General features: G+C 65.3%; 51 protein-coding genes, 1 tRNA gene and 1 pseudogene (1 of these 53 running past the window's edge). 25 read left to right on the top strand and 28 right to left on the bottom strand.

Annotated elements, in window-relative coordinates; genetic code table 11:
• On the bottom strand, positions 1-2,907 hold the 5' portion of the coding sequence (locus HNP46_RS20125) for a GGDEF and EAL domain-containing protein (RefSeq protein ID WP_184592425.1). The gene continues 1,266 nt to the left of window position 1, outside the view; only the first 2,907 of its 4,173 coding nucleotides appear in the window; it begins with the start codon at positions 2,905-2,907; the stop codon falls past the left edge of the window.
• Between the two features lie 415 nt (positions 2,908-3,322).
• Between HNP46_RS20125 and ettA the strand changes: the two genes are divergently transcribed.
• Positions 3,323-4,987, top strand: coding sequence for an energy-dependent translational throttle protein EttA (gene ettA, locus HNP46_RS20120; protein WP_184592423.1), 1,665 nt, complete (start codon positions 3,323-3,325; stop codon positions 4,985-4,987).
• A gap of 66 nt (positions 4,988-5,053) precedes the next feature.
• Here the strand turns inward: ettA and HNP46_RS20115 are convergent, their stop codons facing one another.
• The gene (locus tag HNP46_RS20115) at positions 5,054-5,350 is read right to left on the bottom strand and encodes a hypothetical protein (RefSeq protein ID WP_260403216.1); all 297 of its coding nucleotides are present in this window, start codon (positions 5,348-5,350) and stop codon (positions 5,054-5,056) included.
• Between the two features lie 215 nt (positions 5,351-5,565).
• Between HNP46_RS20115 and gdhA the strand changes: the two genes are divergently transcribed.
• Entirely contained in the window at positions 5,566-6,900 is a 1,335-nt protein-coding gene (gene gdhA / locus HNP46_RS20110) for an NADP-specific glutamate dehydrogenase (protein WP_184592421.1), read from the top strand.
• 469 nt (positions 6,901-7,369) lie between these two features.
• Here the strand turns inward: gdhA and HNP46_RS20105 are convergent, their stop codons facing one another.
• From HNP46_RS20105 to HNP46_RS20065, 9 genes are all read right to left on the bottom strand, one after another.
• Positions 7,370-8,401, bottom strand: coding sequence for a cytochrome-c peroxidase (locus HNP46_RS20105; RefSeq protein ID WP_184592419.1), 1,032 nt, complete (start codon positions 8,399-8,401; stop codon positions 7,370-7,372).
• A gap of 126 nt (positions 8,402-8,527) precedes the next feature.
• Positions 8,528-8,887, bottom strand: coding sequence for a hypothetical protein (locus HNP46_RS20100; protein ID WP_184592416.1), 360 nt, complete (start codon positions 8,885-8,887; stop codon positions 8,528-8,530).
• An 87-nt stretch (positions 8,888-8,974) separates the two neighbouring features.
• Positions 8,975-10,000, bottom strand: a complete 1,026-nt coding sequence (rtcA, locus tag HNP46_RS20095; protein WP_184592414.1) for an RNA 3'-terminal phosphate cyclase — start codon at positions 9,998-10,000, stop codon at positions 8,975-8,977.
• Entirely contained in the window at positions 9,997-10,797 is an 801-nt protein-coding gene (locus tag HNP46_RS20090; RefSeq protein ID WP_184592412.1) for a nucleotidyltransferase domain-containing protein, read from the bottom strand. The genes rtcA and HNP46_RS20090 overlap by 4 nt, the downstream gene beginning before the upstream one ends.
• A 19-nt stretch (positions 10,798-10,816) precedes the next feature.
• Positions 10,817-11,395, bottom strand: a complete 579-nt coding sequence (locus HNP46_RS20085) for a hypothetical protein (protein ID WP_184592410.1) — start codon at positions 11,393-11,395, stop codon at positions 10,817-10,819.
• A 9-nt stretch (positions 11,396-11,404) separates the two neighbouring features.
• The gene (locus HNP46_RS20080) at positions 11,405-12,631 is read right to left on the bottom strand and encodes an RtcB family protein (RefSeq protein WP_184592409.1); all 1,227 of its coding nucleotides are present in this window, start codon (positions 12,629-12,631) and stop codon (positions 11,405-11,407) included.
• A complete protein-coding gene (locus tag HNP46_RS36075) occupies positions 12,628-13,026 on the bottom strand; it encodes a zinc-ribbon domain containing protein (protein ID WP_184592407.1) in 399 nt (132 codons plus the stop codon). The genes HNP46_RS20080 and HNP46_RS36075 overlap by 4 nt, the downstream gene beginning before the upstream one ends.
• 31 nt (positions 13,027-13,057) lie before the next feature.
• The gene (locus tag HNP46_RS20070) at positions 13,058-14,200 is read right to left on the bottom strand and encodes a slipin family protein (RefSeq protein ID WP_184592404.1); all 1,143 of its coding nucleotides are present in this window, start codon (positions 14,198-14,200) and stop codon (positions 13,058-13,060) included.
• 348 nt (positions 14,201-14,548) lie between these two features.
• Positions 14,549-14,620, bottom strand: a tRNA-Arg gene (locus tag HNP46_RS20065).
• 285 nt (positions 14,621-14,905) lie between these two features.
• On the opposite strand from HNP46_RS20065, the gene rtcR reads away from it, so the two are divergent.
• From rtcR to HNP46_RS20050, 3 genes are read left to right on the top strand one after another with little or no spacing between them, the layout of a single operon-like run.
• A complete protein-coding gene (gene rtcR / locus HNP46_RS20060) occupies positions 14,906-16,516 on the top strand; it encodes an RNA repair transcriptional activator RtcR (RefSeq protein WP_184592402.1) in 1,611 nt (536 codons plus the stop codon).
• Between the two features lie 35 nt (positions 16,517-16,551).
• Complete coding sequence (locus tag HNP46_RS20055; protein ID WP_184592400.1) at positions 16,552-17,121, top strand: NADAR family protein; 570 nt, start codon at positions 16,552-16,554, stop codon at positions 17,119-17,121.
• Entirely contained in the window at positions 17,114-18,046 is a 933-nt protein-coding gene (locus tag HNP46_RS20050) for an SMI1/KNR4 family protein (RefSeq protein WP_184592398.1), read from the top strand. Before HNP46_RS20055 ends, HNP46_RS20050 begins: the two co-directional genes overlap by 8 nt.
• Here the strand turns inward: HNP46_RS20050 and HNP46_RS20045 are convergent.
• Positions 18,040-19,905: pseudogene (locus HNP46_RS20045) on the bottom strand (DUF4105 domain-containing protein). The gene HNP46_RS20050 and the pseudogene HNP46_RS20045 overlap by 7 nt on opposite strands.
• Before the next feature lie 59 nt (positions 19,906-19,964).
• The gene (locus HNP46_RS20040; protein WP_184592396.1) at positions 19,965-20,453 is read right to left on the bottom strand and encodes a DUF3015 domain-containing protein; all 489 of its coding nucleotides are present in this window, start codon (positions 20,451-20,453) and stop codon (positions 19,965-19,967) included.
• A gap of 243 nt (positions 20,454-20,696) precedes the next feature.
• Between HNP46_RS20040 and HNP46_RS20035 the strand changes: the two genes are divergently transcribed.
• The 6 genes from HNP46_RS20035 to HNP46_RS20010 all read left to right on the top strand — a co-directional run bounded on the left by HNP46_RS20035 (position 20,697) and on the right by HNP46_RS20010 (position 25,957).
• The gene (locus HNP46_RS20035; protein WP_184592386.1) at positions 20,697-21,020 is read left to right on the top strand and encodes a TraR/DksA family transcriptional regulator; all 324 of its coding nucleotides are present in this window, start codon (positions 20,697-20,699) and stop codon (positions 21,018-21,020) included.
• Between the two features lie 96 nt (positions 21,021-21,116).
• Positions 21,117-23,648, top strand: a complete 2,532-nt coding sequence (locus HNP46_RS20030) for a Lon protease family protein (RefSeq protein WP_184592384.1) — start codon at positions 21,117-21,119, stop codon at positions 23,646-23,648.
• A 147-nt stretch (positions 23,649-23,795) separates the two neighbouring features.
• A complete protein-coding gene (locus tag HNP46_RS20025; RefSeq protein WP_184592382.1) occupies positions 23,796-24,137 on the top strand; it encodes a hypothetical protein in 342 nt (113 codons plus the stop codon).
• 200 nt (positions 24,138-24,337) lie between these two features.
• Positions 24,338-24,832 carry a TIGR00645 family protein gene (locus tag HNP46_RS20020; protein ID WP_184592380.1) on the top strand — a complete coding sequence of 165 codons (495 nt, stop codon included), beginning with the start codon at positions 24,338-24,340 and terminating at the stop codon, positions 24,830-24,832.
• Between the two features lie 128 nt (positions 24,833-24,960).
• Positions 24,961-25,257: a DUF6482 family protein gene (locus HNP46_RS20015; RefSeq protein WP_184592378.1), complete on the top strand. Its 297-nt coding sequence runs from the start codon at positions 24,961-24,963 to the stop codon at positions 25,255-25,257.
• Between the two features lie 82 nt (positions 25,258-25,339).
• Positions 25,340-25,957, top strand: a complete 618-nt coding sequence (locus HNP46_RS20010) for an FKBP-type peptidyl-prolyl cis-trans isomerase (protein WP_184592376.1) — start codon at positions 25,340-25,342, stop codon at positions 25,955-25,957.
• Positions 25,958-26,089: 132 nt separating this feature from the next.
• On the opposite strand, the gene HNP46_RS20005 is transcribed toward HNP46_RS20010, so the two are convergent.
• Positions 26,090-26,314, bottom strand: a complete 225-nt coding sequence (locus HNP46_RS20005; RefSeq protein WP_045217230.1) for a hypothetical protein — start codon at positions 26,312-26,314, stop codon at positions 26,090-26,092.
• Positions 26,315-26,484: 170 nt separating this feature from the next.
• Positions 26,485-27,453, bottom strand: a complete 969-nt coding sequence (locus HNP46_RS20000; RefSeq protein WP_184592374.1) for a polyprenyl synthetase family protein — start codon at positions 27,451-27,453, stop codon at positions 26,485-26,487.
• 241 nt (positions 27,454-27,694) lie between these two features.
• On the opposite strand from HNP46_RS20000, the gene rplU reads away from it, so the two are divergent.
• The 5 genes from rplU to HNP46_RS19975 all read left to right on the top strand — a co-directional run bounded on the left by rplU (position 27,695) and on the right by HNP46_RS19975 (position 31,368).
• Entirely contained in the window at positions 27,695-28,006 is a 312-nt protein-coding gene (gene rplU / locus HNP46_RS19995; RefSeq protein ID WP_015475683.1) for a 50S ribosomal protein L21, read from the top strand.
• A 23-nt stretch (positions 28,007-28,029) separates the two neighbouring features.
• Positions 28,030-28,287, top strand: coding sequence for a 50S ribosomal protein L27 (gene rpmA, locus HNP46_RS19990; RefSeq protein ID WP_017521622.1), 258 nt, complete (start codon positions 28,030-28,032; stop codon positions 28,285-28,287).
• A 158-nt stretch (positions 28,288-28,445) separates the two neighbouring features.
• Entirely contained in the window at positions 28,446-29,666 is a 1,221-nt protein-coding gene (gene cgtA / locus HNP46_RS19985; protein WP_184592371.1) for an Obg family GTPase CgtA, read from the top strand.
• 116 nt (positions 29,667-29,782) lie between these two features.
• Positions 29,783-30,901 (top strand): glutamate 5-kinase, encoded by a 1,119-nt coding sequence (proB, locus tag HNP46_RS19980; RefSeq protein ID WP_184592583.1) that lies wholly within the window; start codon positions 29,783-29,785, stop codon positions 30,899-30,901.
• 11 nt (positions 30,902-30,912) lie between these two features.
• Positions 30,913-31,368: a CreA family protein gene (locus HNP46_RS19975; RefSeq protein ID WP_184592362.1), complete on the top strand. Its 456-nt coding sequence runs from the start codon at positions 30,913-30,915 to the stop codon at positions 31,366-31,368.
• A gap of 157 nt (positions 31,369-31,525) precedes the next feature.
• Here the strand turns inward: HNP46_RS19975 and rpsT are convergent, their stop codons facing one another.
• On the bottom strand, positions 31,526-31,795 hold the full coding sequence (rpsT, locus tag HNP46_RS19970) for a 30S ribosomal protein S20 (RefSeq protein WP_009617555.1): 270 nt from the start codon (positions 31,793-31,795) through the stop codon (positions 31,526-31,528).
• 253 nt (positions 31,796-32,048) lie between these two features.
• Here rpsT and murJ point away from each other — a divergent pair, with 253 nt between their 5' ends.
• The 6 genes from murJ to ispH all read left to right on the top strand — a co-directional run bounded on the left by murJ (position 32,049) and on the right by ispH (position 39,477).
• Positions 32,049-33,587, top strand: coding sequence for a murein biosynthesis integral membrane protein MurJ (murJ, locus tag HNP46_RS19965; RefSeq protein ID WP_184592360.1), 1,539 nt, complete (start codon positions 32,049-32,051; stop codon positions 33,585-33,587).
• 106 nt (positions 33,588-33,693) lie between these two features.
• Positions 33,694-34,632 (top strand): bifunctional riboflavin kinase/FAD synthetase, encoded by a 939-nt coding sequence (gene ribF, locus HNP46_RS19960; protein ID WP_184592359.1) that lies wholly within the window; start codon positions 33,694-33,696, stop codon positions 34,630-34,632.
• A 21-nt stretch (positions 34,633-34,653) separates the two neighbouring features.
• The gene (gene ileS / locus HNP46_RS19955) at positions 34,654-37,488 is read left to right on the top strand and encodes an isoleucine--tRNA ligase (RefSeq protein WP_184592357.1); all 2,835 of its coding nucleotides are present in this window, start codon (positions 34,654-34,656) and stop codon (positions 37,486-37,488) included.
• Positions 37,481-37,990 (top strand): signal peptidase II, encoded by a 510-nt coding sequence (gene lspA, locus HNP46_RS19950; RefSeq protein WP_184592355.1) that lies wholly within the window; start codon positions 37,481-37,483, stop codon positions 37,988-37,990. Before ileS ends, lspA begins: the two co-directional genes overlap by 8 nt.
• Positions 37,983-38,435: an FKBP-type peptidyl-prolyl cis-trans isomerase gene (fkpB, locus tag HNP46_RS19945; protein ID WP_184592353.1), complete on the top strand. Its 453-nt coding sequence runs from the start codon at positions 37,983-37,985 to the stop codon at positions 38,433-38,435. The genes lspA and fkpB overlap by 8 nt, the downstream gene beginning before the upstream one ends.
• 97 nt (positions 38,436-38,532) lie before the next feature.
• Entirely contained in the window at positions 38,533-39,477 is a 945-nt protein-coding gene (gene ispH, locus HNP46_RS19940; RefSeq protein WP_184592351.1) for a 4-hydroxy-3-methylbut-2-enyl diphosphate reductase, read from the top strand.
• A gap of 67 nt (positions 39,478-39,544) precedes the next feature.
• On the opposite strand, the gene HNP46_RS19935 is transcribed toward ispH, so the two are convergent.
• The 7 genes from HNP46_RS19935 to HNP46_RS19905 all read right to left on the bottom strand — a co-directional run bounded on the left by HNP46_RS19935 (position 39,545) and on the right by HNP46_RS19905 (position 48,029).
• A complete protein-coding gene (locus HNP46_RS19935; RefSeq protein WP_184592349.1) occupies positions 39,545-39,985 on the bottom strand; it encodes a type IV pilin protein in 441 nt (146 codons plus the stop codon).
• A gap of 17 nt (positions 39,986-40,002) precedes the next feature.
• Positions 40,003-44,985 carry a PilC/PilY family type IV pilus protein gene (locus HNP46_RS19930; protein WP_184592347.1) on the bottom strand — a complete coding sequence of 1,661 codons (4,983 nt, stop codon included), beginning with the start codon at positions 44,983-44,985 and terminating at the stop codon, positions 40,003-40,005.
• Positions 44,986-44,999: 14 nt separating this feature from the next.
• Positions 45,000-45,530 carry a pilus assembly PilX family protein gene (locus HNP46_RS19925; RefSeq protein WP_184592345.1) on the bottom strand — a complete coding sequence of 177 codons (531 nt, stop codon included), beginning with the start codon at positions 45,528-45,530 and terminating at the stop codon, positions 45,000-45,002.
• Positions 45,527-46,327 (bottom strand): prepilin-type N-terminal cleavage/methylation domain-containing protein, encoded by an 801-nt coding sequence (locus HNP46_RS19920; RefSeq protein WP_184592343.1) that lies wholly within the window; start codon positions 46,325-46,327, stop codon positions 45,527-45,529. The genes HNP46_RS19925 and HNP46_RS19920 overlap by 4 nt, the downstream gene beginning before the upstream one ends.
• Before the next feature lies 1 nt (position 46,328).
• Positions 46,329-46,889: a type IV pilus modification protein PilV gene (pilV, locus tag HNP46_RS19915; RefSeq protein ID WP_184592340.1), complete on the bottom strand. Its 561-nt coding sequence runs from the start codon at positions 46,887-46,889 to the stop codon at positions 46,329-46,331.
• Entirely contained in the window at positions 46,889-47,365 is a 477-nt protein-coding gene (locus tag HNP46_RS19910) for a GspH/FimT family pseudopilin (RefSeq protein WP_184592338.1), read from the bottom strand. The genes pilV and HNP46_RS19910 overlap by 1 nt, the downstream gene beginning before the upstream one ends.
• A gap of 151 nt (positions 47,366-47,516) precedes the next feature.
• Positions 47,517-48,029, bottom strand: coding sequence for a GspH/FimT family pseudopilin (locus tag HNP46_RS19905; protein ID WP_184592336.1), 513 nt, complete (start codon positions 48,027-48,029; stop codon positions 47,517-47,519).
• A 194-nt stretch (positions 48,030-48,223) separates the two neighbouring features.
• Here HNP46_RS19905 and thiO point away from each other — a divergent pair, with 194 nt between their 5' ends.
• The gene (gene thiO / locus HNP46_RS19900) at positions 48,224-49,333 is read left to right on the top strand and encodes a glycine oxidase ThiO (RefSeq protein ID WP_184592333.1); all 1,110 of its coding nucleotides are present in this window, start codon (positions 48,224-48,226) and stop codon (positions 49,331-49,333) included.
• A 13-nt stretch (positions 49,334-49,346) separates the two neighbouring features.
• Here the strand turns inward: thiO and HNP46_RS19895 are convergent, their stop codons facing one another.
• From HNP46_RS19895 to HNP46_RS19880, 4 genes are all read right to left on the bottom strand, one after another.
• Entirely contained in the window at positions 49,347-50,684 is a 1,338-nt protein-coding gene (locus tag HNP46_RS19895) for a sigma-54-dependent transcriptional regulator (protein WP_184592331.1), read from the bottom strand.
• Between the two features lie 15 nt (positions 50,685-50,699).
• Complete coding sequence (locus tag HNP46_RS19890; protein WP_184592329.1) at positions 50,700-52,289, bottom strand: sensor histidine kinase; 1,590 nt, start codon at positions 52,287-52,289, stop codon at positions 50,700-50,702.
• Entirely contained in the window at positions 52,279-52,521 is a 243-nt protein-coding gene (locus tag HNP46_RS19885; protein ID WP_184592327.1) for a PP0621 family protein, read from the bottom strand. Before HNP46_RS19885 ends, HNP46_RS19890 begins: the two co-directional genes overlap by 11 nt.
• Positions 52,522-52,667: 146 nt before the next feature.
• Entirely contained in the window at positions 52,668-53,693 is a 1,026-nt protein-coding gene (locus HNP46_RS19880; RefSeq protein ID WP_184592325.1) for an outer membrane protein assembly factor BamD, read from the bottom strand.
• 147 nt (positions 53,694-53,840) lie between these two features.
• On the opposite strand from HNP46_RS19880, the gene rluD reads away from it, so the two are divergent.
• Together rluD and pgeF are read left to right on the top strand one after the other, a co-directional pair.
• Positions 53,841-54,800 carry a 23S rRNA pseudouridine(1911/1915/1917) synthase RluD gene (gene rluD / locus HNP46_RS19875; protein ID WP_184592323.1) on the top strand — a complete coding sequence of 320 codons (960 nt, stop codon included), beginning with the start codon at positions 53,841-53,843 and terminating at the stop codon, positions 54,798-54,800.
• The gene (pgeF, locus tag HNP46_RS19870) at positions 54,797-55,522 is read left to right on the top strand and encodes a peptidoglycan editing factor PgeF (RefSeq protein WP_184592321.1); all 726 of its coding nucleotides are present in this window, start codon (positions 54,797-54,799) and stop codon (positions 55,520-55,522) included. Before rluD ends, pgeF begins: the two co-directional genes overlap by 4 nt.
• Before the next feature lie 237 nt (positions 55,523-55,759).
• On the opposite strand, the gene HNP46_RS19865 is transcribed toward pgeF, so the two are convergent.
• A partial coding sequence (locus tag HNP46_RS19865) for a transposase (RefSeq protein WP_184592319.1) occupies positions 55,760-55,994 on the bottom strand: 235 nt, incomplete at its 5' end.

Below are 55,994 nucleotides of genomic sequence, written 5' to 3'. Positions count from 1 at the left end.
GAACAGCGTGCGGTTGGGCAGGTGGGTCAGGGCGTCGTAGTAGGCCAGGCGGTGGATGCGTCGCTCGCTGGCCTTGCGCTCACTGATGTCGCTGAAGAAGCAGACGAAGCTGACCAGGTCGCCTTCCTCGTCGTGCACCGCGGTGATGCCGACCCAGCTGGGATACAGCTCGCCGCTCTTGCGCTTCTGCAGGATCTCGCCTTCCCAGCTGCCGCTCTTGCGCAGGCTTTCCAGCACGTGCTTGAGCTGGTTGGCCTCCTGGCGGTCGGCGGTGAGCAGGCGCGGCAACTGGTCGAGCACTTCCTCGGCGGAGTAGCCGGTGAGGCGGCTGAAGGAGTCGTTGATCTGCACGATGTAGCCGGCCGGATCGGTGACCATGATCGCCGCCGTGGAGTGCTCGAATACCGTCGCCGCCATGCGCATCTCGCGCTCGGCGCGGCGCTGCTGGCTGATGTCGCGGGCGACACCGAGCAGGCCCTCGAAGCGGCCGTGGTCGTCCCACATCAGGGCGATGCGCAGCTCCACGGGAATCTTGTGGCCATCGGCGTGCAGGCAGTCGAGGCCGAACAGCTGTGGCTCGGTGCTCTCGCGCAGTTCGGCCAGGCGCTTGGGCTCGCCGATGGCGCCCTGCACGCGGTTCAGCAGTTCGTCCAGGCGCTCCAGCTGCGCCGGGTTGGCGGCTACCTGCTGGAAACCGTTGGCCAGCACCCACTCGGGGCTGTAGCCGAACACCTGCTGGATCGATGGACTGATGTAGTTGAGCTGGACCTGGGCGTCGGTGGAGAGGATCACGTCGCTGATGCTCTCGGCGAGCATGCGGTAGCGGCGGCCGCTCTCGCGCAGCGAGTTGTGCGCCTCGACGGTGTCGGTGATGTCCTTGGCCACGCCGATCAGCCGTGCCACGCGGCCGGCGTCATCGCGGGTAAAGGCCTGCTCGCGGATGTCGAACCAGTGCCAGTTGCCGTCGCGGTGGCGCCAGCGCAGCTGGCTGTCCAGCAGCAGGCCGTCGCCCACCACCTGCTGCAGGTTGCGCACGCGCCAGTAGTACTCGACGTCGTCCGGGTGCAGGACCTTTTCCCAGAAGCGCTCGCCCATCTCGCGCAGCTCGTCGCTGCTGTAGCCCAGCTGGTGGCCGAGGTTGTGGTTGCTGAAGATCACCCGGCGCGCGGCGATGTCGTGGATGTAGAGGGTGTCGGGCACCGCGCGCACCGCGTCGGACCAGAACTTTTCGCGCTCGATCAGCGACAGCTCGACCTGCTTGCGGCTGGTGATGTCCGACAGGCTCAGGGTGACGGCGTGGAAGTCCTGGATCATCTCCGGCACGCGCAACTGCAGCCAGAGGTGGCGCTGCTCGCCCTGGCGGGTGTGGATGCAGGCTTCCAGCTCGACCATGCCGTGGCCGTGCAGCACCGCTTCGAGCACCTTGCTGCGCACTCCGTCGGGGCGCATGCCGGCGTTGCCGATCAGCACCTGCCAGGCCTGTTCGGTGCTGCTCACGCCCATCAGGCGCTTGGCGACGTTGTTGATCTCGGTGATCCGCGCCTGGCGCAGCAGCCAGGGCAGGCGCTCGGGCTGCGAGGCGATCCACTCGCGCAAATCGCTCTGGCGGCGCAGGTTGAGGTCCACCAGGCTCTGGCGCAGGGCGGAGAGGTCGAGCACGCAGAGGGCGACGCCGACGCCGTCGAAGATGTCCTGGTAGCGCCGGCGGGTCTCTTCGAGGATGTGCAGCGCCTGCTGCTCCTCGGTGACGTCGCGCAGCACCCAGACCTGCCCGCCCTGGGGCAGGTTGCCGCGCAGCACCCAGGACTGCTCCGGCGACAGCGGGCTGTCGTCCAGCGAATGATGGCTGACGGCGAACAGCCGGGCCTGGCCGGTGTGGTTGACGCGCACCAGCTCCGAGCCGTTGTCGGCCGCGCCTTCGCTGCCGTTGAGCAGGCCGCCCAGGCCGGGCAGCAGTTCCAGCAGGTGATGTTCGTCGGCCTTGTCGGCAGTGATACCGAACAGCTGCTCGGCCTGCGGATTGAGGTAGGCGAGCCGGCCATCGGCGCGGGTCACCAGCACCCGTTCGTCGATGGCGCCCAGGGCTTGCGCGGCCTGGCGCAGGCTCTGCTGGGACTCGGCGGTCAGCGCGCGCAGGTTCTGCTGTTCGCGCTGCAGGCGCAGCAACGCGGCGCCGGCGATGCCGGCGAGCACCAGCAGCAGCGCCAGCTCGCCGCCCAGGCGCGGCAGCAGGGTAGTGCGCAACTGCTGGCTGTCGAACTGCGGGCGCAGGTGCCAGTCGGTATGGGGAATCTCCAGGCCATCCAGGCTCTGTGCCTGTTCCTTGGGCGAGGCGGCGGACAGCGGGCCGGGACGGTAGCCGCTGGAGCGGCCGAGCACCTTCTGCTGCACCTCGTCGACCAGGATCCAGTCCGGCGACTCCGGGCGGATCTGCGCCGCCCAGCCGCGCCGGGCGATCTTCTCGTCGAGGCGGATGACACTGTCGCCCTCGCCGGGTTCGGTCGCCTTCAGCCAGACATAGAAGTGGCCGCCGTTGTCCTCGCTGAAGGCGTAGTGGAAGGGTTCGCCGGTGCTGCGCTGGCGCAGGGCCTCGACGAACGCGGCGTCCTTCAGGCCGATGGCCGAGTCGGACACGGCCAGCCCGTCGGCATCCAGCCGCAGCAGGCTGTGGAAGGACGGGTAGATGTGTTTCAGGCCGGCGATCAGCGGGGCGCCGGCAGTGCGCTCGCCCTCCTGCTGGAGCAGGGCCTGGGCGGCCACCGCCTTCAGTTCCAGGGTCAGCGAGATGCGCTGGGCCATCTGCTCGCCGTGCAGTTCCACCCGCTCGCGCTCGAAGCGCTCCTGATTGCGGAACTCCTGGTGCAGCTGCCAGCCCAGCAGGCCGAGCATCAGCAGCACCAGCAGCATCAGGGCTGTCCGGGTCGCGACGCGGCCAGGCCTAGCCAGGGCGTCCGGAGGAGTGCGGGGGGAAATAGACAAGGGGCTAGGGACCTGGGGCGATACGGCTGAATTCGGCGCAGGCTAGGATGCCCGGAAAGGCGGCGAAGTGCCAGCATGGCCGACGAGCGTCGTTTGCCCTTCCCGAGCCATTCCGGTAGCTTTGCCGCACGCGCGCGTGATGTACGGCGTTAGTGCGGTGCATAAAGTACATCCCCGCAGAGTCCCGCGCGAAGGGCCGTCCATCGGCCGTTCGCGCCCGCCGGCAGCCTGCTCTCAATCTGCTGAGCGCTGCCGCTTCCGGCCCGCGAGCCGGCGTCCCGGAACCTGCCGTCGTCCGTTCCGGCCATCCCGATCATCAATTCATCCCAGAAGTCAGGTATCCATGGCTCAATACGTCTACACCATGCACCGGGTCGGCAAGGTCGTGCCGCCCAAGCGTGAAATCCTCAAGAACATCTCCCTGTCGTTCTTCCCCGGCGCCAAGATCGGCGTGCTCGGCCTGAACGGCGCGGGTAAATCCACCCTGCTGCGCATCATGGCTGGCGTCGACACTGAGATCGAAGGCGAAGCCCGGCCGATGCCCGGCATCAACGTCGGTTACCTGCCGCAGGAGCCCAAGCTCGATCCGCAGGCCACCGTGCGCGAGATCGTCGAAGAGGCCGTCGGCCAGATCAAGGCCGCCCAGGCTCGCCTGGACGAGGTCTACGCCGCCTATGCCGAGCCGGACGCCGACTTCGACGCCCTGGCCGCCGAGCAGGCCAAGCTGGAAGCCATCCTCCAGGCTTCCGACGGCCACAACCTGGAGCGCCAGCTGGAAGTCGCCGCCGACGCCCTGCGCCTGCCGCCGTGGGACGCGAAGATCGAACACCTCTCCGGTGGCGAGAAGCGTCGTGTCGCCCTCTGCCGCCTGCTGCTGTCCGCCCCGGACATGCTGCTGCTGGACGAACCGACCAACCACCTGGACGCCGACTCCGTCGCCTGGCTGGAGCACTTCCTCCACGACTTCCAGGGCACCGTGGTAGCGATCACCCACGACCGTTACTTCCTCGACAACGTCGCTGGCTGGATTCTCGAGCTGGACCGTGGCCAGGGCATCCCGTTCGAAGGCAACTACTCCGGCTGGCTGGAATCCAAGGCCAACCGCCTGGCCCAGGAAGCCAAGCAGGAAGCTTCCCACGCCAAGGCCATGAAGGCTGAGCTGGAGTGGGTACGCCAGGGCGCCAAGGCCCGTCAGTCCAAGTCCAAGGCCCGTCTGCAGCGTTTCGAGGAACTGCAATCGCAGGAATTCCAGAAGCGCAGCGAGACCAACGAGATCTACATCCCGGCCGGTCCGCGCCTGGGCGACAAGGTCATCGAGCTGCACAACGTCACCAAGGGCTACGGCGAGCGCGTGCTGATCGACAACCTGTCGCTGAGCATTCCCAAGGGCGCCATCGTCGGCGTGATCGGCGGCAACGGTGCGGGTAAATCCACCCTGTTCCGCATGCTGACCGGCAAGGAACAACCGGACTCGGGCACCATCGAGATCGGCGAAACCGTGCAGATCGCCAGCGTCGACCAGAGCCGCGAAGTCCTCGAAGGCAACAAGACCGTGTGGGAACAGGTGTCCGACGGCTTCGAGCAGATCAAGATCGGCAACTACGAAGTCCCGTCGCGCAGCTACGTCGGCCGCTTCAACTTCAAGGGCGGCGACCAGCAGAAGTTCGTCAAGGACCTCTCCGGTGGTGAGCGCGGCCGTCTGCACCTGGCCCTGACCCTGAAGCAGGGCGGCAACGTGCTGCTGCTCGACGAACCGTCCAACGACCTCGACGTGGAAACCCTGCGTGCGCTGGAAGAAGCGCTGCTGGACTTCCCCGGCGCCGCCATCGTGATTTCCCACGATCGCTGGTTCCTGGACCGCATCGCGACCCACATCCTCTCCTACGAGGACGACGGCAAGGTGACCTTCTTCGAAGGTAACTACACCGAGTTCGAAGCCGATCGTAAAAAACGCCTGGGCGACGCTGCCTCGCAGCCGCACCGCGTGCGTTACAAGAAGCTGGCGTAAGCCGCTTGTGCAGGAAAACGGGGCCTTCGGGCCCCGTTTTCATTTGCGCGTCCTTTGCGGATTCGCTCAGCGGCTGCGCTTGAGATCGTCCAGGGCGCGGCGCTGGTCTTCCAGTTGGCGCTGCAGTGCGTCGATCTGTCGCGCCTGGTCCTGCAGGGTGCGTTGCTGCTCTTCCAGCTGGCGCGACATGCGCTGCAGGTCGTCGGTGCTGAAGTCCGACTTGTGGATCGTCTCGGCGTCGAAGGTATCGGCCACGAGCAGCGCGCCGGAATCGGTGAAGTTGCCCAATTTCATGGCGCCCAGCGCGGGCAGGGCGGCGCCGAGGGTGAGCAGGGCAAGCAGGGCGGCGCGGCGGTAGGTCATGGGGTCATCCTTGCTGGGTCAATGATTGGGTGCGATTTTCTATTGATTTTGTATACAGAATTCTGATCTTCTGCCGGGTTGGACGGGTCTGAATTTATACTTTTGCACCATAAAGATTCATAAAAGCGTCACTTTGCACTATCTCAGTGCGGTTCAGGTTGTTAGAGTCGACCGGCAAAAAAGCATCACATAACCAGAAAAGTACCGGTGTAGACATGACGCAATCCGTTGACTCGTTCCTCGAGCGCCTCAAGCGGCGCGATCCCGATCAGCCCGAATTCCACCAGGCGGTGGAAGAGGTGCTGCGTTCCCTCTGGCCCTTCCTCGAAGCCAATCCGCACTACCTGCAGGCCGGCATCGTCGAACGCATCGTCGAACCCGAACGCGCGATCCTGTTCCGCGTGCCGTGGGTGGATGACGCCGGGCGGGTGCGGGTCAACCGCGGTTTCCGCATCCAGATGAGCAGCGCCATCGGCCCGTACAAGGGCGGCCTGCGCTTCCACCCCTCGGTGAACCTGGGCGTGCTGAAGTTCCTCGCCTTCGAGCAGGTCTTCAAGAACTCCCTGACCTCGCTGCCCATGGGCGGCGGCAAGGGCGGCTCGGATTTCGATCCCAAGGGCAAGAGTGACGCCGAAGTCATGCGCTTCTGCCAGTCGTTCATGAGCGAGCTGTTCCGCCACGTCGGCGCTGACCTCGACGTGCCGGCCGGCGACATCGGCGTGGGCGCCCGCGAGATCGGCTACCTGTTCGGCCAGTACAAGCGCCTGTCCAACGAGTTCACCTCGGTGCTGACCGGCAAGGGCATGTCCTACGGCGGCAGCCTGATCCGCCCGGAAGCCACCGGCTATGGCTGCGTGTACTTCGCCCAGGAAATGCTCAAGGCCCGCGACAGCGGCTTCGACGGCCAGCGCGTGGCCATCTCCGGTTCCGGCAACGTGGCCCAGTACGCCGCGCAGAAGGTCATGGAACTTGGCGGCAAGGTGATCTCGCTGTCCGATTCCGAAGGCACGCTGTTCTTCGAGGCCGGCCTGACCCTGGAGCAGTGGGAAGCGGTGATGGAGCTGAAGAACGTCCGTCGCGGCCGTCTCAGCGAGCTGACCGGTCCCGGTTTGCGCTTCATTGCCGGTGAGCGTCCGTGGTCGCTGGCCTGCGACATCGCGCTGCCCTGCGCCACCCAGAACGAGCTGGACGCCAACGACGCGCGCACCCTGCTGGCCAACGGCTGCATCTGCGTGGCCGAAGGCGCGAACATGCCGTCGACCCTGGAGGCTGTGGATATCTTCCTCGAGGCCGGCATCCTCTACGCGCCGGGCAAGGCTTCGAACGCCGGCGGCGTCGCCACCAGCGGCCTGGAGATGAGCCAGAACGCCATGCGCCTGCTGTGGACCGCCGGTGAAGTGGATCAGCGCCTGCACGGCATCATGCAGAACATCCACCATGCCTGTGTCGCCTATGGCGAGGAGAATGGCCGGATCAATTACGTGAAGGGCGCCAACATCGCCGGCTTCGTCAAGGTCGCCGACGCCATGCTGGCCCAGGGCGTGGTCTGATCGCTCCCTGTGAATGAAGAACGGGCCCGATGGGCCCGTTTTTCTTTCCGGTCGCTGCAAAGTCGCCCTTCGTAGGGCGAACAACGCGCCGGCGTTATCCGCCTGCTCCTTGTCGGCGGATAACCTGTTCCAGGTTATGCGCCCTACAGCCTGACTCCTCGCCAACGATTCCCCCTCACCCCAGCCCTCTCCCTCAGGGAGAGGGGGCCGTCCGTGCCGGCTGACGCCTTGGTTTCAACCTGTGCCGAACCAGTCCCCTCTCCCTCTGGGAGAGGGAGCCGTCCGTGCCGGCTGACGCCTTGGTTTCAACCTGCGCCGATCAGTCCTCTCTCCCTATGGGAGAGGGAGCCGTCCATGCCGGCTGACTCCTCGGTTTCAACCTGCGCCGAACCAGTCCCCTCTCCCTCTGGGAGAGGGTTAGGGTGAGGGCTGATCCGAGCACCGAAGTATCCCGTAGGAGCGGCCCGGTTCAATCCACCGGCTTGGGCGTGGTCGCCGTGCTCGGCGGCAGGATCGGGTACTCCACCTTCGGCTGCTGGCCGGTGACGGTCTTGAGGAAGGCGACGATATCGCCGACTTCCTCGGCATTGAGCTGCTTGCCCAGCTGTGCGGTGCCCATGATCGCCACCGCTTCCTCCAGGTCCCAGACCTGCCCGCTGTGGAAGTACGGCGCAGTCAGCGCGATGTTGCGCAGGGGCGCGGCGCGGAACACGTACTGGTCGTTCTGCGTCTTGGTCACCTCGAAGCGGCCCTTGTCGCCGGTGGGCAGGATCTTGCCGTCGGGCTTCTTCACCAGGCCGAACGGGAAGTACGCCTGGCCGCCGAGGTTCACGCCGTTGTGGCAGCTGATGCAGCCGGCGCTCATGAAGGTCTGCAGGCCCTTCTGCTCCTTGGCATCCAGGGCGTTGTCGTCGCCCTTGAGGTAGAGGTCGAAGCGCGAGTCCGGGGTGATCAGGGTCGACTCGAAGGCCTGCAGCGCGCGGGCCATGTTGTCGAAGCTGACTGCCTGCTTGTCGGCAGGGAAGGCCTTTTCGAAGGCGGCGACGTACTCGGGCATGCTGCGCAGCGTGGCCTCGACGTTCTTCGGCGTGTTGTGCATTTCCACCGGGTTCTGCACCGGGCCCTTGGCCTGTTCTTCCAGGTCCTTGGCGCGGCCATCCCAGAACTGCGCGACGTTGAATACCGCGTTGAACACCGTGGGTGAGTTGCGTGCACCCTTCTGCCAGGCGTGGCCGCTGGAGGCGGGTACGTTGTCGGCGCCGCCGGTGCCGATGTTGTGGCAGGTGTTGCAACTGATCACATGGCTGGCGGACAGGCGCGGCTCGAAGAACAGCTGCCGGCCCAGTTCGATCTGGTTGGGGTCGAGCTTGTCGCTGGCCTGCGCCGGGATGGGCTTGAAGATGCTGTTGGCGCTGTCGCGCAGGACTTCGGCATTCGCTTGCGCCGCCGCCGTGCTGACGGCCAGCAGCAGGCTGCCCAGGGCCAGTTTGATGGGCTGCATGTGGAGTCTCCTTGTCTCAGGCTTTTTGGTTTCTTCTGAGTTCAAGGAGAGGCCAGGTGGGCGGCAGCCAGCTTGACCGAAATCAAGCGCGCGGCCCGATGCAGGTGCGGATGGTTGCCGCAGCGGTCAGTTGCCGCGCAGGGCACGAGAGAGCGCGCGGTCCTTCTGCTGCTCCCAGTCGCGGTCCCGGTCGCTGTTGCGTTGTTCCTCGTATTCCTGGCGTTCCTGGCTGACGCGCATGGCCTGGCATTGCTGGAAGCCGTCGTTCCAACCCAGGGCGTACTTCGGCTCATCCAGATAGCGCGGGACATTCTTGCGGAATTCGCCGGTGATCGCGCCCGCTGCCTGGCGACCGCTGCCGCAGCCGTCGTCATAGCCGTCGGCGTAGGCGGGCGGGTAGCCCTGGGCGATGAGGGTTTCGTGGGTGGTTTCGCAGCCGGCGAGCAGCGCGGCGCAGAGCAGGACGAGGGCGGCGCGCTGCGCCATGGAGACTCCCGTGTGCCGGTGAGGCGGGCACACGCGCCGGATAGGGTGATTGAGCGGCACTCTATCCGGCGTTTGGTGAGGAAAGCGTCAAGCCGGCGTGATGCGGATGTGCTGGCCGCCTGCCTCGCGCGGCTGGCAGTCAATGCGCACCGGCAGGAAGGCTTCGATCACCGCGCGGTTGCTCAGCAGATGATCGCTCAGCTCCGGCGTGCTGAAGCTGCCGCCGCCGGCCAGAGCCATGGGCAGCAGCAACTGGTCGGCGAGATGCTCCTCGACGCTGGTGCCACTGCGGCGCCAGTCCTCCGCCTGGCGCAACGCCTGGCTGGCGACGCGCTCGGCGCTGACCCCGGACTGGCCGAAAGCGCAGAACACCAGGCTCAACTGCTCGCACTCGACTTCCAGCAGCAAGGCGTTGCCCGGCCCCTGATCTTCCGGCAGGCGGACGACCAGGGTCGCCGCCGCCTGCCAATCCTGGTGCCGCTTGACCTTCTCCAGCTCACGATCCCCGACGTGGCCGGGAATCGCCGCCAGCAGCGCGCGGGCCGAACGCGAAAGCACGGCGCCGGCTTCCGGCAGGTGCAGCGGCTGCAACTCGCCGGGTTCGATGCGCACCTGCAACTCACCGCCGCCGGCCGGCATGAAGCCGTGGCGCAGCAGCTCGAAGTCGACCTTCGCGCCCATGCGCCGCAGCAGCGGCAGCCAGCTGCGTTCGATGAAGTCCGTCGGCGGCGCCAGGGGGTTGTGCGTGCCGCCGCTGATCGCCAGGCGGCTCGGCCCATCGGCGAACAGCAGTGCCGGCAGCAGCGTCTGCAGCACCAGCACGGCGCTGCCCGCGCTGCCGATGGCGAAGCGGTAGTCGCCGCCGCGAATCGCGCCGGGGCGGAAGGTCAGACTGCGCGAGCCCAGCTCGTCGCCTTCCACTGCCGCGCCGCAGATTTCCGCCGCCGCGCGCACGGCCGTCAGGTGCTGGCGCAGCAGCCCTGGCCGCGAACGGCGGCCACGGATGTTGACGATGCGCAGCGCCTTGCCGGTGATCATCGACAGGCTCAGCGCGCTGCGCAGTATCTGCCCGCCGCCTTCGGCGCCGTCGAGTTCGATCAGGTGCTTGTTCATCTGGCGTAGTTCCCCACCTGCTCGCGCAGGAAACCGTCCAGGCGCTCCGTGTCGTGGCAGCCGCCACGGGGTGCGCCGAGGGCTTCTGCGCGTTGCAGTTGTTCCTCGATCAGCCGGTGCAGGGCCGGGCGCGCCGGACCGTATTCGGCCTCGGCTGCCTGGCGCTTGAGTACCAGCAGCTCCTCGATTTCGGCGCGCTGCGCGGCGTCGTCGAGAGTCGCTTCCATCAATGTCTCGAAGACCATCGGCGGCATGCCCAGGCCCTGGTCGATCCAGCGCACCGCCAGGAGCGGGCGCAGCACATAGAGGTACTTCTTGTAGCGAACCTCGTCGCCCTGCAGATAGCCACGGAAGTTCTTCTTCGCCATCGACAGGTAATGCGCCCGAGCCGCGGCAGGCGAGTAGAAGTCGCGCGCCAGCTGGCGCAGGCCTTCGGTCGCTGCCCGCTCGCTGCGGTACACCAGCGGTGAGTCCAGCCATTCCAGCAGCGTCGGGTTGGACTTGCGCAGCAGCCGCAGCGTCTTGCGCAGTTCCCAGCCGCTGAGGTCCAGCTCGTCAGTGAGCGGGCGCTCCAGGACGTCGCGCGGCTCATCCACGCGCAGGTACCAGTCCGGTTGGTGTACGTAGACGAAGCGCACGTCGTAGTCGCTGTCCGGCGAGGCGAAGCCCCAGGCGCGGCTACCGGATTCGCACGCATAGAGCACGGTCACAGCGTGCTCCTGTTCCAGTCGTTGCAGTTCTTCCAGCACCCGTTCGCGCATGGCGGCGGGGAGGGGGTGTCGTTCGTCCCTGTTCATTGGGGTACTCCTTGTTTCTTCAGTCCGTCGCGCTGGCGGCCAGCGCGGACAATGTTCGTCGTCGCGGGTTGTACAGGGTGAGGCACCAGATGCCCCACCATTCCTTGCCGTCGTCGAAGTAGCAGCTCCAGTGGCTGCGGTGCGGTTCGGCATCGCCGTCGCCGACCCAGTCCAAGACCTGCAGTTCTTCCTCCGGGTACAGCCGTAGCACCTGTAGCCATTCGCGGAAGTCCGCGACCTGCAGCTGGGTGCCGTAGGGCGGGGCGCGGAAGGCGCGGCACAGCGGGCCGTCGTCGCGGGCCAGCTCGCGCACGGCTTCGGCGCTGAGGGCCTGCGGGCGGGCCTGGGCCAGGTCTGGCGTCAGGTCCGCCCATTCATGGGTGGCGTACTGCGGGTGGCGGGCGATGACTTGCGCCTGCCACTGCCGCGCGCGTTCCTGGATGGTTTCGAAGAGCATCTGCAACGCCAGGCGATGTTCCGCCTCGCCGGGTGTGGCGCTCGGGTCGAGTGTCAGCACGCGGAAGTCGAAGACGCAGCCGGCCTGTTCCAGGCGGCTGCGCAGCTCCTGCATGCGCTGGTTTTCCATGGGTTGCAGCATGTCCTCACCTCATCCTTTCACGCATACCACCTGGCGCAGGGTATGCAGCACTTCCACCAGCTCGCGCTGGGCGTCCATCACGGCGTCGATGTCCTTGTAGGCCATCGGGATCTCGTCGATCACGTCGGCATCCTTGCGGCATTCGACGTGGGCGGTGGCGCGAATCTGGTCTTCGACGCTGAACAGCTTCTTCGCCTTGGTGCGGCTCATGGTCCGTCCCGCGCCATGGCTGCACGAGCAGAAGGCTTCCTCGTTGCCCAGGCCGCGGACGATGAAGCTCCTCGCGCCCATGGACCCCGGAATGATGCCCAGCTGACCCTTCTGCGCCGATACCGCGCCTTTACGCGTCACCAGTACCTCTTCGCCGAAGTGGCGCTCCTTCTGCACGTAGTTGTGGTGGCAGTTCACCGCTTCCAGGCTGGCTTCGAACGGCTTGCGGATGATCTGCCGCGCCGCCGCGATCACCGAGTGCATCATCAGCTCGCGGTTCTGCCGGGCGAAGTCCTGGGCCCAGCCCACCGCTTCCACGTAGTCGTCGAAGTGCTGGCTGCCTTCCTCGAAGTAGGCCAGGTCACGGTCCGGCAGGTTGGCGATGTGCTGGCGCATATCGGCCTGGGCCAGTTCGATGAACAGGTTGCCGATGGCGTTACCCACGCCGCGCGAGCCGCTGTGCAGCATGAACCAGACGCGGTCGGCTTCGTCGAGGCAGACCTCGATGAAGTGGTTGCCGGTCCCCAGCGTTCCCAGGTGCTTGCGGTTGTTGGTCTTCTCCAGTTTCGGGTGCTTGTCGGTGATCACCTTGAAGCGGCCGGCCAATGCGCGCCATGCGTCGTCGGCGTGCTCGGGCACGTTTTCCCAGGCGCCCTTATCGCGTCCTGCACGGGTGTTGGTGCGTCCGTGGGGCACGGCCTTCTCGATGGCGGTGCGCAGACCGTGCAGGTTATCCGGCAGGTCCGCGGCCACCAGCGAGGTGCGCGCGGCGATCATGCCGCAGCCGATATCCACACCCACAGCGGCCGGGATGATGGCGCCCTTTGTGGGAATCACGCTGCCGATGGTCGAGCCTTTACCCAGGTGCACGTCCGGCATCACGGCCAGGTGCTTGAAGATGAAGGGCATCTTCGCGGTGTTCATAAGTTGCTGTTTGGCGTCTTCCTCGACCGGCACGCCCTGGGTCCAGAGCTTGATCGGTTTACCGTTGGCGACTTCCAGCAGTTGGAAGGTCTTGGTGCTCATGTTTCGACTCTCTTCAGTTGCGGAGCGATGTGGCCGGCAGCGGGTTGTGCCCGGCCATCGCGAATTCGTTTGTTCAATCGACAGGTGCGGCAGCGTATCGCCGTCGCGAACACCTGTCCCTTACAGTCCTCGTACCACCACTTCTGCTGAGCGGCGGTCCAGGTCTGCTCGGCGCCGCAGTCTTGGCAGGTGAAGTCCTGGTCCTCGTACCAGCCACGGCGCACGAACAGCGGGTCGCCGTAACTGTTGTAGGGCGCCAGGTTCGAGCGATTCACCGGCAGGCTGCCGGGCGGTGCCAGGCGGCTTTCCGGCCGCCTGGACCGCTCGGCCTTCCAGGCCTTGCGTTGTTCGCGCTTCTGGCGGATTTCCTGGCGGCGCTGCTTGTTGCTCTTCACCTTGCTGTCTCCTGCGCCGGGCAGGCCCTTGTCAGGCCGGCTTCAGCGTCACCAGTCCATTCAATACCTGATCCAGGCCACCGAATACCGAGATGCGGTCGATCCGTTCGGCCACCCGCTCCAGGGTTTCCAGCTCCTTCAGGCGCAGGGCGGTGGGGTTGTCCTCCATCACCTTGGCCGTGTTCAGCAGCGAGCGGGTCGCCGAGGTTTCCTCGCGGCGACGGATCACGTTGGCCTGCGCTGCCTTCTCCGCCTCCACCACCTGGGCCAGCAGGGTCTTCATCTCGCCCGGCAGGATGATGTCGCGCACGCCCAGGCCGCTGACCTCGATGCCGGTGCCCGGCAGCCGTTCCTTCAGGTAGGCGCTGACCGAGTCGTCGATCAGCTGCTTGTTCTCCAGCAGCTCATCCAGGGAACGGGTGCCCACCGCGGCGCGCAGGCCGAACTGCAGCTCGCGGTAGAGGTGCTCCAGCGGCTTGGACAGGCTGGAAAACGCCGTCAGCACGTCGCTGTAACGCCAGTTGGCGGCCAGGTTCAGGCGCAGGCTCACCTTGTCACGGGTGAGGATTTCCTGGCCGCTGACTTCCAGCGCCTGGATCCGCGTATCGATCAGCTCCACGCTCACCTGGCGGTTGTAGCGCCAGAAGCCGTACTGGCCGGCCGGCAGCAACTCGACCACTGCGCCGTCGACCTTCAGCACACCGACCTGGTAGGCCGGTACCAGGGTCACCAGCAGCGCCTCGGCGCCGCTCACACTGCGGCCGCGCAGGTTGCCCTGCATCTGCTGCAGCAGTGCCGGAGCCACGCGGTATTCCTGGCTCAGGTCGATGCGCTCCAGGCGCTGCTCGGTCTGGCCTTTCCAGTACAGCCGGCGGCTGCCCGGTGCGAGGATTTCCGCCAGTACGCCATCCTCGAAGCGCAGGCCGGCCTCGTTCTCGGCCAGGTCCATGCGGGTGAAGTAGCGTTCGACCAGCGCCGGTTCCGACTGACGCAGGTAGCCGGCCAGGCGGTGTTCGAACAGCGGGGTGTTCAGGCTGAAGGTTTCCACGCTCAGGCGGTTGTACAGGTCCAGGCGGCGATAGGCACCGGGTTCCAGAATGGCCAGGAAATCGCCCTCGGAGTACAGCAGGCCGCGTTCGTTCTTCTTCACGGTAAAGCGCTTCAGCAGTTTCATATTTTTCTCTTCCTTCTTCTCTTGTCCTTGGATGCCGGTGTCCGCCAGCCCGTCGGGTGGCGAGGCGGGGGCTCGCGAGAGCCAGGTGCTGCGGACCTCCTGTCCGTCTGGCCGAATCCTTCGGCCAGCACCTGCCTTGTCGCGGGCCCGGTCCTCGTACCGGGCGGGCCGGCGGTGGCTGCGGGTCCCTGGCGTATCCGGCCTTCCTGGCCGCTTGCGCCTTCCCGTCGCCCACCGGCGGGGTGTTGCATTCATGAGTAGCTGCCTTATCAGGGCAGTGTTCGAGCGGGAGTCGAACCCGCGACAGGCCATCCGAAAACGGCTGCTCTACCAGGCTGAGCTATCGAACGGCGCGGGCAGGATTCGAACCTGCGACGGCTCCCGCGAAGGGAGTGCTCTACCGGGCTGAGCTACCGCGCCATCGACCGTGACTGCTGCAGCGGCATGCACGAAGCCGACACCAGGGGTGGGCTCGGGCACCGGCGGGAGTTGAAGTCCCTGCCCGTGGGCTGCATCAGCGATGCGGTCGAGGGAGATATAGCGAGGGGCGTGCCAGGTTTGCTTCAGGCTTGTGCTGATATGTATTAAGTAGTTGATAAATAACGATTTAATAATTTTATCGGTCGACGACGGCGCTCGCGGTCATTGGCCGTAAACTGGATTTATGGATATCCTGAGATAGTTATTTATCTTTATGGATAAAAGATGAAAGCCAAGAAAACCGTCGCCATCGGCTTCCTCGGTTCCACCCTGGATCGCGTCGGCAAGGGCGCGGCGCGCTGGCAGAAGTGGCGGCCCACGGTCGGCCTGTGCCAGCAGCAGGACCTGCTGGTCGACCGCCTGGAGCTGATCCACGGGCTGGATGCGCGGGATATCGGGCTGGCCGAGCGCATCGCCGCCGACGTGCGGCACGTCTCCCCGGAAACCGAAGTGCGCCTGCAGCCCATGGCGCTGCGCAACCCCTGGGATTTCGAGGAGGTCTACGGCGCGCTGCACGATTTCGTGGCTGGCTACAGCTTCGATACCGAGCACGAGGACTACCTGGTGCACATCACCACCGGGACCCACGTCGCGCAGATCTGCTGGTTCCTCCTCACCGAGGCGCGCTACCTGCCGGCACGGCTGGTGCAGGCCTCGCCGTCGCGGCGCAAGGACGAGGCGCGGCAGCCGGAAGGAACGGTGGCGGTCATCGACCTCGACCTGTCGCGCTACGACCGCATCGCCACGCGCTTCCGCCGCGAGCAGGAAGAGAGCCTGGCGTTCCTCAAGTCCGGCATCGCCACGCGCAACGCCGAGTTCAACCGCTCCATCGAGCAGATCGAGCGCGTGGCCGGGCGCTCCCGCGCGCCGATGCTGCTGATCGGCCCGACCGGTGCCGGCAAGTCGTTCCTCGCGCGCCGGGTGTATGAACTCAAGCGCGCGCGGCATCAGTTCCAGGGGCGCTTCGTCGAGGTGAACTGCGCAACGCTGCGCGGTGACGGAGCCATGTCCGCGCTGTTCGGCCACATCAAGGGCGCCTTCACCGGCGCGCAGAACGCCCGTGAAGGCCTGCTGCGCGCGGCCGATGGCGGCATGCTGTTCCTCGACGAGATCGGCGAGCTGGGCCTGGACGAGCAGGCCATGCTGCTCAAGGCCATCGAGGAGAAACGCTTCTTCCCGCTGGGCTCGGACCGTGAGGTGGGCAGCGACTTCCAGCTGATCGCCGGGACCCACCGCGACCTGCGCGAGCGGGTGGCCGAGGGGCTGTTCCGCGAGGACCTGTTCGCCCGCATCAACCTCTGGACCTTCGACCTGCCGGGGCTGGCCGGGCGCCGCGAGGACATCGAGCCGAACATCGATTTCGAGCTGGAGCGCCACGCCCGCGAGCAGGGCCGGCTGGTGCGTTTCAACCGCGAGGCGCGCACGCGCTACCTGGCCTTCGCCAACTCGGCGCAGGCGCTGTGGAGCGGCAACTTCCGCGAGCTGTCGGCGTCCATCACGCGCATGGCGACCCTGGCCGACAGCGGGCGCATCGACGAGGCGCTGGTGGAAGAAGAGATCGGCCGGTTGCGCCGCTCCTGGGGCGCCAGCCAGCCGGAGAGCTGGCTGGATGGATTGCTGGGGGAGGGCGCCGAGGCGATCGACCTGTTCGACCGCCTGCAGCTGGAAGCGGTGATCGAGGTCTGCCGGCAGGCGCGCAGCCTGTCCGACGCCGGCCGCCAGCTGTTCGCCGTATCGCGCCAGGAGAAGCAGAACCCCAACGATGCCGACCGCCTGCGCAAATTCCTGGCGCGCTTCGGCCTGGACTGGTCAGGCATCACCGAGGGGCTGCGGTAGACTCGCGGTTTTGCGACAGTGGCGAGGAGCCGATCATGGAAGAACCGATGAGTGTCGAGCAGTTGTGCCGGCGCATCGAGGCGGGCGAAGCCTTCAAGTATGTGTACTTCTGGGGGCATCGCCCGAAGCACTCAGGGGACGTCGACAAGAGCTGTTTCAGCCAGTGGTTCGAGGCGGACTTCGCGATCGACGGGGTGACCTACACCAGCGCCGAGCACTACATGATGGCCGGCAAGGCCCGGTTGTTCGGTGACGAGGCGGCGCTGGCGCGGATTCTCGCGGCGCGCACGCCAGCCGAGGCGAAGTCCATCGGCCGCGAGATCCGCGGCTTCGACGAGGCGGCCTGGAATGCCGAGCGGCTGGCCATCGTCACCCGCGCCAACCACGCCAAGTTCGGGCAGAACCCAGCCCTGCGCGAATTCCTGCTGGGCACCGGTGACCGCGTGCTGGTCGAGGCCAGCCCGGTGGATGCGATCTGGGGCATCGGCCTGGCGGTCGATCATCCCGATGCGGGCAATCCCCCGCGCTGGCGCGGGCTGAATCTACTGGGCTTCGCCCTGATGAGCGCCCGCGCTGCGTTGCGCCAGGAGGGGCGCGATGCCTGAGTTCACTCCGGCGCAGCAGCAACTGCTGCGCGAGCACCGCCTGGCCTGCTTCGCCGGGCGCATTATCCACGACGCACAGCCGCCGATCAGCGACGCCCAGCTCGCAGAGGTCGAGCAGCGCCTGGGCAGCAAACTGCCAGCCGAACTGGTCGCCCTGTGGCGTTGCGCCTTCGGCGGCCGCCTGGATTACGAGCTGTGCGTGGACTACGACGGCCACCTGCATCCGTACTCCTTCAACGAGCTTTTCTACCCGGACAGCGACGGCTACCACGACCTGTGGGGCTGGCTGGAGCATGAGCAGGAGTGCGCCGCGGAAGTTGCCGAGGAGAATGGCCAGGAGTGGGACGGCCGCGCCGGCTTCCTGCCCATCGGTGGTTTCGAGTACCTGGAGCGGATCTACGTCTGTGTCGAGCCGGAGGAGTTCGGCGCCATCTACGCCTGGAGCCGCGCCTTGCCGCCGGCCTGGCCGCTGCGCCTGCACGAGGATGCTCTGACGAAGGTGGCCGACGATCTGTACGGCCTGTTCGCGCTGCTCGGCTTCGATGACGATCCGTTCGCCGAGGGCGCGGATGCCGGGCAGGAATTGCTCGAAGCCCTGGATGAGCTGGCAGCCTCGGGTGTCGAGGGTGAGGTGCTGGCGCAGCAGCTGCGGGATTCGCTGCGACCGCTGGTGCGCGACTGGCGCGCAGCGCTGGAGCAGGGGCGGATTGTCGAGGAGCCGGAGCTGCAACGTCTGGCCTTGACGCATGCGGTGCGCAGCGGCGACATCGAGCTGCTGGAGCGACTGCGTGATCAGGGTTGCGATCTGGAACGGCTACTGACAGGTGGCGGCAACGCGCCGGTGCATGCGCGGGTGATGCAGCGCGAGGCCCTGCTGCACTGGTTCGCCGAGCAGGGCATCGCGGAGCGCCAACTGGATCAGTAGTGGTACCAGCGCAGCTCCAGCATCACTTCGTTGCGCGGGCTCGCTTCATGGCTGAACTCTCGCTGGGCTGAGAGCCGCAGGCCAAGGTTGCGGCCCAGTTCCACCTGCTGGCCGAAGCTCAGCGTGCGGCGCACTTCGCCGTTGTGGAAGTAGTCGCCCTTGCCTTCGACGCTGAGGTTGCCCAGCGGGTTGCTCCACAACACGCCGGTGTCGAAGCCCATGGCCGGGGCGATGGTCGCGGCGAAGTCCGGGTTGTTCTCGATGCGCGCGGTGCCCAGGGCGTAGGCCTGCAGGTCATCGCTGAGTTTCCAGCTGCCGCCGGCACCGCCGTTGAGGTGGCCGACCAGGGTGTCGTGGTCGTTGTCGCTGTGCTTGCCGATCACCCGTTCCCAGCCGCCGGAAACCTGCCAGGACAACGGTTGCAGCAGCTCGTTGCGCGGCGTCATCGAGCGGATGGTGACCAGGTCCAGCTGCTGCAGCTGCCAACGGTTGCCTTCGTACTGGCGCAGCTTGAGCTGGCCGATCTCGATCTGCGCACCGAGGGGGAAGCCGAAGGCGTTGTCCTCGAGGTCGTGGTAGGCCATGCGCAGGCCGTACTGGGCGAAGGCCTGGCCGTCGCGGCTGCCGGCGCCGAGCTGCCAGGTGCGCGATTGGTGGCCGTCCTCGGGTTGGCCGGGGCGCTCGACGCTCAGCGCCGGCGGCGGGTTCTGGTTGATCGCCTTGAGCAGGTTGTAGCTGCGCGAGGCGGTGGAGGCATCGCGCTCCTGGCCGGTGGCGCGGTAGCGCACCAGGCGGAACGCGGTGTCCTGCACCAGCGCCTGGCGGTCCGCGGGCAGGGCGGCGAACTCAGGGCTCTGCAGCAGGCCGTCGTCATCAGCGAGGTGTCGCGCCAGGACCTTCTCGGCGTGGTTCAGCGGTTCGCTGCGGGCGAGCAGTTCGCGCTAGCGGGAAGGGCGGTAGTCGACGCGGTCGATCATCCCGGCGTTCTTCACCGCGCGCACGGTGTCGGTGGGGATGGCGGTGAGCGGGAAGTGATCGGTCAGCTCGACGCCGGGGCGGGCGATCTCCAGCAGCTCCAGCAGGCGGAACGAGCAGTTCTCGTCGAAGAAGTAGTACTTGAAGCGGATCTGCTTCAGCTCCCAGACGTGCTCGACCATGCGCGCGGTTTCTTCCGGCGTCAGGTTCAGGCGGTATTCCCAGAGGTCGCGGTTTTCCAGGCGGCTGTATTCGGCGAGCTTCTCGCGGTAGGGCACCAGGGCGAACAGGCCGGGGTAGCCGCCCATCAGGCCCTTCCAGGCGTAGAGGATGCTGTTGTCCATGCCCTCGATGTAGGCGCCGAAGTTGAGCGCGTAGCTGAGCAGGGCGGTGTTGTCGGAGTCGACGTCGGCCTGGTCGATGCGCAGCAGGGTGTGGCCGAACATCGAGGATGGGCTGTTCAGGTAGGCGGCCGGGAACACCAGCACGGCGCTGTGCGGGTTGATGTCCTGGTACCAGGTGGTGAATTCCTTGCACTCCACCGGCGGCAGGTCGGTCAGCTGAAGTTGCTGGCGCAGCCAGCGGGTGCGCGCCGGATAGACGCACTGGGCGTGGTTGCCGGCGAGGCTGGCGGGGGCGTAGAGGGCCTTCAGCGTGGCCGCCAGTTCCGCTTCGGGATGGCTATCGCCGTCCTTGGCCAGGAAGAATTTCGGATCGTCGACAAAGCTGCGCCAACCGCCGAGCTTGGCGTGCTCGTAGTGCCCCAGGGCCAGCCAGTAAGGCTCGTCGGCCAGTTGCTGCAGGCGCTGCGGATCGGGCTGGGGAGCGGCGAGGAGCGGGGTGCAGGCGCACAGCGCCATCCAGGGCAACAGGCGTTTGGGCATCGGGTGGACTTAGTGAGGGGGAGGGATGAGCCCGCCCAGGGGCGGGCTCGCGTCGGCCATCAGGCCTGTTCGGCGTACTTGGCCAGGGTGCTGTCCTGTTTCAGGACGGCCTGGGTGTTGGCGTAGACGTCCTCGGCGGTGACGTCGGACTTGTTGAAGATCTGCGCGAAGTGCTGGTGGGTGACCTGGGCGAAGTGTGCGCGGTCCTCGGGCTTCACGCCCAGCACCACGGCGTAGGTGGTCAGCGCTTCGCCGTTCCCCTTGGCCATGTCCTCGGACAGCTCGTCCATCATGCTGCTGAGCACGATCATCGGCTTGCCGCCATAGGTCAGCGCGCCGTTGGTGTGGCAGCCGTTGGTGCCGGTGGTCATGCCGAAGGTGTTGTTGCCGCTGGTGCCGTTGGTAGTGGCAGCCAGCACGTGGGTGGGGGTGCCGCGCTGACCCTTGAACAGCATGTTGCCCCAGCCGCAGCCGTCGCTGCCGGGGGCATCGGCGAGGGCGCTGAGGGAGGCGGTGGCGAGGAGGGTACCGAGCAGAATCCTTTTCATCGTTTTTCTCTCTTTATGGGATCGGGCTATGAGATCGGGAACCGTTGAAAAGTCGCTGACAGCGAAACAGCGCACGTCAGAGCTTTTCTCCATTGCCTTGCGGGTGTCAAGGCAACCGCTGCCGCAGGCAGTATGGCCCAGGCTGGCCTGTTCAGCCCGCAGGGCAGGCTGTTGATCGGCATCAGCGGCGGATGTCTTGGATGCAGCCACACTTCAATCAGTTCCCTCTGCGAGGTAGTCGTCATGGTCGATTTCGATCCCCGTCCCGCCCTGGATCAACTGGCGGCGGAGTATTCCAGGCGCGCCGCAGCCATCCGCCGCGACCTCGGCCAGGCCCACTCGCCGGACTTTGCCGAGCAGGCCCAGCAGCGGCAGAACGATGACGTGCTGCGAGCCCTGCTGGCCGAGGCCGAGGCTGGCATGCGCCTGGTCGGCCTGGCCCGCCTGCGCCTGGCGGACGGTACCTATGGTGAATGTGCCCGTTGCGGCGAGGCCATCGAGGAGCGCCGCCTGCGCGCCCTGCCGGCCGCCGAGCACTGCCTGCGCTGCGCCGATGCGCTGGACTGAAACTGTCACCAATACTGCCTTGCCAGTGGCGCGCGGGCGGCGCGAGAATGCGGGCGACTCTCCGCGGCCTCGCGCCGCTCGAAGCAAGGACTTCCAATGCCCGATTCCGTTGCTGCCGGCCTGCGCCTGGCGCCCGATGAACTGACCCGCCCCTTCACCCCCGAACAGTTTCCCTTCAAGACCACCGAAGAACTGGAGCCTTTCCTGGGCGTGCTCGGACAGGAGCGCGCGGTCGAGGCGCTGCAGTTCGGCGTGGCGATGCCGCGTCCGGGTTACAACGTGTTCGTCATGGGCGAGCCGGGCACCGGGCGTTTCTCCTTCGTGCAGCGCTACCTGAAGGCCGAGGGCAAGCGCCTGCCGACGCCGGCCGACTGGGTCTACGTCAACAACTTCGATGACTCGCGCGAGCCCCGGGTGATCGAGCTGCCGCCGGGCAGCGCCGCCGAATTCGGCAGCGATATCGACCACCTGATCGACAACCTGCTGTCCACCTTCCCTTCGGTGTTCGAGAACCCGGCCTACCAGCAGAAGAAGAGCGCCATCGATCGCGGCTTCAACCAGCGCTACGACAAGGCCCTGGACACCGTCGAGCGCCTGGCGCTGGAGAAAGAAGTCGCCCTCTATCGTGACAGCGCGAACATCGCCTTCACCCCGATGAAGGACGGCAAGGCGCTGGACGAAGCCGAGTTCGCGCAGCTGCCGGAGGAGGAGCGCGAGCGCTTCCATGGCGACATCGCCGACCTGGAAGAGCACCTCAACGAAGAGCTTTCCAGCCTGCCGCAGTGGAAGCGCGAGTCGAGCAACCAGCTGCGCCAGCTCAACGAGGAAACCATCACCCTGGCGTTGCAGCCGCTACTGGCGCCGCTGGTGGAGAAGTACAACAACAATTCCGGGGTCAATACCTACCTGCAGGCCATGCAGCTCAACCTGCTCAAGACCGTGGTCGACCAGCTGGTGGACGCCGAGCGCACCGACCCGCAGCGCAAGCAGAGCCTGGAGGAGCAGTACGCGCCGAACCAGGCGATCGGCCACCACGCCACCGGCGGTGCGCCGGTGGTGTTCGAGTCGCACCCCACCTACGACAACCTGTTCGGCCGCATCGAATACGCCTCCGACCAGGGCGCGCTCTACACCAGCTACCGCCAGCTGCGCCCCGGTGCGCTGCACCGCGCCAACGGCGGCTTCCTGGTGCTGGAAGCGGAGAAGATGCTCAGCGAGCCCTTCGTCTGGGACGCCCTCAAGCGCGCGCTGCAATCGCGCCAGCTGAAGATGGAATCGCCCCTGGCCGAGCTGGGTCGCCTCACCGCCATGAGCCTGACGCCCCAGGTGATCCCGCTGAACATCAAGGTGATCATCATCGGCTCGCGGCAGATCTACTACACGCTGCAGGACCTGGATCCGGACTTCCAGGAGATGTTCCGCGTGCTGGTGGACTTCGACGAAGACATCCCGCTGGCCGAGGACAGCCTCGAACAGTTCGCCCAGCTGCTCAAGACCCGCACCTCGGAAGAGGGCCTGGCGCCGCTGACCCGCGAGGCGGTGGCGCGCCTGGCGACCTACAGCGCCCGCCTGGCCGAACACCAGGGCCGCCTCTCGGCGCGCATCGGCGACCTGTTCCAGCTGGTCAGCGAAGCGGACTTCATCCGCCAGCTGGCCGGCCAGGAAGTCACCGACCTGGGCCACATCGAACGCGCCCTGAAGGCCAAGGAAACCCGTACCGGCCGTGTGTCGGCGCGGATTCTCGACGACATCCTCGCCGGCATCATCCTGATCGACAGCGAAGGCGCGGCGGTGGGCAAGTGCAACGGCCTGACCGTGCTGGAAGTCGGTGATTCCGCCTTCGGTATGCCGGCGCGTATTTCCGCCACCGTCTATCCGGGCGGCAGCGGCATCGTCGACATCGAGCGCGAGGTCAACCTCGGCCAGCCGATCCACTCCAAGGGCGTGATGATCCTCACCGGCTACCTCGGCAGCCGCTACGCCCAGGAATTCCCCCTGGAGATTTCCGCGAGCATCGCCCTGGAGCAGTCCTATGGCTATGTGGACGGCGACAGCGCCTCCCTCGGCGAGGTCTGCACGCTGATCTCGGCCCTGTCGCGCACGCCGCTGCGGCAATGCTTCGCCATCACCGGCTCGATCAACCAGTTCGGTGAGGTGCAGGCGGTCGGCGGGGTCAACGAGAAGATCGAGGGCTTCTTCCGTCTCTGCGAGGCCCGCGGCCTGACTGGCGAGCAGGGCGTGATCATCCCGCGCGCCAACGTCGCCACCCTGATGCTCGACGAGCGCGTGCTGCAGGCGGTGCGCAACGGCCAGTTCCACATCTACGCCGTGCGCCAGGCCGACGAGGCGCTGAGCCTGCTGGTCGGCGAGCCGGCCGGTGCGCCGGACGCCAAGGGGCACTTCCCCAAAGGCAGCGTCAACGCCCGCGTGGTCGAGCGCTTGAAGGAGATATCCGAGCTGGGCATGGACGAAGAGGACAAGGAGAAGGCCATCAAGGAGCTCGTCGCCGCCCAGACCGCCGCCAAGCCCGCCCGAAAGCCCAAGGCGGAGAAGGCACCGGAAAAGCCACCGGTGGAAAAGTCGCCGGTGAAGAAGGAGCGCGCTCGCAAGCCGAAGGACGCCGACTGACCGGCGGCAGGGCAGGGGCGCCGCGCTGGTCCCCCTGTCCGGGTTTTTTACACTCCGATGTCTGCAAGATGAGTGGATAAATCCGCACTTTCGCGTGTCGGAACCTGGGTGTAGTCTCAATCCCAGGACAACCGCGAGGGTGCCGCCATGCCGCGTAACCTCTGCCTTATCCGCCCCTGTCTGGGGCTGACCACGCGCATCGAGTGCGAGATCAGGCCGCTGGCCGGAGAGAATGGACTCTGGACCTTGTTGTGCGCCGCCGGCATGTCCGGCGCGCAGCCCACCGCCATCAAGGCGCAGGGCCCGTTCTTCGGGCCATTCGTGGCCGAGGGCGTGCTCGAGGCGATCTCCGACTGCCTGGCCCAGCAGGGCTATATCGTGGCGGACGATCCTCCCATCTGGCAGTTGCACCTGCAGGGCGAGTTGCGCCGGCTCAACGGCGAGCGTTCGCGTCAGGTGGGCAGCTTCCAGTTCCGCCCCGAGGGCTGAGGCTTCCAGCGTTGGCAGACGGATTGCGCAGCTCCTGCGCAATCCGCTGGAGGCCCCGAGACCGCTGGCCGCTACGGTTGCATGCCGTGGCCGCCCGGCTATTGATCCACAGACATATTTTTCCATAGAAAGCCGGGATAACTCCCCGGCACCATCCGCTATAATTCCGCCGCCTTCCTAAGACCTTTCCCGCGAGAATCATGGAACGTTTCATCGAGAACTCCCTGTACGCCGCGCGCTGGCTGCTGGCGCCGATCTACATCGGCCTGTCGCTCGCCCTGCTGGCGCTGACCATCAAATTCTTCCAGGAAATCATCCACATCCTGCCCAGCATCTTCTCCATCGCGGAGGCCGACCTGGTGCTGGTGATCCTGTCGCTGATCGACATGGCGCTGGTGGGCGGCCTGCTGGTGATGGTGATGTTCTCCGGCTACGAGAACTTCGTGTCGCAGCTGGACATCGACGAAGGCAAGGAAAAGCTCAACTGGCTGGGCAAGATGGACGCCGGGTCGCTGAAGAACAAGGTGGCCGCCTCCATCGTGGCGATCTCCTCGATCCACCTGCTGCGCATCTTCATGGATGCCAAGAACGTCCCGGACAACAAGCTGATGTGGTACGTGATCATCCACCTCACTTTCGTTCTGTCGGCGTTCGCCATGGGCTACCTGGACAAGCTCACACGCCACGACCACTGAGGCTTCCAGCCGATTTCCCACGCCGCCCGGCCGTTGCAAAACGGACGGGCGGTTGTGTTTTCGGCTTGCGGTGAGCGCCTGCTGGTCAAGACTTTCCCGCGTGGCTCAACCCGCAGGAGGTGCTGTACATGAATCTGCAGGAACTGACCAATCGGTCCCTCGCCGGCGATATCGACGAGATCAACCTGGTGTCCCTGGAAGGGGATATCTATGTGCTCGAAGCGCGCATGGGCGATCGCTTCTACCCGGTCCACGACGTAGGTGGGCAAGTCGTCAGCGTGCGCTCGGTCAACCACGCCCGCGAGGTGCTGCGAGCGCTGCCGCCGTTGCCGTTCCACCTGGTGCATGCGGTGGTGCACGACGAGATGTGCGGTATGTTCGATGAGCGCGACATCGGCGCCGGGGTCACCATGCCGTTGCGTTAGCGCCGCGGCCCCAGCGGTAGGGGAGAGGGTGCATCTGTGCTAGGCTGGCGGCCCTTTTTTGAACCCCCAGCGGAGCGCCGCCATGAGCGAACTCAACCTTTCCACCGACGAAGCCCGCGTCAGCTACGGCATCGGCCGTCAGCTGGGCGACCAGTTGCGCGAGAACCCGGTGCCGGGCATGACCCTCGACGCCATTGTCGCCGGCCTCTCCGATGCCTACGCCGGCACTGACAGCCGCGTACCGGTCGAAGTCCTCTCCGCCAGCTTCCAGGTGATCCGCGAGCGCATGCAGGCCGAAGCCCAGGTGAAAGCCGAAGCCGCCGCTGCCGTCGGCCGCGAGTACCTGGTGGAAAACGCCAAGCGCGAAGGCGTGACCGTCCTGCCGTCGGGCCTGCAATACGAAGTCCTGACCAGCGGCGAAGGCGCCAAGCCGTCCCGCGAAGACACCGTGCGTACCCACTACCACGGTACCCTGGTCGACGGCACTGTCTTCGACAGCTCCTACGAGCGCGGCCAGCCGGCCGAATTCCCGGTGGGCGGTGTGATCGCCGGCTGGGTCGAGGCCCTGCAGCTGATGAACGCCGGCAGCAAGTGGCGCCTGCACGTACCGAGCGAGCTGGCCTACGGCGGCCAGGCCGTCGGCAGCATCCCGCCGCACAGCGTGCTGGTATTCGACGTCGAGCTGCTGGAAATCCTCTGATTCCCGAGGGTTCGCTGCGCAGTGCCATCCTTGGCCACTGCGCAGGAAAAGGGGCGCTCAGGCGCCCCTTTGTGCTCCGCCTCCCGGGCGGCGGAGCACCGACGGCGCATCCTGCGCCATCGTAAAGAGCGTCTAGCGCAAGGCGCGGGCGTAACAGAACAGGAACAGGTTGCGCACCAGTTCCTTGAGCACCAGCGGTTCGCTGGTATTGAGCTCGGACAGCTCCAGGCCGCCCTGTTCGCGCAGTTCGTCCAGCGCTTCTTCTTCCAGCACCGCACAGACTTCCCCGGTATCCCGATGCAGGATGCGCAGGTAGGGATGCGGGCGATCCAGCCAGGCGTCGATCATGTAGGTCATGGCGTGTTCCTCCGTGCAGACCGTTTAATGAGAATAATTCTTATTATCTTAATAGCAAGCGCCAATTGGAAAAAATTTTCTGCGGGCGACGGTCTGTTGTTCCCGGTCAAAGGACAGGCAACAAAAAGCCCGCCGCGGCGAACCGGGGCGGGCTTGGTCGAAACGGCGGATCAGTGCGTGCGGGCGACCGAGAACTCGGCCAGCTCGATCAGTGCGGCGCGGTATTCGTTGTCCGGCAGCGCCTTGAGGTGCTCGATGGCGCGGGCGGCATAGTCGCGGGCCAGGTTGGCGGTGTAGTCCAGCGCGCCAGCAGCTTCCACGGCGGCGCGGATGCCTTCCAGGTCCTGGCTGCCGCCCTGCTGGATGGCCTTGCGCACCAGCGCGGCCTGCTCCGCGGTGCCGTCGCGCATGGTGGCGATCAGCGGCAGGGTCGGCTTGCCTTCGGCCAGATCGTCGCCGACGTTCTTGCCCAGGCTGGCGGCGTCGCCGCGGTAGTCGAGCAGGTCGTCGACCAGCTGGAAGGCGATCCCCAGGGCGTCACCGAACAGACGCAGCGCCTCGGCCTGCTCGGCAGGGGCGTTGGCCAGCGCGGCGGCGCTGTGGGTGGAGGCTTCGAAGAGCATCGCGGTCTTGCCGCGGATGACTTCCATGTAGGTTTCTTCGGTGGTGCTGGCGTCGCGTACCTTGGACAGCTGCAGCACTTCGCCTTCGGCGATCACGCGTGTGGCCTGGGAGATGATGCGCATGACCGGCATGGAGCCCAGCTCGACCATCATTTCGAAGGAGCGCGCATAAAGGAAGTCGCCCACCAGCACGCTCGGCGCGTTGCCCCACTGGGCGTTGGCGGTGGCGCGGCCGCGGCGCAGGCCGGAGGCGTCGACCACGTCGTCGTGCAGCAGGGTGGAGGTGTGCAGGAACTCGATGGTGGCGGCCAGCAGCTTCAGGTCGTCGCCCGAATAGCCCAGGGCCTTGCCGGAGAGGAGCACCAGCAGCGGGCGAAGACGCTTGCCGCCGGCGGAGATGATGTAGTCGCCGATCTTTTCCACCAGGGGAACGCGGGAAGTGAGTTGGCGACGGATGATACCGTCGACGGCGGTGAAGTCGTCCGCCACCACGCGATAGAAAGCCTGGGGTTGCATTAAAGACAGCGCTCCTCGTAGATTGCGCGGCATGCTAGGTGCCGCTGTTTGGGCTGTCAAGGCAAGGCCCCATGGGGCTTGATCCGCCCCGGGTGTTTGCGTACAATCGCGGCCCCGAACTTCCCTGGCATATCCTGCCTTACGCAATTGCACGGGCGTCCTTTCCGGCCCCATGCAGCCATGCCGACCGATTCCTCTTTCTATAAAGCGTCGGGTGAGCAGGTCTAACGGAGACATCCAGATGTACGCAGTAATTGTTACTGGTGGCAAGCAATACAAAGTCACCGAAGGCGAATTCCTCAAGGTCGAGAAACTCGACGTCGCCACCGGCGAAGCGATCAACCTGGATCGCATCCTGCTGGTTGCCAATGGCGATGACGTCAAGATCGGCCTGCCGGTGGTAGAAGGCGCGAAAGTGACTGCAGAAGTGGTTTCCCACGGTCGTCACGACAAAGTGCGCATCATCAAGTTCCGCCGCCGCAAGCACCACATGAAGCGTCAGGGCCACCGCCAGTGGTTCACTGAAATCAAGATCACCGGCATCCAGGCCTAATTCCTCTTCAGGAGAATTGACTCATGGCACACAAAAAAGCTGGCGGTAGTACCCGCAACGGCCGCGACTCAGAAAGCAAACGCCTTGGCGTGAAGCTGTTCGGTAGCCAGGCTGTGAAAGCAGGCAACATCATCGTGCGTCAGCGCGGTACCCAGTTCCACGCTGGCTACGGCGTTGGCATGGGCAAGGATCACACCCTGTTCGCTAAAGTCGACGGCGTGATCAAGTTCGAAGTGAAAGGCGCCTTTGGCCGTCGCTACGTAAGCGTCGTCGCTGCCTAAGCGAGCTCTCACTGAAAAAGCCCTGTCTCGCGACGGGGCTTTTTTGTTTCTGGCGTTTCCAGGCGAGGTGCCGTCGGTTCGGGCGTTTGTGCGGACTTGGCTGTATCCTATGCTCCTTTTCTTATATTCAACCCGCCCTCCGGCGGGAGGCGTTCGCAATGAAATTCGTCGACGAAGTATCCATCCACGTGAAAGCCGGTGACGGCGGCAACGGCCTCATGAGCTTCCGCCGCGAGAAGTTCATCGAGAAAGGCGGTCCCAACGGCGGTGACGGTGGCGACGGCGGCTCGGTGTTCCTCGAGGCCGACGAGAACCTGAATACCCTGGTGGACTACCGCTACACCCGTCGTTTCGACGCCCAGCGCGGCGAGAACGGCGGCAGCAAGGACTGCACCGGCGCCAAGGGCGACGATCTGGTCCTGCCGGTGCCGGTCGGTACCACCATCATCGATGCCAGTACCCAGGAAATCATCGGTGACCTGACCACGGCCGGTCAGCGCATCATGGTCGCCCAGGGCGGCTGGCATGGCCTGGGCAACACCCGCTTCAAGTCCAGTACCAACCGTGCTCCGCGCCAGACCACTCCGGGCAAGCCCGGTGATGCGCGTGACCTCAAGCTGGAGCTGAAGGTCCTGGCCGACGTCGGTCTGCTGGGCCTGCCGAACGCCGGCAAGAGCACCTTCATCCGTGCGGTGTCCGCCGCCAAGCCGAAGGTCGCCGACTATCCCTTCACCACCCTGGTGCCGAACCTGGGCGTGGTCAGCGTCGGTCGCTTCAAGAGCTTCGTGGTCGCCGACATCCCCGGTCTGATCGAAGGCGCCGCCGAAGGTGCCGGCCTTGGTATCCGCTTCCTCAAGCACCTGGCGCGTACCCGCCTGCTGCTGCACATCGTCGACATGGCGCCGCTGGACGAAAGCGACCCGGCCGATGCTGCGGAAACCATCGTCCACGAGCTGGAGAAATTCAGCCCGGCGCTGACCGAGCGTGACCGCTGGCTGGTGCTGAACAAGATGGACCAGATCATCGAGCCCGAGGAGCAGGAGCGTCGCAAGCAGGCCGTGGTCGAGCGCCTGGGCTGGGAAGGTCCGGTCTACGTGATCTCCGCCCTGGAGCGCGAAGGTACCGAGGCCCTGAGCCAGGACATCATGAAGTACCTCGACGAGCGCACCCTGCGCATCGAGGAAGAGCCGGCCTATGGCGAAGCCCTGGCGGCCCTGGATCAGCGCATCGAAGATGAGGCCCGCGCCCGTCTGCAGGCTCTGGACGACGCTCGCGCCCTGCGTCGCTCCGGCCTGAAGAATGTCGACGATGTGGACGATGATGATTTCGAGGATGACGAAGACGACGGCGACGGCCCGGAAATCTTCTACGTGCCCTGATCGGCGCGTCGTCAGTTCTCTGGTAGTAGCGTGTAGCCCGGCGGCCCAGGTTGCCGGGTCCTCCAGTGTTCCCCGTGGATGCGGGGATGAACCGCCTGATTGTTAAGGTTGCGGCTATGCGTGAGAAGGTCACTGGCGCCAAGCGCTGGGTAGTCAAGATTGGCAGTGCGTTGCTGACCGCCGATGGTCGTGGTCTGGATCGCGACGCCATGGCGGTGTGGGTCGAGCAGATGGTCGCGCTGCATTGCGCGGGCGTCGAGCTGGTGCTGGTGTCCTCGGGCGCCGTCGCGGCGGGCATGAGTCGCCTGGGTTGGGTTTCCCGGCCCAGTGACATGCACGAGCTGCAGGCGGCCGCCGCGGTGGGGCAGATGGGCCTGGTGCAGGCCTGGGAGTCCAGCTTCGGGGTCCATGGCCTGCAGACCGCGCAGGTGCTGCTGACCCATGACGACCTGTCCGATCGCAAGCGCTACCTGAACGGGCGCAATACCCTGCGTACGCTGGTCGATCTGGGTGTGATCCCGGTGATCAACGAGAACGACACCGTGGTCACCGACGAAATCCGCTTCGGCGACAACGACACCCTGGCGGCGCTGGTGGCCAACCTGGTCGAGGCCGACCTGTTGGTGATCCTTACCGATCGTGATGGCATGTTCGATGCCGACCCGCGCAACAACCCCGATGCCCAGCTGATTTTCGAAGCCCGTGCCGATGATTCGGCGCTGGATGCGGTCGCTGGCGGTACGGGCGGGGCGCTGGGTCGTGGCGGCATGCAGACCAAGCTGCGTGCGGCTCGTCTGGCGGCGCGTTCCGGTGCGCACACCGTTATCGTGGGTGGTCGTATCGAACGCGTGCTGGATCGCCTTCGCGTTGGTGAGCGTCTCGGCACGCTGCTGACTCCCGAGCAGAGTCGCAAGGCGGCGCGCAAGCAGTGGCTGGCTGGCCACCTGCAGATGCGCGGCACCCTGGTGCTGGACGACGGCGCCGTCAAGGCGGTCGCCCAGGATCACAAGAGCCTGCTGCCGGTGGGTGTGAAGGCGGTGCAGGGCAGCTTCCGGCGTGGCGAGATGATCGTTTGCGTGGATCAGCAGGGGCGCGAGATTGCCCGAGGGCTGGCCAACTACAGTGCGCTCGAGGCGCAGAAGATCATCGGCCAGCCGACCGATGCCATCGAAAGCCTGCTGGGCTATGTCGATGGTCCGGAGCTGGTGCATCGCGACAATCTGGTTCTGGTCTGAGGATCATTGGCATGCGCAAGGGATTGATCGCTGCACTGCTGTTGTTGCCGGCGTTGGCGCAAGCTGACGTGATCGGCGAAGTGTCCACCGTCTTCAAGTGGGTCGGGCCGAACGACAAGATCGTCGTCGAGGCCTTCGATGATCCGAAGGTGCAGGGCGTCAGCTGCTACCTGTCCCGTGCCAAGACGGGCGGGGTGAAGGGTGGCCTGGGGTTGGCGGAGGATCGCGCCGAGGCGTCGATCTCCTGTCGCCAGGTCGGGCCGATCCGCTTCTCGGGTGAGCTGAAGGATGGCGAGGTGGTGTTCCAGCAGCGCACTTCGCTGGTGTTCAAGACCATGCAGGTGGTGCGCTTCTTCGACAAGCAGCGCAATGCGCTGGTCTATCTGGTCTACAGCGACCGGGTGATCGAGGGCAGCCCGCAGAATGCGGTGACGGCGATTCCGATCATGCCGTGGCCTGACAAGTAAGAAAGAGAAGGGCGGGTGACCGCCCTTTCTTTTTGTCTGAGAAACGAGGGGCTGTTGCGGGTGTTTGCCGAGGCTGATCGCGAGCAGGCTCGCTCCTACAGGTTTTTGCAGGCAATAAAAAACCGGCCCTGGGGCCGGTTTTTCAAGAACGGAACGCTTACGCGGTGGCCAGGGCCTTCACGTGGGCGTTCAGGCGGCTCTTGTGACGAGCGGCCTTGTTCTTGTGGATGATGCCTTTGTCAGCCATGCGGTCGATGACCGGTACGGCAGCAACCAGAGCGGCCTGGGCCTTCGGCAGGTCCTTGGCGTCGACTGCTTTGACTACGTTCTTGATGTAGGTACGAACCATGGAACGCAGGCTGGCGTTGTGGCTGCGACGCTTCTCAGCCTGTTTGGCGCGTTTTTTGGCGGAAGGTGTGTTGGCCACCGTCGAGCTCCTCGAAATAAAACTGGGGATGTTGCGAATAAATTAAGGCCGCGAATAATGCCGTTGCATCAAGGCCTTGTCAAGGGTATGGGCAGCTGCCGACGAGTGGTGCGACGGGTGCACGCTGTCCGCCGGATGGGGTGATTTATTCGCCCCGCGGCCCTACACTGCTGCGCTTCGCCTGGCGCCTGGGCTGTCGCCCAAGGCCGGTGCCGCATCGGCAGGGGCGACGATTCTACCAGTTCTGGACGCTATGAACCTACTCAAGTCGCTGGCCGCGGTCAGCTCGATGACCATGATCTCGCGGGTGCTCGGTTTCGTGCGCGACACGATAGTCGCGCGCATGTTCGGCGCCGGCATGGCCACCGACGCCTTCTTCGTCGCCTTCAAGCTGCCCAACCTGCTGCGCCGCATCTTTGCCGAGGGGGCCTTCTCCCAGGCCTTCGTGCCGATCCTGGCCGAGTACAAGACCCAGCAGGGCGAGGAGGCGACCCGCACCTTCATTGCCTATGTGTCCGGCCTGCTGACCCTGATCCTGGCGCTGGTCACCGCGCTGGGCATGCTCGCCGCACCCTGGGTGATCTGGGTGACGGCGCCCGGCTTCGTCGATTCGCCGGAGAAGTTCGAGCTCACCAGTTCCCTGCTGCGGGTGACCTTCCCTTATATCCTGCTGATCTCGCTGGCCTCGCTGGCGGGGGCGATCCTCAATACCTGGAACCGTTTCTCGGTGCCGGCCTTCGTGCCGACCCTGCTGAACGTCAGCATGATCCTCTTTGCGCTGTTCCTCACGCCGTACTTCGACCCGCCGATCATGGCGCTGGGCTGGGCGGTGCTCGCCGGCGGCCTGGCGCAGCTGCTCTACCAGCTGCCGCACCTGAAGAAGATCGGCATGCTGGTGCTGCCGCGCATCAACCTGCGCGATTCCGGCGTCTGGCGCGTGCTCAAGCAGATGGGGCCGGCGATCCTCGGTGTCTCGGTCAGCCAGATTTCGCTGATCATCAACACCATCTTCGCTTCCTTCCTGGTGGCCGGCTCGGTGTCCTGGATGTACTACGCGGACCGTCTGATGGAGCTGCCGTCCGGCGTGCTCGGCGTGGCGCTGGGCACCATCCTGCTGCCGTCGCTGGCCAAGACCTACGCCAGTGACGATCGCCACGAATACTCGCGGCTGATGGACTGGGGCCTGCGCTTGTGCTTCCTGCTGGTCCTGCCGTGCTCCCTGGCCCTGGCGGTGATCGCCGAGCCACTGACCGTCGCGCTGTTCCAGTACGGCAAGTTCAGCGCCCACGACGCGCTGATGACCCAGCATGCGCTGATTGCCTATGCGGTCGGGCTGCTCGGCATCATTCTGGTGAAGGTGCTGGCGCCGGGCTTCTATGCGCGGCAGAACATCAAGACACCGGTGAAGATCGCACTCTTTACCCTGGTGTCCACCCAACTGATGAACCTGGTGTTCATCGGCCCGCTCAAGCACGCGGGCCTGGCCCTGGCGATCAGCCTGGCGGCCTGCCTGAACGCCGGCCTGCTGTTCTGGCAGCTGCGCAAGCAGCAGCTGTTCGAGCCGCAGGCAGGCTGGGGCAGGTTCATCGGCAAATTAGTCGTAGCTGTACTGGTGATGTGCGCCGTGCTGATCGGCATGATGCACTTCATGCCGGCCTGGGATCAGGGCGGCATGCCGATCCGCCTGGTGCGCCTGGGCGCGCTGGTGGTGGCTGGTGTGCTCGCCTATTTCGGTATGCTGGCGCTGCTGGGCTTCCGCCTGCGGGACTTTTCCCGCCGCGCGGTGCTGTAACCTTCGCCGGGCAAAGCATTGCATCGGTTTGCGGCGACGGCATTTTGCCTGTCGCATGGCTGCCGGTGCAGGTATAATCGACCACTTTCTGAGCAATACGCGCGCTATGCAGCTGCTTCGAGGCCTTCACAACCTGCGGCCCCTGTCCGGGGGCTGTGTCGCCACCATCGGTAACTTCGACGGCGTCCATCTCGGCCACCAGGCGATCCTGGGGCGTTTGCGCGAGCGTTCGCTGGAGCTGGGCGTGCCCAGCTGCGTGGTGATCTTCGAGCCGCAGCCGCGCGAATACTTCGCTCCCGATGCCGCCCCGGTGCGCCTGACGCGCCTGCGCGAGAAGCTCGAACTGCTGCGCCAGTACGGCGTCGATTTCGTTCTCTGCCTGGCCTTCAACCGCCGTCTGCGCGAGTTGTCGGCCGCCGAGTTCGTCCGCCAGGTGCTGGTGGAGGGCCTGCGGGTCCGCCACCTGGAAGTGGGCGACGATTTCCGCTTCGGCTGCGACCGCTCCGGCGACTTCGCCTTCCTGGTCAATGCCAGCGCGGAGCAAGGCTTCACCGTCGAGGCGGCGACTACCGTAGAAGTCGACGGCATGCGCGTGAGCAGCTCGCGGATCCGCAAGGACCTGGCCGACGGCGACCTGCACCGGGTCGAGCGCCTGTTGGGGCGTCCGTATCGCCTGAGCGGCCGTGTGCTGCACGGGCAGAAGCTGGGTCGCACGCTGGGTTCGCCCACCGCGAACATCCAACTCAAGCGCCGCAAGGCGCCGCTCAATGGGGTTTACCTGGTCAGCACGATGGTGGCTGGCCAGCGCCGCAATGGGGTGGCCAACATCGGCACCCGACCGTCCGTGAATGGCGACGGCCGGCCCCACCTGGAAGTGCATCTGCTGGATTTCGCCGGCGATCTGTACGGCCAGCACCTGGATATCACGTTCCACCAGAAGCTGCGTGATGAGCAGCGTTTTGCCTCCCTTGAGGCACTCAAGGCGGCCATCCTCGCCGACATCGCCGCCGCCCGGGCCTACTGGCTGGGCCAACCGCTTGATTGAAGATCCTGAACAGGCCCTGAGATGACCGATTACAAAGCCACTCTGAACCTTCCCGAAACCGACTTCCCGATGAAAGCCGGCCTGCCGCAGCGCGAGCCGCAGACGCTCAAGCTCTGGAACGATATTGGCCTGTACCAGAAGCTGCGGAAGATTGGCGAAGGTCGGCCGAAATTCATCCTGCACGATGGCCCGCCCTACGCCAACGGCAGCATCCACATCGGTCACGCGGTCAACAAGATCCTCAAGGACATCATCGTCCGCTCCAAGACCCTGGCCGGCTACGACGCCCCCTACGTGCCGGGCTGGGACTGCCATGGCCTGCCGATCGAGCACAAGGTCGAGACCACCCACGGCAAGAACCTGCCGGCGGACAAGACCCGCGAACTGTGCCGCGAATACGCCGCCGAGCAGATCGAAGGGCAGAAGGCCGACTTCATCCGCCTGGGCGTGCTGGGCGAGTGGGACAACCCCTACAAGACCATGAACTTCTCCAACGAGGCCGGCGAAATCCGCGCCCTCGCCGAGATGGTCAAGCAGGGCTTCGTGTTCAAGGGCCTGAAGCCGGTGAACTGGTGCTTCGACTGCGGTTCGGCCCTGGCCGAAGCGGAAGTCGAGTACGCCGACAAGAAGTCCGACGCCATCGACGTCGCCTTCCCGGTGGAAGATGCCGACAAGCTGGCCGCCGCCTTCGGCCTGGCCAGCCTGCCCAAGCCGACTGCCATCGTCATCTGGACCACCACCCCCTGGACCATCCCGGCCAACCAGGCGCTGAACGTCCACCCCGAATTCACCTACGCCCTGGTCGACACCGGCGAGCGCCTGCTGGTGCTGGCCGAGGAACTGGTCGAGTCCTGCCTGCAACGCTACGGCCTGGAAGGCCAGGTCATCGCCACCGCCCAGGGCGAGTCGCTGGACCTGATCCGCTTCCGCCACCCGTTCTACGAGCGCTTCTCGCCGGTTTACCTGGCCGAGTACGTCGAGCTGGGCGCCGGCACCGGCGTCGTCCACTCCGCCCCGGCCTACGGCGAGGACGACTTCCGGACCTGCAAGCAGTACGGCATGGTCAACGACGACATCCTCAGCCCGGTGCAGAGCAACGGCGTCTACGTGGCCGACCTGCCGTTCTTCGGCGGCCAGTTCATCTGGAAGGCCAACCCGAACATCGTCGCCAAGCTCGATGAAGTCGGCGCGCTGCTCAAGCACGCCAGCATCAGCCACAGCTACATGCACTGCTGGCGCCACAAGACCCCGCTGATCTACCGCGCCACCGCGCAGTGGTTCGTCGGCATGGACAAGCAGCCGCAGACCGGCGCCACCCTGCGCGAGCGCGCGCTGGAAGCCATCACCGAAACCGAATTCGTGCCCAACTGGGGCCAGGCGCGCCTGCACGGCATGATCGCCGGCCGTCCGGACTGGTGCATCTCGCGTCAGCGCAACTGGGGCGTACCGATCCCGTTCTTCCTGCACAAGGCCACCGGCGAGCTGCATCCGCGCACCGTCGAGCTGATGGAAGAAGTCGCCCTGCGCGTCGAGAAGGAAGGCATCGAGGCCTGGTTCAAGCTCGACGCCGCCGAACTGCTGGGCGATGAAGCCGCGCAGTACGACAAGATCAACGACACCCTGGACGTCTGGTTCGACTCCGGCACCACCCACTGGCACGTGCTGCGCGGCTCCCACGCCGAGCTCGGCCACGCCAGCGGCCCGGCCGCCGATCTCTACCTGGAAGGTTCCGACCAGCACCGCGGCTGGTTCCACTCGTCCTTGCTGACCGGCTGCGCCATCGACGGCCACGCGCCGTATCGCCAACTGCTGACCCACGGCTTCACCGTGGACGAGTCCGGCCGCAAGATGTCCAAGTCCCTGGGCAACACCGTGGTGCCGCAGACCGTGATCGACAGCATGGGCGCCGACATCCTGCGCCTGTGGGTCGCGTCCACCGACTACTCCGGTGAGATCGCCGTCTCCCAGCAGATCCTCCAGCGCAGCGCCGACGCCTACCGGCGTATCCGCAATACCACGCGCTTCCTGCTGTCCAACCTGTCCGGCTTCGACCCGGCCAAGGACCTGCTGCCCAACGACCAGCTGCTGGCCCTGGACCGCTGGGCGATCGACCGCGCGCTGCAGCTGCAGCGCGAGCTGGAAGAGGCCTACCGCGACTACCGCTTCTGGAACGTCTACTCCAAGGTGCACAACTTCTGCGTGCAGGAGCTGGGCGGCTTCTACCTGGACATCATCAAGGACCGCCAGTACACCACCCAGGCCAACAGCGTCGCCCGTCGCTCCTGCCAGACCGCGCTGTTCCACATCGCCGAGGCCCTGGTGCGCTGGATCGCGCCGATCATGGCGTTCACCGCCGAGGAAATCTGGGGCTTCATGCCCGGCGAGCGCGCCGAGTCGGTGATGCTGACCACCTGGTATGACGGCCTGACCGAGCTGCCGGCCGACGCCGAGCTGGACCGCGCCTACTGGGACGAAGTCATGGCTGCCAAGGCCGCCGTGAACAAGGAACTGGAAAACCTGCGCAGCGCCAAGACCATCGGCGGCAACCTGCAGGCCGAGATCACCCTCTACGCCGAAGACTCCCTGGCCCAGCGCCTGGAGAAACTGGGCAACGAGCTGCGCTTCGTGCTGATCACCTCCGCCGCCAAGGTGGCCCCGCTGTCCGCAGCGCCGGCCGACGCGGTAGAGAGCGAACTGCCGGGCCTGAAGCTGCAGGTGGTCAAGTCCGCCCATGCCAAGTGCGGCCGTTGCTGGCACTTCCGCGCCGATGTCGGCAGCAATGCCGCACACCCGGAGCTGTGTGGCCGTTGCGTCGAGAACATCGAGGGTGCGGGCGAGGTGCGTCACTATGCCTAACGCCGATCGTTTCGGCCGTCTGCCCTGGCTGTGGATCACCGTGCTCGTGTTCGTGCTGGACCAGGTCACCAAGGCCTTCTTCCAGGCCGAGCTGACCATGTACCAGCAGATCGTGGTCATTCCCGACCTGTTCAGCTGGACCCTGGCCTACAACACCGGCGCCGCCTTCAGCTTCCTGGCCGACAGCTCGGGCTGGCAGCGCTGGCTGTTCGCCCTGATCGCCGTCGTCGTCAGCATCGTGCTGGTGGTCTGGCTCAAGCGCCTGAAGCGCGGCGAGACCTGGCTGGCCATCGCCCTGGCCCTGGTGCTGGGCGGTGCACTGGGCAACCTGTATGACCGCATGGTCCTGGGTCACGTGGTGGACTTCATCCTCGTGCACTGGCAGAACCAGTGGCGCTTCCCGGCCTTCAACCTGGCCGACAGCGCCATCACCGTCGGCGCCATCATGCTGGCGCTGGACATGTTCAAATCGAAGAACTCCGGAGAGACCGCCAATGGTTGATTCCTCTGACACCATTCAGCGCATTGGCGGCGACTCGAAGGTCACCCTGCATTTCGCCCTGAAACTCGATGACGGCAACGTCGTCGACAGCACCTTCGACAAGCAGCCGGCCACCTTCAAGGTCGGTGACGGCAACCTGCTGCCGGGCTTCGAGCAGGCGCTGTTCGGCCTCAAGGCCGGCGACAAGCGCACCCTGACCATCGAGCCGGAGAATGGCTTCGGCCAACCGAACCCGGCCAACCTGCAAGTCATGCCGCGCGACCAGTTCGAAGGCATGGAGCTGGCCGAGGGCTTGCTGGTGATCTTCAACGACGCCGCCAAGACCGAGCTGCCGGGCGTTGTGAAAGAGTTCGACGAGCAGCACGTCACCATCGACTTCAACCATCCGCTGGCCGGTAAAACGCTGGCCTTCGAAGTCGATATCATCGACGTACAACCAGCCTGACTGGCTGCGCGGCCCGTCAATGGCGGGCCGTTGCGCTTGAGGCGAAGTATTCCTACCGGCCCCTCGTGGGCCGGCTTGCGTAGCACCCGAGGCCACCATGCAAATCAAACTCGCCAATCCCCGCGGCTTCTGTGCCGGCGTCGACCGGGCGATCGAGATCGTCAACCGCGCCCTCGACGTCTTCGGCCCGCCGATATACGTGCGCCATGAAGTGGTGCACAACAAGTTCGTGGTGGAGAACCTGCGCAACCGCGGCGCCGTGTTCGTCGAGGAGCTCGACCAGGTGCCGGACGACACCATCGTCATCTTCAGCGCCCACGGCGTTTCCCAGGCCGTGCGCAAGGAAGCCGAGAGCCGCGGTCTGAAGGTCTTCGACGCCACTTGCCCGCTGGTCACCAAGGTGCACCTGGAAGTCGTGCGCTACAGCCGCGACGGCCACGAGTGCATCCTGATCGGCCACGAAGGCCACCCGGAAGTCGAAGGCACCATGGGCCAGTACGACGATTCCAACGGTGGCGCGATCTACCTGGTGGAAGACGAGGACGATGTCGCCGCGTTGGAAGTGCGCAACCCCGAAGCGCTGCACTTCGTCACCCAGACCACCCTGTCGATGGACGACACCTCCCGGGTGATCGATGCCCTGCGCGCGAAATTCCCCGCGATCATGGGCCCGCGCAAGAACGACATCTGCTATGCCACCCAGAACCGCCAGGACGCAGTGAAGGAACTGGCCGACCAGTGCGACCTGGTGCTGGTGGTGGGCAGCCCGAACAGCTCCAACTCCAACCGCCTGCGCGAACTGGCCGAACGCATGGGCACCCCCGGCTACCTGATCGACGGCGCCGAGGACATGCAGAAAGAGTGGTTCGACGGCGTACAGCGCATCGGCATCACCGCCGGCGCCTCCGCCCCGGAAGTGCTGGTGCGCGGCGTGATCCAGCAACTGCGCGACTGGGGCGCCGAGCCCGAGGTGGAACTGGACGGCCGCGAGGAGAACATCACCTTCTCGATGCCCAAGGAGCTGCGGGTCAAGGCGCTCTGAGCCGGGCCCAGAAAGCGGACAAGAAAAAGCCCGATCGGTTGATCGGGCTTTTTTATGGTCGCAGGAATTACTTCCAGCAGTCGGCGGCGGCGGCCGAGCCTGAAGAGCCCTTGGTCCCCAGCGCATTAAGGGTCAGCGTGGTGCACTTGCTATCCGACGTCTGCGGAGCCTTGCGAGGCGTGGCGGTCAACAGATAACCACCGGAGTTGGCGGCGGTTGTGCTCAGGGTCAGGGCGTAGAGACCGGTATCAGACTGTACGGTGGCGGTGGTGCCGCTGCCGCTGCTGTTGCGCATGTTCAGCTTGCTCAGGTCGTTGGTGTAGGCGTTGTTCTGTGCGAAGTAACGCTCCTGGCGGGCAGCGGCATCGTTGAGCAGCGCCTGCCCTTCGGCACGGTTGCCGCGCAGGATGTACTGCTGGTAGCTCGGGTAGGCGATGGCCGCCAGGATCGAGATGATCACCACGGTGATCATCAGCTCGATCAGCGTGAAGCCACGTTGCGCTGTCATGGATACTGCCTCTTCTCTCAATTGCCTTGTGGGATCACGCGCCAGGACTGACGACCGGTGGATTCCGGACCGAAGTTGACCTTCATCGGGGCGCCATCGGAGGTGAAGCGCAAGTCGCCAGAAAGCGCCGAACCGCCAGCTGGAGTCTTGTAGCCGCTGACCACGCTGCTGGTGTTGCCGCTGGTATAGGCATCGCCGCTGTCTATCTTCGAGTTCTGGTTGAAGTCGAACACATTGAAGCTGGAGCGTCCACCGGTGAACGGATCGATGCCGTAGGACCAGCCCTCCACCCCGGCCTGGCAGACATCCAGGTTGGGTGTCCGGGTATTGACGAAGAGCACCTGGCCGCGGGCAGCCATTTCGTCGACCACCCGTTCGCCAACCACTGCCGCGCCGGTGGTGCCGACGCGCCAGTCCAGGTACCAGCCACTCTTGGTTGTCCAGTCCACCGCTGTCTGGCTCAGCAGGCGAATATCCTGGCTGACCGAGGTGGAGCTGTCCGGATTGCTGAAGGATGCACCGTTGACCTGCGAAGTAAAGGATTGCACCTGCAGGTTGGCGCGGGTCAGCGATGGCGTGGTGGCCGCCGCTTCTCCTGCCGTCTGTTTATCCCAGACGCCGTACAGCGACTGCACCTGGAATGGCGACGTCTTGTCGGTCGTGCCCAGGTAGCGGCCGGTACCGAAAATGACCAGATACCCGGTCAGCGACGGATGGCGGACCAGCGACGGCGGCGCCGTGATCGGCTGTGCGACGGCGGAGCTGGTGGCGCCGTCTTTCGCGGTAAACAGCGGCGTGCCGCCGAAGGACACCTTGAAAGTCGAGGCTGCAACCGTGGTACTGGCGAACGGCGTGGCCGAGTTGGTGTCGAGCAGGTCGAAGCGCCACAGGTTGCCCTGCAGGTCGCCGGCGTAGGCGTAGTCGATGATGCCGTCGCCGTTGTTGTCGGCGCCACGAATGCTGGACAAGCCGTTGGTGCCGGCAGCACCTTGGCCGACCAGAGTCTTCAGCACCGCTCCGGTCTTGATGTCGAGGACGAACATCACCGCCTTGCCGCTGCCGTTGTTCGGGCTGTTGTAGCCGTTGGGGATGAGTACACCCCACTGGCCGCTGTGCAGGCGAGCGACGACCGGGGTGGGGATGCTGTAACCCATGTTGCTCAGGTTGGTATTGGTGCTGTCCTTGCTGGCCGCGGTTTCTTCACTGAACTCCCAGAGCAGCGAGATGTTGCCAGGGTCGGTGATGTCCAGGGCAAACACCGAGCGGCCGCCGGCACCCAGGTTGCCGATCAGTACGGTATGCCAGTCATCGTCGAAGTACACATCGCGCACGGTGAGGGCGCCGTCTACATACCAGCGGTGTTGCGCGGCGGTGTAGTCGCGGCTGCTGAGATATTGCAGGTTGGGAATGACGGCGCGAGGTACGTAGGCGAAGACTTCGGCACCATTGTCATCGAACACGTGCAGCATGCCGTCGTTGGCGCCCACGTAAATGCGCTTGGCGCGATTCCTCTTGGCAGTGATGAAGGTCTGGTACTTGGTGTAGCCCCCGTCGATGCTGCCCGCCAGGTAGGCCAGGTACTGCGCGCCGGAAACCACGGCGACGCTGGAGTTGACGATGTCGCCGAGCAGCGAGTCGCGGCGGCGATAATCGGTGCCTTCACCGGTCCGCGAACCGAGCACATAGCTCAGTTGGCCCTGAGTCAGCGTGCCTTGCAGCGAAGTACCGTTGTAGGAGATGCCAGCCAGGTTGGCGTAGGTCAGGTCGACCAGCGAGCCGGAGGAGCCCTTGAACTTGATGCTCCGGCTGGTCGGCACAGTAGCGTGCCAGTTGACCGTGCGACTGCCATCCACCGGACTGACGGTTTCCTTGATCAGGTCTCCCGACCAATCTTCCACCTTGAAGTTGGTGCGATACACCGAGCGATCGTCGGCCACTGAGGCGCCGGCCTGCATGCGGTCCACGGTGGGGGCCGAGACCGAGCTGTTGCGCTGGTAGATGTCGTTGAACGCCTTGTTCAGCTGTTCCTTCAGGGTCAGGGCGTTGGTCACCAGGAAGTAGTTGTCCGGCACGCCGTCGCCGTCGGCATCCGGGTTGGCCGAGGTGGTCCCATACTTCGCTGCGTACCACAGCGGGTTCTGCAGGAAGGAGGCGGCCGCGTTGCCGGAAATGTCGAAGGTCCGGCTGGAGTTCAATGCGGTCAGGGTGCACTCCGACGGTTTGCTGGATACGTTGCAGTAGCCCGGAGCCTGGTTCGCCGGGGTGTCCAGCTTGTAAGCCACGTTGGAACCGCCCTGGTCTTTTACCTCCAGGTAGATGCCATCGCGGGTAGTGCCCGAGATGACATAGCCCATGTGCTGGTCGATACCACCGGCAGCGTATTCGGAGGTCATGTTGATGACCAGCTTGCCTTGGGCGTTGACCAGCAGCTCATAGACGGCGATGGCATCCATGTCGTGGTCTGCACCCTGTTCCACGTCCTCGTAGTTGATACGGAACTTGGCGTAGGGGCGTCCACCGTTCACCGTCGCGTCGCAATCGCTGACGATGCTGACGGTACCGCCGTTGCAGGAGGGCGAGGTATTGGCGAAGGTCTCCACGTAGTAGTCGACGATCTGGTCGGTAGGCTGGAAGTTCGCCGTCGCGCTGATGCCGCTACCGCCTACGGATTTCGCAAAGGGGACCACAGTGACGATGCTGGTGGTTCCGCTACTGGTTACCGGGAACTTGATGGTTGGCAGCGGCGAGGCGAGGGCCACCGCGTAGGTCAGGACCTTCTTGGTTCCACCGATTTCGGTACGCGCGCCGTAATGGGCGACCGCGGCCGAGTAGTAGGTACCTTGCTTGCTCGGCTCTTCGGGGGCGAGGCCGCGCACGGTGGAGAGGTTGACCACGCTCTTGGGCGTTGGGGCGTTGTCGACCACGCCATTGGACTCACCGATGAAAATGCTGCGACTGCCGCCACCCTCCTTGGCCCAGATGGCGTCGGCCTCGGTGGAAACGTTCAGTCCTGCCAGAGGTCCGCTGGACGGCGCGGAAACCGCAGTGGACCAGTTGCTGCCTGGTAATTTGAAGTCATAGGACGGGTTGATGTCGCTGATGACCGTCATCGCCGGCACAGAGCACAGCGGATAGCCCGAGGTGTTGGTGCTGGAGCGATAGGGCGGGGTCCAGGTGCCGATGCGGGGCAGGCCCAGGTCTGCGTCCTTGCTCGAACCGCTGCCGTAATCGTACGAGCTGGTGGGCGCGGTGGCGCCGGAGAAGTAGCGCAGGGTCTCATACATCATCTCGCCGATCGGGTTGCCCCACATGTAGCAGGTGTCGCTCTGGGAGACCGGTCGGTCGGTGATCCAGCCGCAACCATAGGATTGGCTGCTGTAGCTGAAGTCGATGATGCGCAGCTTGTTGATGGTGGCCACGATACCGTTGGTGACCGCATCGCTGTTGGTACAGATGTTGTTGCCCGAGGAGCAGAACTGGCCGGTCGCGGTGTTGTATTCCTTGACGAAGCTCTGGATCTTGCTGCGCAGAACGCCGCCGCTGATGTTGTTCTGGAAGGAGCCGGTAAGCAGGCCGAAGTACATCTTGTTGGCGGCGCCGTAGTCGTGGAGGATCCCGGTCGGCTTCACTCCGCTCTGACCATAGGCGGTGCAGTTGCTTTCGCGGAGGGTGGCATCGCTCGGGCAGGCCACTACCTTGATGTTGCGGTCAACCATGGCGCTGGTACCGCTGGCCGGGGTCTTCCAGTACAGGTAGAAGCTGGCGTCGCCGCCGTTCTCTTCGTGACGATACTTGATTGTGTACGACTGGCCGGCGGTTAGGTAAACGCTGGTGGTGGTGCCGCTGCCACCCGCGCCCGTAGCGCCGTGATCGCCATAGGCCGAAGCGACGACGCTGCCGTTGATCTGGAACTCCACTGCGTCGTCACCGTCCACCGAAAACTCGTAGTTTCCGGTCAATGAGGGTGTCAGGGTGCCGAGTATCTCGGTGTGGAAGGAATCCTGCGTACAGTTGTTGTTGCGCGAGCCCGTCCAGGGGTTGGTGAAGTTCTGACCGGTGTTGAAGTTGCTGAACGGCAGGGTGCCGTTGCCGCAACGCGTGCTGTTATTGCTGTACGCGGCACCGAACAGCGTATCCATCGACGATTTGTTATTGGAGGTGGCGACGCTGTCTTTCCATATCGTCCAGGTCAGGTTGGACAATTGGTCAGCCGGCACCAGAGCCCAGGAGTTGCTCGGTCCGCCGCTGGTACAGGCCACGGTGCTGCCTGAACTGTTCACGCAATCCGAGCCAGCTACCGGGCGCTCCTTGGAAACCCAGTTCCAGATGCGGAAGGTGGTATTGGTCAGGGTGCGCAACTGCGGAATACCGGTGTCCTGAGTGAGCGAAGTCACTGCGAACAGGTGGCGGTAGCCTGGTACGGGCTGCGATAACGGGGTGTAGCTGCTGATCTGATAGCCGTCGTGGTCGGCGCTCAGATATTCCTTGCCCCAGGTATGCGCGTCCTGGGGGATGTAGGCTGCCTGCAGCACGGTAGATGTGGTGGTGTCCTCGACCCGGAATCCGCCGTACAGCACCTTGCGCAGGGCATCCATGCGCGAGGTTGCCAGGTAATTCAGGAAGTCGCCGCTCCACTTGCCGGTGCACTGCTTGTTGGTGGTCGCCACTGACGGGACGAACTTGCCGTCGGTGTAGTCGTAGCAGGCGTAGGAGTTGAAGTAGCCATAGTAGTCGATGCCACCGTTGGCCTTGCTCAGGTAGCCCTTGTAGCCCACGTCGAGAATGCCGTCACCGTTGAGGTCCGAGGCGTCGTTGTAGGCCTCGTAGTAGAGCTTGTGGTCACGCCCCATCACCAGCATGTTCAGCGGAGGAACGGAGTCGTTGACGAATACTGGGGTGTTGGAGATGTCCACATCCGCGCGAGCTACGCAGGATGCGAGCGCCAGGCCGAACAGGGTGGCCAGGTGCAGCTTGGCCGAGAAGCGGGTCGGGTTCTTCATAGTCGGGCCTGGAGTCAGTTGTTGAATACGCGCGCCATTACCGAGCGCACCGGAACCTGGCGCCCGTTGCTGGAGGCGCGGCTGTTCACTTCGTACATGAAGGTGCCCGTACCCAGCAGCATGTTCCCGTATTCGGGATTCATGGTCTGGCCGGCAGCATCTCCCGTAGGAGCGGAAATCATGTAGCGGCTGACACTGGTGTCGATGCCCGAGGTGGCAGCGGGGTAGGTGCCCTTGCCTGTGTAGGCCAGGCCGTCACTGAAGTCCTGCGTATAGGTAGGCGTTTTGGTCCATAGGCAGGGCAGCACGATGGTGGTGGCACAGCGGTCGGGCGGTAGCATCGAGGTGGCGATGGTCGCTTCGGTGTTGCGCAGTCCGGATTCGGCGCCGTTGAACAGGCGCTTCTCCTCGATCACGCTGCCGGTGATACGTGACTCCAGAGTGGACTGGCGGACGCTGGAAATGGCCAGCAGCGACACCACCAGCAGGATGATCAGCGAGACAAACAGGATCGCGCCCTGTTGCGCGTGGCGGGAGGCTGTCATTGCAGAAGATTCCTGAACGTGATGGTGCCCTGGGCGACCTGGAACAGTTGGCCGCTGTCGAAGCTCGAACTGGTATTGGGAGTGGAAGAGGGATAGCGGGTCTTCCATTGCGACAGCGTCAGGCTGTCGCCACCCTTGCGCACGTTGAGGCTGCTGGCCATCAGCGCCGAGTAGCGGATCGAGCGGATCGGCAGGGCACCGGGAGTGGCAGTGTAGGTTTCCACCAGGCGATCGGTGGTCGCCGGGCCCACGCCATATTCGAACTGGATATCCGACACACCGCTGAGAATGGTCTGCGCCGCGTTGCTGCCAACGGCGCACAGCAGGTTGCCGCTGGCATCGACGGTGAACTTCTCCATGATCGTCAGCGTAGCGCTGGTATAGGGCGTACTCGGAACAGCGCTGCTGGTCGGCAGGTTACCCAGACAGTCTCTTTCGTTGCCGTCGCGCGGTTGGTAACGGATGCACAGGCCGCCGCCGCTGCTGGGCAGAGCGATGGTTTGCCCGGCGCTGAAGCTGCAGCCTGAGGGAGCGCCGCTGCTGACGGCGGGGAAGGCTGCCTCGAAACTCTGATCGGGGCGCCGACGGTAACCGATCTTGCTCAGCTCCTGATCGAGGATCATGAAGGTATAGCGACTGTTCTCCTGGTTCTCGATCTGCGCGGTGTTGAACAGGAAACTGTTCTTGTTATCCACGTAGAGCTGGGTAATCCCCAGTACCAGGAAGCTGCTGATAGCCAGGGCGACCATCAGTTCGATCATGGACAGGCCGGCCTGGGCCTTGGCGAGGATGCGCATGTCAGATTTCCGCCCGAATCCGGTAGTGGCAAATGGTTCCATCGGACCCGGCTGCGCTGGAAGTATCCAGGCATTCGCCGTCCTTCACGCGCCAGGCGAGCTGGATCTCCACACCCCGTCCGGAGGTGCCGCAGGTGCCTATGGAGTCGCCGGCCTGGCAGACGTGTACTTCGCTGCCCAGCGAGCCCGCATCGGGAAGAATCTGCCGAACACGGGTCAGCCAGCAGCTGAGTTGCTTGGCAGCGTTGGAGTTGGGCGGCAGAGGCTGGCACTCGTTGGCGGCCAGGGCCGTTGGATAGGACGCGCTATCCAGCTTGAAGTAGGGGGAGCTGCCGTTGAGGCTGTTGGTGGAGCTGTAAACCTGGTCGCGATTGCTGCGCATGGTCTCCAGCAGCTCGTTGGCGAGCATGGCGGCATTGCTGCGCTGTGTGGCATCGACGTTGTACTGGATGGTTCGCCCCTGCATGGCCACCATACCCAGCACGCCTATGCAGATAAGCAGGAGGGCGACGAGGACTTCGATCATGCTGAAGCCTGTCTGGTGTTTAGGCTGATTGTTCATCATCCGCAGCTCCCCAGGGACGCACTGGCGCTGCTCTTGCCGCGCGGCCAGATCTTGACCATGCCGGTCACCTTGACCGAGATGAGGTAGCCGCTGGCAGCATTGCTGTCCTGGCAGACATAGATATCGGTGTTGCTGGAGGCGGTTCCGTTGGAATAGAACGTCAGCGTGACGCTGTTCGGATTAATGCCCATAGGGGAGGCCGGAACCGTCATCGAACGCAGGGAGGTGCTGCCCTGGGCAATCACCCAGCTGCCGTTGGCGGCGGTGGCCGTGACGGACAGGCTGCGGGTCACCGCTTCGCTGCGCGCATACTGCAATAGTGCGAACAGTTCGTTCGCCGCGCTTTCCGTGCGGTTGTTGCGGATGAGCGTCTGGAAGCTGGGCAGGGCGATGGACGCGAAGATCGCCACCAGGACCACCACAATCATCAACTCGATCAGCGTAAACCCCGCCGATGCCTTGGGCCGCGACATAGGCGCATTCCTCACATTTTCGATAGCGGCAATGCTGCCCGTTCTTGTAAGAAATGTCCTATTTCTATGGATGACCGTTCGCGATACGGCGATATCCGGTCACCGCGGTGAAGGATGTGTGAAACCCATCGCAGAGCAAGTGAGAGGTCGGTCAGCGGGGACAGAGGGCGTCGGTCGTGCCGCTCTCCGTGCGGATGCGGCCGACCTTGTTGAGGATGATGCGGAAACTGCGGCTGCCGTCACCGCAGAGGGTGAGGGTGCCGGCGTGGAGCGCGCCGTTGGGTTGGATGCTGTTGCCGCGCGGGGTGAAGTGGATGTAGCGGCGCGAAAGGGTGTCGGTCTGGATCCGGCGGATTCCCAGCGGCCCGTGGGCGATGAGCGGGGCGTTCTGCGGCTGGCGCTGGCCGCGGTTGTCCGGGTCGGGGTAGACCTCCCAGCCTGAGTTCCAGTCGCCGTCGAGCGGGGCGATGCTGGTGGATTGTCCGCTGTGTACGGCGGACTCGCGGGCGAAATCCAGTGCGCTGCGCAGGTCCTGGGTGGCGGTGCTGGCCCGGTGGTTGTTCAGCAACTCGCCCAGGGATGGCGTGGCGATGGCCACGGCGATGGCGAGGATCGCGAGGGCGAACAGCAGTTCGACGAGGGTGACGCCACGGTTTCGCGACATGGCGAATTTCCGCTGGAAGTAGGTGCCGGGAAGTATCGGATGGCAGGGGGCGGATGCCCTTGGTCATGTTCGATGGCGCTTGTAGGAGTGGTCCGATGCCGCACCGACTTCTGTCTTGCTCCGTCGTGGGGGGTTGCCCGGTATAGTGTGCGGCTGGCGATTGGCCTTGGATTTCCTTCAGTGGTGGGCGTGGTATGCCGGATGTGATCGTGGTGGGTGGTGGGGTAGTCGGCATGCTGTCTGCCTGGACCTTGGGGCAGGCGGGCGCCGAGGTGGTGTTGCTGGAGCGCGGCGAGACCGGGCGCGAGGCTTCCTGGGCCGGCGGTGGCATCGTCTCGCCGCTCTATCCGTGGCGCTACAGCGCGGCAGTGGCCAACCTGGCGCACTGGTCGCAGGACTTCTACCCGCTGCTGGGCGAGCGCCTGCTCGCCGACACTGGCCTCGATCCGCAAGTGCACGTCACCGGCCTCTACTGGCTGGACCTGGACGACCAGGCCGCAGCCCTGGCCTGGGCAAAGTCCAACGGCCGTCCGTTATCGGAGGTCGCTATCAATGCTGTGCACGAAGCCGTCCCGGTACTGGGGCAGGGCTTCGAGCGCGCCGTGTACATGTCGGGCGTGGCCAATGTGCGCAACCCGCGCCTGGCCAAGGCGTTGCGCGAGGCGCTGGTACGTCTGCCGAATGTCAGCGTGCACGAGCAGGTCGAGGTGACCGGCTTCGTTCAGGCCGGCGATCAGATTCGCGGCGTGCGCACGGCGCAGGGGGATTTCAGTGCGGATGCCGTGGTGCTGGCTGCCGGCGCCTGGAGTGGCCGCATCCTGGCGCAGCTCGGCCTCGAGCTGTCGGTGGAACCGGTCAAGGGGCAGATGATCCTCTACCGCTGTGCCCCCGATTTTCTTTCCAGCATGGTCCTGGCGAAGGGGCGCTACGCGATTCCGCGTCGCGACGGGCACATCCTGATCGGCAGCACCCTGGAGCATGCGGGCTTCGACAAGACGCCGTCGGATGAGGCGCTGAGCAGTCTGCGCGCCTCGGCGGAGGAACTGATTCCCGCGCTGGCGGGCAGAGAGCCGGTGAATCACTGGGCGGGGCTGCGCCCGGGATCGCCACAAGGCATTCCTTTCATTGGTGAGGTGCCCGGCCATCGCGGCCTGTGGTTGAACACCGGGCATTACCGCAACGGTCTGGTGCTGGCACCGGCATCCTGCCAGTTGCTGGCGGACCTGATGCAGAAACGCGCGCCGATCATCGAGGCGGCGCCCTACGCGCCAGCAGGGCGTCTGGTGGCGACGCCCATCGTCTGAGGTTGGCCGGGGATCAATCGATCCCCAGTTTCTTCAGGCGGTAGCGCATGGAACGGAAGGTCAGCCCCAGGCGCTGCGCCGCGGCGGTGCGGTTCCAGCGGGTTTCTTCCAGGGCCTGCATGATCAGCTTGCGCTCGATGTCCTCGAGGTAGTCCTCGAGGTTGTCGATCTGCGCCAGGCTGGCTTCACCGCCGGCATCCGCGCCGCTGGCCTCGGCCAGGCGCAGGTCGTGGGGCTGGATGACATCGTTCTCGCAGAGCGTGTAGGCGCGCTCCAGCATGTTCTCCAGTTCACGCACGTTGCCGGGGAAGCGGTAGCTCTTGAGCTTTTCCAGGGCGTCGGGGCTGACCGCCGCGGCAGCCAGCCCGCTGTCACCGGCCAGGCGCTTGAGCACGCGGTCGGTGAGCAGAGGGATGTCCTCGCGGCGCTCGCGCAGCGGCGGCACCCGCAGCTCGATGACGTTCAGGCGGTAGTAGAGGTCCTGGCGGAAGCGGCCGGCGGCGACTTCTGCGGCCAGGTCCTTGTGGGTGGCGCTGAGGATGCGCACGTCCACCGAGACTTCCTGCTGGCCACCCACGGCGCGCACGGCCTTTTCCTGGATGGCACGCAACAGCTTGACCTGCATCGGCAGCGGCAGGTCTGCGACTTCGTCGAGGAACAGCGTGCCACCGTTGGCGGCCTGGAACAGGCCGAGCTTTTCCTCCACCGCACCGGTAAAGCTGCCTTTCTTGTGGCCGAAGAATTCGCTTTCCATCAGCTCGGAAGGGATGGCGCCGCAGTTCACCGGGACGAAGGTGCTGGTCTCCCGCGGGCCTTGCTCGTGGATCAGGCGGGCCACCAGTTCCTTGCCGCTGCCCGATTCGCCGCTGATGTACACCGGCGCCTGGCTGCGCGCCAGTTTGCCCACCTGGTTGCGCAGGGTGCGCATGGGCGGCGAGTCGCCCAGCAACCGGCTGTCCACCGGCGCCTCTTCGGCTTCCGGCGAGCGCAGGCGCAGGGCGGAATTCACCAACTCGCGCAGGCGGCCGAGGTCCACCGGCTTGGTGAGGAAGTCGAAAGCGCCGGCCTTGAGCGCCTGCACGGCGGTGTCCAGGCTGCCGAAGGCGGTGATCATGGCGACCGGCATCTGCGGGTGGCGCTGCTGGATGTACTGCACCAGGTCCAGCCCGGTGCCGTCGGGCAGGCGCATGTCGGTCAGGCAGAAGTCGAACGGCTCGCGGGCCAGGAAGTCGCGGGCTTCCTTGACGTTGCGCGCACTGCGGGTGTCCAGCTTCATGCGGCCGAGGGTGATTTCCAGCAGTTCGCGGATATCGGGTTCGTCGTCGACGATCAGGGCTTTTTGACGGCTCATGCGATTTGCGTCTTCTTAGCTTTGTTTGCGCGGGTGGGCGAAGGTGATGCGAAAGCAGCTGCCCCCTTCGTCACGCGTCTTGTAATCCAGTCGAGCCTGGTTGCTTTCGCACAGCTCGCGGGAGATGTACAGGCCAAGGCCTGTGCCCTTGCTTTCAGTGGTGAAGAACGGTTCGAACAGCTTCCCCCGTTGTTCGCCGGTGATGCCGGGCCCGTCATCGAGGACTTCGAGGACGGGCAGGTCGGTCTCGCTGTCACGGAATAGTCGCAGCCAGACCTGGCCGATGCCGTGCTTCTGCGTGCTGTACCGTAACCCATTCTGCACCAGGTTGGTCAGAACCTGGGTCAACTGGTGCGGGTCCATGCGCGTCTGCACCGTGCCCGGACCGGTCTCGACATGCAGCTTCTGGCCTTCGCGGTGGCTCTCGCGCAGTTCACCGGCGAAGCGGTGCAGCCAGTATTTCAGGTCGAGCAGCTGCGGCTCGGACTGGCGCCGACGCGACAGCTGCAGGACGTTCTCGATGACCAGGTTCATGCGCCGCGACTGGTCCTGGATGATCTGTGTCAGGCGCCGGTCCGGCGCGTCCAGTTCCTCGGATTCCAGCAGCAGCTGGGCGGCGTGGCTGATGGCGCCCAGCGGATTGCGGATCTCGTGGGCGATGCCGGCGGTCAGCCGGCCGAGGGCGGCGAGCTTGAGCTGCTGCGCCTGCTGGGCGATCTGCGAGATGTCTTCGAGGAACATCAGGATGTGCTGTTCGTCGCCGCGTCGCAGCGGAATGAAGCTCGGCTGCACGGTCGGTCCGGACTCCAGCGGCTGCAGGCTCGGCGGACGCAGGGCGGGGTTCTGCTGCCATTGCTGCAGGCTGGTGACCAGCTGCGGGCTGTACTGGGCGAGCGAGTGCCCGGCCAGCTCGTGGCCGCCGAGCAGGGCGGTGGCGCTCTGGTTGGCCAGCAGCACGCGGTGGCGATCGCCGAGCACCAGGATGCCGGTGCGCATACGCTGCAGGATCAGGGCGTTGAGTTCTTCCAGGTTGGCGACCGTAGTCGCCCGCTGCTCGGCAATGTTCTCCACCACCTGCTGGCGCCGCGCCAGGGCCTGGATCAGCAGCGCCGAGGCGAAGCTCAGCGCGCCCAGGCCGCCGGCCTGGACGTAGTGGTTGATCGCGGTGGGTTGGCTCAGGCTCAGGTAGAAGGTCAGGTAGATCAGGCCGATCGAGGCGATGGCGGCGATCAGCAGGCCGATGCGCCCGCGCAGCAGGATGTTGGCGATGGCCACCGCCACCACCATCAGGTTGCCGATGCCGCTGGGAATGCCGCCGGCGGTATAGAACAGCGCGCTGAGCAGGATCACGTCCAGTGCCGCGAGGATGAACAGCGGCAGCAGCTGGCGCGGGGTCGGCATCAGCACCGCGATGAGGATGTTGAGGACCAGGTAGACCCAGCAACCGGCATGGAACAGGCCGGGGTGGGCCAGCTTCAGGATGTCGTCGTCCAGGTTGCTGGAGATCAGCAGGACCAGCACCAGGCCGATGGTCAGGCGGTACAGGTGGTACAGGCGCAGGATCCGCAGACCCTGCCCGGTCAGCGAGATGCCGTCAGCGGCCACGGTCGGCGTGGTCCTGCTCGAGGTGGGCGCGGCTGCAGTACCACTTCTGCTCGTCCTGCAGAGCATGGGTCTGTGGCACGTGCACGCCGCAATGGCTGCAGCGGACCATCGGCGCAGCCTGCTCGTCGGCCTTGGTCTTGGCCTTGCCTGCCGGCTGCGCCGGGCGGGTAGCCTTGCGCCACAGCCACCAGCCGAGGGCGAAGAGGGCGATCCAGAACAGCAGACGGGTCATGGCAATCCCTTGTGCTCAAAGAGCGGCAGTTTATCCAAGGCAGGCGACGGCGCACAGATCGCCGTCAGGGTCGTTGGCGAAAAACGCTGGCATCGAACATGAAAAAGGGAGGCCGAAGCCTCCCTTTTTCGTCGAACCCTGTCGGATCAGTCGAAGATGCCGAAAGTCATGTAGCTGAACCAGGAACGGTCGCTGTTGCCGGCGTTGCCTTCGGCTTCGTGCTGTTCCTCTTCCACGTCGCTCTGGTTCTCGGGCTTGAGCTCGGCGGGGATCTGCTGCTCGGCGTCCTCGTACTGCTTGATCACGTCCTTGGATGCCTGGGTTTCCATGTGCGGCGGGGCATCGTTGGTCTCGATCAGGCCCAGGGTGGCCTTGGCCAGCCAGGAGCGGTTGTCGGCCTCGTCCTCGCGCGGGACGAACTGGCCGTCCTTGAGGCTGGGGTTGTCCGGGTAGTTGGCCTTGAGGGTCTCCAGGCTGGAATCGGCCAGGTCGTTCAGGCCCAGGCGCTGGTAGGCCTCGACCATGATCGCCAGGCCATCGCCGACGGCCGGGGTTTCCTGGAAGTTCTCGACCACGTAGCGGCCACGGTTGGCGGCGGCAACGTAGGCCTGGCGCTTGAGGTAGTAGTGGCCGACGTGCACTTCATAGGCTGCCAGCAGGTTGCGCAGGTAGATCATGCGCGCCTTGGCGTCCGGGGCGTAGCGGCTGTTGGGGTAGCGGCTGACCAACTGGGCGAACTCGTTGAACGAGTCGCGGGCGGCGCCCGGGTCGCGCTTGGTCATGTCCAGCGGCAGGAAGCGCGCCAGCAGGCCGCGGTCCTGGTCGAAGGAGGCCAGACCCTTGAGGTAGTAGGCGTAGTCGACGTTCGGGTGTTGCGGGTGCAGGCGGATGAAACGCTCGGCGGCGGCGCGGGCGGCCTCGGGCTCCATGTTCTTGTAGTTGGCGTAGATCAGTTCCAGCTGGGCCTGCTCGGCATAGCGGCCGAACGGATAGCGGGACTCCAGCGCCTTCAGCTTGGAAACGGCGTTGGTGTAGCTCTTGTTGTTGAGGTCGTCCTGTGCCTGCTGGTACAGCTGGCTTTCGCTCAGGTTCTCATCCACCTTGTCGCCCTTGGAGGAGCAGGCGGTGACAAAGGCGAGGGTGGCGATCAGCAGCAGGTGTTTCACTTGCATGGCGAGTTGCGTCCCTGGACGGTCGGCTGTCGCGGCCGCAACCGTCTGTTATGATTGGCGCCCCAGGGATACCCCTGGGACAAAGGCCCCGTATTTAACCACAGCGCGCAGCCGAACCAAAAGGCCGTGCGCCCTTCGTGTCCCGTCATGTCCAATATGATCCAACTCGCGGCGCAAGTGCCGTTCGATCTGGGTGGCCAGCGTCTCGATCAGGTCGCCGCCCAGCTCTTCTCCGACCACTCCCGTTCCCGCCTGGCTGGCTGGATCAAGGACGGCCGTCTCAAAGTCGACGGTGCCGTGCTGCGCCCGCGCGACATCGTCCATGCCGGCTCGCAACTGGAGCTGGAAGTCGAGCTGGAGGCCCAGGGTGAATGGATCGCCCAGGACATCGAGCTGGACATCGTCCATGAAGACGATCACATCCTGGTCATCGACAAGCCGACCGGCCTGGTGGTCCATCCCGCCGCCGGTCACCAGGACGGCACCCTGCTCAACGCGCTGCTGCACCACGTGCCGCACCTGGCCAACGTGCCGCGCGCCGGCATCGTGCACCGCCTGGACAAGGACACCACCGGCCTGATGGTGGTGGCCAAGACCCTGGAAGCCCATACCAACCTGGTCGCCCAGCTGCAGGCGCGCAGCGTCAGCCGCATCTATGAGGCCATCGTTACCGGTGTGATCCTCGCCGGCGGCACCGTCGACGCGCCGATCGGCCGTCACGGCGTGCAGCGGCAGAAGATGGCAGTGATCGAGACCGGCAAGGTCGCCATCAGCCATTACCGCGTGCTGGAGCGCTTCCGTGCGCACACCCACACCCGGGTGAAGCTGGAAACCGGGCGTACCCACCAGATCCGCGTCCATATGACGCATATCGGCCACCCGCTGGTGGGCGACCCCACCTACGGCGGGCGCTTTCGCATTCCTCCGGGGGCCAGCCCGACGCTGGTCGAGTCGCTGCGTGATTTCCCGCGCCAGGCCCTGCACGCACGTTTCCTGGAGCTGGATCATCCGGCCACCAACGTGCGCATGAAGTGGGAATCGCCGCTGCCGGATGACTTCACCTGGCTGCTGAGCCTGCTGCGGCAGGACAACGAGTCCTTCGTATGACCTCCTGGCTGACGCCCGACTGGCCGGCTCCGGCGAATGTCCGCGCCTGCGTGACCACCCGTGCCGGCGGCGTCAGCGACGAGCCTTTCACCAGTTTCAATCTGGGTGACCACGTCGGTGATGACCCGGCTGCCGTGGCCGAGAACCGTCGCCGCCTGACCGCCGAGCTGGGCTGCCAGCCCGCCTGGCTCAGCCAGGTGCATGGCCTGGACGTGGTTGAAGCCAACCCCGGCGTGGTGGCCACCGCCGATGCCAGCTGGAGTGCCACTCCCGGCGTCGCCTGCACCATCATGACCGCCGACTGCCTGCCGGCGCTGTTCTGCGACCGCGCCGGCACCCGCGTGGCGGGCGCCCATGCCGGCTGGCGCGGCCTGGCCGGTGGCGTGCTGGAGGCGACCGTGGACGCCATGGGCATCGCCCCAGCTGAGCTGCTGGTCTGGCTTGGTCCGTCCATCGGCCCGCAGGCGTTCGAAGTCGGGGCGGAAGTGCGCGAAGCCTTCCTGGCGGACCACGCCGAAGCTGCGCGGGCGTTCGTCCCCAGTGCCAATACTGGCAAGTTCATGGCCAACATCTATGAGCTGGCGCGCATCCGCCTCGCAGCGAAAGGCGTGACAGCCGTCTACGGCGGGGATTTCTGCACCTTCACCGACACCGATCGCTTCTACTCCTACCGCCGCAGTTCCCGCACCGGCCGTCAGGCCAGCCTGATCTGGCTAGCCTGATCCGCCCAGCTTGCCTCCAGGCGTAGGAGCAACTGTCTTTCTCTGGCAGACCGTGCCTGGGATGTTCCCTCTCCCTAACCCTCTGACTAGGCGTCCCCCCCATGAAGGGAGAGGGGACCGTTCGGTGCAGGTTGAAACGATGGTGTCAGCCGGTACAGACAGCTCCCTCTCCCTTCAGGGAGAGGGCGGGGGAGAGGGATTGCCCTGGCACGGTATTCAGGTAGGAGCAACTGTCTTTCACCCATTCTCCGTTCGCCACTGAGTGCCATCCCTGACCATTGCGTTGAGCCTCACGATCAGCACGCGCATGCAGGCGACCAGGGCAACCTTGGGGCTACGGCCTGCATCGCGCATCCCCTGGTAACGTTTGGAGAAATCGTCCTGGCAACGGATGACCGACCAGGCGGCCATGTACAGAATGCGTCGAATCATGGCGCGCCCGCCGCGGATATGGCGTTGGCCGGTTTTCTGA

The sequence above is a fragment of the Pseudomonas nitroreducens genome (assembly GCF_014204515.1).
Taxonomy (GTDB): Bacteria; Pseudomonadota; Gammaproteobacteria; order Pseudomonadales; family Pseudomonadaceae; genus Pseudomonas; species Pseudomonas nitritireducens_A.
This window is presented reverse-complemented; position numbering and strand designations above follow the sequence as displayed.

Bases quoted from the DNA above. Each gene is read 5' to 3' on its own strand.
- ettA (WP_184592423.1), top strand. From the start codon at position 3,323: ATGGCTCAATACGTCTACACCATGCACCGGGTCGGCAAGGTCGTGCCG.
- HNP46_RS20115 (WP_260403216.1), bottom strand. From the start codon at position 5,350: ATGACCTACCGCCGCGCCGCCCTGCTTGCCCTGCTCACCCTCGGCGCC.
- gdhA (WP_184592421.1), top strand. From the start codon at position 5,566: ATGACGCAATCCGTTGACTCGTTCCTCGAGCGCCTCAAGCGGCGCGAT.
- HNP46_RS20105 (WP_184592419.1), bottom strand. From the start codon at position 8,401: ATGCAGCCCATCAAACTGGCCCTGGGCAGCCTGCTGCTGGCCGTCAGC.
- HNP46_RS20100 (WP_184592416.1), bottom strand. From the start codon at position 8,887: ATGGCGCAGCGCGCCGCCCTCGTCCTGCTCTGCGCCGCGCTGCTCGCC.
- rtcA (WP_184592414.1), bottom strand. From the start codon at position 10,000: ATGAACAAGCACCTGATCGAACTCGACGGCGCCGAAGGCGGCGGGCAG.
- HNP46_RS20090 (WP_184592412.1), bottom strand. From the start codon at position 10,797: ATGAACAGGGACGAACGACACCCCCTCCCCGCCGCCATGCGCGAACGG.
- HNP46_RS20085 (WP_184592410.1), bottom strand. From the start codon at position 11,395: ATGCTGCAACCCATGGAAAACCAGCGCATGCAGGAGCTGCGCAGCCGC.
- HNP46_RS20080 (WP_184592409.1), bottom strand. From the start codon at position 12,631: ATGAGCACCAAGACCTTCCAACTGCTGGAAGTCGCCAACGGTAAACCG.
- HNP46_RS20070 (WP_184592404.1), bottom strand. From the start codon at position 14,200: ATGAAACTGCTGAAGCGCTTTACCGTGAAGAAGAACGAACGCGGCCTG.
- rtcR (WP_184592402.1), top strand. From the start codon at position 14,906: ATGAAAGCCAAGAAAACCGTCGCCATCGGCTTCCTCGGTTCCACCCTG.
- HNP46_RS20055 (WP_184592400.1), top strand. From the start codon at position 16,552: ATGGAAGAACCGATGAGTGTCGAGCAGTTGTGCCGGCGCATCGAGGCG.
- HNP46_RS20050 (WP_184592398.1), top strand. From the start codon at position 17,114: ATGCCTGAGTTCACTCCGGCGCAGCAGCAACTGCTGCGCGAGCACCGC.
- HNP46_RS20040 (WP_184592396.1), bottom strand. From the start codon at position 20,453: ATGAAAAGGATTCTGCTCGGTACCCTCCTCGCCACCGCCTCCCTCAGC.
- HNP46_RS20035 (WP_184592386.1), top strand. From the start codon at position 20,697: ATGGTCGATTTCGATCCCCGTCCCGCCCTGGATCAACTGGCGGCGGAG.
- HNP46_RS20030 (WP_184592384.1), top strand. From the start codon at position 21,117: ATGCCCGATTCCGTTGCTGCCGGCCTGCGCCTGGCGCCCGATGAACTG.
- HNP46_RS20025 (WP_184592382.1), top strand. From the start codon at position 23,796: ATGCCGCGTAACCTCTGCCTTATCCGCCCCTGTCTGGGGCTGACCACG.
- HNP46_RS20020 (WP_184592380.1), top strand. From the start codon at position 24,338: ATGGAACGTTTCATCGAGAACTCCCTGTACGCCGCGCGCTGGCTGCTG.
- HNP46_RS20015 (WP_184592378.1), top strand. From the start codon at position 24,961: ATGAATCTGCAGGAACTGACCAATCGGTCCCTCGCCGGCGATATCGAC.
- HNP46_RS20010 (WP_184592376.1), top strand. From the start codon at position 25,340: ATGAGCGAACTCAACCTTTCCACCGACGAAGCCCGCGTCAGCTACGGC.
- HNP46_RS20005 (WP_045217230.1), bottom strand. From the start codon at position 26,314: ATGACCTACATGATCGACGCCTGGCTGGATCGCCCGCATCCCTACCTG.
- HNP46_RS20000 (WP_184592374.1), bottom strand. From the start codon at position 27,453: ATGCAACCCCAGGCTTTCTATCGCGTGGTGGCGGACGACTTCACCGCC.
- rplU (WP_015475683.1), top strand. From the start codon at position 27,695: ATGTACGCAGTAATTGTTACTGGTGGCAAGCAATACAAAGTCACCGAA.
- rpmA (WP_017521622.1), top strand. From the start codon at position 28,030: ATGGCACACAAAAAAGCTGGCGGTAGTACCCGCAACGGCCGCGACTCA.
- cgtA (WP_184592371.1), top strand. From the start codon at position 28,446: ATGAAATTCGTCGACGAAGTATCCATCCACGTGAAAGCCGGTGACGGC.
- proB (WP_184592583.1), top strand. From the start codon at position 29,783: ATGCGTGAGAAGGTCACTGGCGCCAAGCGCTGGGTAGTCAAGATTGGC.
- HNP46_RS19975 (WP_184592362.1), top strand. From the start codon at position 30,913: ATGCGCAAGGGATTGATCGCTGCACTGCTGTTGTTGCCGGCGTTGGCG.
- murJ (WP_184592360.1), top strand. From the start codon at position 32,049: ATGAACCTACTCAAGTCGCTGGCCGCGGTCAGCTCGATGACCATGATC.
- ribF (WP_184592359.1), top strand. From the start codon at position 33,694: ATGCAGCTGCTTCGAGGCCTTCACAACCTGCGGCCCCTGTCCGGGGGC.
- ileS (WP_184592357.1), top strand. From the start codon at position 34,654: ATGACCGATTACAAAGCCACTCTGAACCTTCCCGAAACCGACTTCCCG.
- lspA (WP_184592355.1), top strand. From the start codon at position 37,481: ATGCCTAACGCCGATCGTTTCGGCCGTCTGCCCTGGCTGTGGATCACC.
- fkpB (WP_184592353.1), top strand. From the start codon at position 37,983: ATGGTTGATTCCTCTGACACCATTCAGCGCATTGGCGGCGACTCGAAG.
- ispH (WP_184592351.1), top strand. From the start codon at position 38,533: ATGCAAATCAAACTCGCCAATCCCCGCGGCTTCTGTGCCGGCGTCGAC.
- HNP46_RS19935 (WP_184592349.1), bottom strand. From the start codon at position 39,985: ATGACAGCGCAACGTGGCTTCACGCTGATCGAGCTGATGATCACCGTG.
- HNP46_RS19930 (WP_184592347.1), bottom strand. From the start codon at position 44,985: ATGAAGAACCCGACCCGCTTCTCGGCCAAGCTGCACCTGGCCACCCTG.
- HNP46_RS19925 (WP_184592345.1), bottom strand. From the start codon at position 45,530: ATGACAGCCTCCCGCCACGCGCAACAGGGCGCGATCCTGTTTGTCTCG.
- HNP46_RS19920 (WP_184592343.1), bottom strand. From the start codon at position 46,327: ATGCGCATCCTCGCCAAGGCCCAGGCCGGCCTGTCCATGATCGAACTG.
- pilV (WP_184592340.1), bottom strand. From the start codon at position 46,889: ATGAACAATCAGCCTAAACACCAGACAGGCTTCAGCATGATCGAAGTC.
- HNP46_RS19910 (WP_184592338.1), bottom strand. From the start codon at position 47,365: ATGTCGCGGCCCAAGGCATCGGCGGGGTTTACGCTGATCGAGTTGATG.
- HNP46_RS19905 (WP_184592336.1), bottom strand. From the start codon at position 48,029: ATGTCGCGAAACCGTGGCGTCACCCTCGTCGAACTGCTGTTCGCCCTC.
- thiO (WP_184592333.1), top strand. From the start codon at position 48,224: ATGCCGGATGTGATCGTGGTGGGTGGTGGGGTAGTCGGCATGCTGTCT.
- HNP46_RS19895 (WP_184592331.1), bottom strand. From the start codon at position 50,684: ATGAGCCGTCAAAAAGCCCTGATCGTCGACGACGAACCCGATATCCGC.
- HNP46_RS19885 (WP_184592327.1), bottom strand. From the start codon at position 52,521: ATGACCCGTCTGCTGTTCTGGATCGCCCTCTTCGCCCTCGGCTGGTGG.
- HNP46_RS19880 (WP_184592325.1), bottom strand. From the start codon at position 53,693: ATGCAAGTGAAACACCTGCTGCTGATCGCCACCCTCGCCTTTGTCACC.
- rluD (WP_184592323.1), top strand. From the start codon at position 53,841: ATGTCCAATATGATCCAACTCGCGGCGCAAGTGCCGTTCGATCTGGGT.
- pgeF (WP_184592321.1), top strand. From the start codon at position 54,797: ATGACCTCCTGGCTGACGCCCGACTGGCCGGCTCCGGCGAATGTCCGC.